This window comes from Pseudomonas sp. BN606 (assembly GCF_029873115.1).
Classification (GTDB): domain Bacteria; phylum Pseudomonadota; class Gammaproteobacteria; order Pseudomonadales; family Pseudomonadaceae; genus Metapseudomonas.
In genome coordinates, this window is the sequence record NZ_SSOF01000082.1 from 1 (window position 1) to 56,698 (window position 56,698).

General features: G+C 63.8%; 53 protein-coding genes (1 of these 53 cut by a window edge). 25 read left to right on the plus strand and 28 right to left on the minus strand.

Annotated elements, in window-relative coordinates; translation table 11 throughout:
- From E8E75_RS25170 to E8E75_RS25180, 3 genes are all read right to left on the minus strand, one after another.
- Positions 1–1,694, minus strand: a 1,694-nt coding sequence (locus tag E8E75_RS25170; protein WP_280359882.1) for a phospholipase, incomplete at its 3' end; no start/stop codon positions are given.
- Positions 1,691–1,981 carry a hypothetical protein gene (locus E8E75_RS25175; protein WP_120650061.1) on the minus strand — a complete coding sequence of 97 codons (291 nt, stop codon included), beginning with the start codon at positions 1,979–1,981 and terminating at the stop codon, positions 1,691–1,693. The genes E8E75_RS25175 and E8E75_RS25170, both read right to left, overlap by 4 nt.
- A 296-nt stretch (positions 1,982–2,277) precedes the next feature.
- Entirely contained in the window at positions 2,278–2,985 is a 708-nt protein-coding gene (locus E8E75_RS25180) for a TetR family transcriptional regulator (protein WP_120650060.1), read from the minus strand.
- A 115-nt stretch (positions 2,986–3,100) separates the two neighbouring features.
- On the opposite strand from E8E75_RS25180, the gene E8E75_RS25185 reads away from it, so the two are divergent.
- The 10 genes from E8E75_RS25185 (at position 3,101) to E8E75_RS25230 (ending at position 15,012) form a co-directional block, all read left to right on the plus strand.
- Complete coding sequence (locus E8E75_RS25185) at positions 3,101–4,645, plus strand: NAD(P)/FAD-dependent oxidoreductase (RefSeq protein ID WP_153917480.1); 1,545 nt, start codon at positions 3,101–3,103, stop codon at positions 4,643–4,645.
- Positions 4,642–5,526: an SDR family NAD(P)-dependent oxidoreductase gene (locus E8E75_RS25190; RefSeq protein ID WP_153917477.1), complete on the plus strand. Its 885-nt coding sequence runs from the start codon at positions 4,642–4,644 to the stop codon at positions 5,524–5,526. Before E8E75_RS25185 ends, E8E75_RS25190 begins: the two co-directional genes overlap by 4 nt.
- Positions 5,527–5,989: 463 nt before the next feature.
- Complete coding sequence (locus E8E75_RS25195; protein ID WP_120650057.1) at positions 5,990–6,898, plus strand: glutamate/aspartate ABC transporter substrate-binding protein; 909 nt, start codon at positions 5,990–5,992, stop codon at positions 6,896–6,898.
- A gap of 209 nt (positions 6,899–7,107) precedes the next feature.
- Entirely contained in the window at positions 7,108–7,854 is a 747-nt protein-coding gene (locus E8E75_RS25200; protein ID WP_153917475.1) for an amino acid ABC transporter permease, read from the plus strand.
- The gene (locus tag E8E75_RS25205) at positions 7,851–8,519 is read left to right on the plus strand and encodes an amino acid ABC transporter permease (protein WP_162945791.1); all 669 of its coding nucleotides are present in this window, start codon (positions 7,851–7,853) and stop codon (positions 8,517–8,519) included. The genes E8E75_RS25200 and E8E75_RS25205 overlap by 4 nt, the downstream gene beginning before the upstream one ends.
- Positions 8,516–9,250, plus strand: coding sequence for an amino acid ABC transporter ATP-binding protein (locus E8E75_RS25210; RefSeq protein WP_120650054.1), 735 nt, complete (start codon positions 8,516–8,518; stop codon positions 9,248–9,250). The genes E8E75_RS25205 and E8E75_RS25210 overlap by 4 nt, the downstream gene beginning before the upstream one ends.
- 128 nt (positions 9,251–9,378) lie before the next feature.
- Positions 9,379–11,289, plus strand: a complete 1,911-nt coding sequence (locus tag E8E75_RS25215; protein WP_153917505.1) for a sensor histidine kinase — start codon at positions 9,379–9,381, stop codon at positions 11,287–11,289.
- Positions 11,286–12,608 carry a sigma-54 dependent transcriptional regulator gene (locus E8E75_RS25220; RefSeq protein WP_120650053.1) on the plus strand — a complete coding sequence of 441 codons (1,323 nt, stop codon included), beginning with the start codon at positions 11,286–11,288 and terminating at the stop codon, positions 12,606–12,608. Before E8E75_RS25215 ends, E8E75_RS25220 begins: the two co-directional genes overlap by 4 nt.
- Before the next feature lie 191 nt (positions 12,609–12,799).
- Positions 12,800–14,092: an MFS transporter gene (locus E8E75_RS25225; RefSeq protein ID WP_153917473.1), complete on the plus strand. Its 1,293-nt coding sequence runs from the start codon at positions 12,800–12,802 to the stop codon at positions 14,090–14,092.
- Positions 14,089–15,012 (plus strand): aldo/keto reductase, encoded by a 924-nt coding sequence (locus tag E8E75_RS25230; protein ID WP_280359883.1) that lies wholly within the window; start codon positions 14,089–14,091, stop codon positions 15,010–15,012. The genes E8E75_RS25225 and E8E75_RS25230 overlap by 4 nt, the downstream gene beginning before the upstream one ends.
- Positions 15,013–15,174: 162 nt before the next feature.
- Here E8E75_RS25230 and E8E75_RS25235 read toward each other — a convergent pair whose 3' ends face one another.
- Complete coding sequence (locus E8E75_RS25235; RefSeq protein ID WP_153917469.1) at positions 15,175–15,924, minus strand: 3-oxoacyl-ACP reductase family protein; 750 nt, start codon at positions 15,922–15,924, stop codon at positions 15,175–15,177.
- Positions 15,925–16,044: 120 nt separating this feature from the next.
- Between E8E75_RS25235 and E8E75_RS25240 the strand changes: the two genes are divergently transcribed.
- On the plus strand, positions 16,045–16,986 hold the full coding sequence (locus E8E75_RS25240) for a LysR family transcriptional regulator (RefSeq protein WP_153917467.1): 942 nt from the start codon (positions 16,045–16,047) through the stop codon (positions 16,984–16,986).
- A 144-nt stretch (positions 16,987–17,130) separates the two neighbouring features.
- Here the strand turns inward: E8E75_RS25240 and E8E75_RS25245 are convergent, their stop codons facing one another.
- A complete protein-coding gene (locus E8E75_RS25245; RefSeq protein WP_120650048.1) occupies positions 17,131–18,405 on the minus strand; it encodes a CynX/NimT family MFS transporter in 1,275 nt (424 codons plus the stop codon).
- A gap of 28 nt (positions 18,406–18,433) precedes the next feature.
- On the minus strand, positions 18,434–19,084 hold the full coding sequence (locus tag E8E75_RS25250) for a FadR/GntR family transcriptional regulator (protein WP_120650047.1): 651 nt from the start codon (positions 19,082–19,084) through the stop codon (positions 18,434–18,436).
- A gap of 180 nt (positions 19,085–19,264) precedes the next feature.
- Between E8E75_RS25250 and E8E75_RS25255 the strand changes: the two genes are divergently transcribed.
- Complete coding sequence (locus E8E75_RS25255; RefSeq protein WP_120650046.1) at positions 19,265–19,507, plus strand: hypothetical protein; 243 nt, start codon at positions 19,265–19,267, stop codon at positions 19,505–19,507.
- Between the two features lie 164 nt (positions 19,508–19,671).
- Here E8E75_RS25255 and E8E75_RS25260 read toward each other — a convergent pair whose 3' ends face one another.
- On the minus strand, positions 19,672–20,304 hold the full coding sequence (locus E8E75_RS25260; RefSeq protein WP_120650045.1) for a class I SAM-dependent methyltransferase: 633 nt from the start codon (positions 20,302–20,304) through the stop codon (positions 19,672–19,674).
- 113 nt (positions 20,305–20,417) lie between these two features.
- On the opposite strand from E8E75_RS25260, the gene potE reads away from it, so the two are divergent.
- From potE to E8E75_RS25280, 4 genes are all read left to right on the plus strand, one after another.
- The gene (gene potE, locus E8E75_RS25265) at positions 20,418–21,767 is read left to right on the plus strand and encodes a putrescine-ornithine antiporter (RefSeq protein ID WP_120650044.1); all 1,350 of its coding nucleotides are present in this window, start codon (positions 20,418–20,420) and stop codon (positions 21,765–21,767) included.
- Positions 21,764–22,660: an amino acid ABC transporter substrate-binding protein gene (locus tag E8E75_RS25270; protein ID WP_153917465.1), complete on the plus strand. Its 897-nt coding sequence runs from the start codon at positions 21,764–21,766 to the stop codon at positions 22,658–22,660. The genes potE and E8E75_RS25270 overlap by 4 nt, the downstream gene beginning before the upstream one ends.
- Positions 22,661–22,755: 95 nt before the next feature.
- A complete protein-coding gene (gene ada / locus E8E75_RS25275; protein WP_153917463.1) occupies positions 22,756–23,820 on the plus strand; it encodes a bifunctional DNA-binding transcriptional regulator/O6-methylguanine-DNA methyltransferase Ada in 1,065 nt (354 codons plus the stop codon).
- On the plus strand, positions 23,817–24,149 hold the full coding sequence (locus E8E75_RS25280; RefSeq protein WP_330114175.1) for an Ada metal-binding domain-containing protein: 333 nt from the start codon (positions 23,817–23,819) through the stop codon (positions 24,147–24,149). The genes ada and E8E75_RS25280 overlap by 4 nt, the downstream gene beginning before the upstream one ends.
- 26 nt (positions 24,150–24,175) lie before the next feature.
- Here the strand turns inward: E8E75_RS25280 and E8E75_RS25285 are convergent, their stop codons facing one another.
- Positions 24,176–25,225, minus strand: a complete 1,050-nt coding sequence (locus tag E8E75_RS25285; RefSeq protein WP_153917461.1) for a Gfo/Idh/MocA family oxidoreductase — start codon at positions 25,223–25,225, stop codon at positions 24,176–24,178.
- A gap of 75 nt (positions 25,226–25,300) precedes the next feature.
- Between E8E75_RS25285 and E8E75_RS25290 the strand changes: the two genes are divergently transcribed.
- Positions 25,301–26,245, plus strand: coding sequence for a LysR family transcriptional regulator (locus E8E75_RS25290; protein ID WP_153917459.1), 945 nt, complete (start codon positions 25,301–25,303; stop codon positions 26,243–26,245).
- Between the two features lie 10 nt (positions 26,246–26,255).
- On the opposite strand, the gene E8E75_RS25295 is transcribed toward E8E75_RS25290, so the two are convergent.
- Positions 26,256–26,951 (minus strand): lipopolysaccharide kinase InaA family protein, encoded by a 696-nt coding sequence (locus E8E75_RS25295; protein WP_120650038.1) that lies wholly within the window; start codon positions 26,949–26,951, stop codon positions 26,256–26,258.
- Between the two features lie 225 nt (positions 26,952–27,176).
- Between E8E75_RS25295 and E8E75_RS25300 the strand changes: the two genes are divergently transcribed.
- Positions 27,177–27,521 (plus strand): cupin domain-containing protein, encoded by a 345-nt coding sequence (locus E8E75_RS25300; RefSeq protein WP_077523605.1) that lies wholly within the window; start codon positions 27,177–27,179, stop codon positions 27,519–27,521.
- A 71-nt stretch (positions 27,522–27,592) separates the two neighbouring features.
- Here the strand turns inward: E8E75_RS25300 and E8E75_RS25305 are convergent, their stop codons facing one another.
- The 10 genes from E8E75_RS25305 to E8E75_RS25350 all read right to left on the minus strand — a co-directional run bounded on the left by E8E75_RS25305 (position 27,593) and on the right by E8E75_RS25350 (position 39,207).
- Positions 27,593–28,390 carry an SDR family oxidoreductase gene (locus E8E75_RS25305; protein ID WP_153917457.1) on the minus strand — a complete coding sequence of 266 codons (798 nt, stop codon included), beginning with the start codon at positions 28,388–28,390 and terminating at the stop codon, positions 27,593–27,595.
- 117 nt (positions 28,391–28,507) lie between these two features.
- Positions 28,508–28,744, minus strand: coding sequence for a twin-arginine translocase TatA/TatE family subunit (tatA, locus tag E8E75_RS25310; protein WP_120650036.1), 237 nt, complete (start codon positions 28,742–28,744; stop codon positions 28,508–28,510).
- 70 nt (positions 28,745–28,814) lie between these two features.
- Entirely contained in the window at positions 28,815–29,273 is a 459-nt protein-coding gene (locus tag E8E75_RS25315) for a nuclear transport factor 2 family protein (RefSeq protein ID WP_120650035.1), read from the minus strand.
- 26 nt (positions 29,274–29,299) lie between these two features.
- Complete coding sequence (locus E8E75_RS25320; RefSeq protein ID WP_153917455.1) at positions 29,300–29,680, minus strand: c-type cytochrome; 381 nt, start codon at positions 29,678–29,680, stop codon at positions 29,300–29,302.
- A 33-nt stretch (positions 29,681–29,713) separates the two neighbouring features.
- Positions 29,714–31,444 (minus strand): FAD-dependent oxidoreductase, encoded by a 1,731-nt coding sequence (locus E8E75_RS25325; protein ID WP_120650033.1) that lies wholly within the window; start codon positions 31,442–31,444, stop codon positions 29,714–29,716.
- Between the two features lie 81 nt (positions 31,445–31,525).
- Positions 31,526–32,440, minus strand: a complete 915-nt coding sequence (locus E8E75_RS25330; RefSeq protein ID WP_120650032.1) for a transporter — start codon at positions 32,438–32,440, stop codon at positions 31,526–31,528.
- Between the two features lie 921 nt (positions 32,441–33,361).
- Complete coding sequence (locus E8E75_RS25335; RefSeq protein ID WP_153917454.1) at positions 33,362–34,744, minus strand: aspartate aminotransferase family protein; 1,383 nt, start codon at positions 34,742–34,744, stop codon at positions 33,362–33,364.
- A 215-nt stretch (positions 34,745–34,959) separates the two neighbouring features.
- Complete coding sequence (locus tag E8E75_RS25340) at positions 34,960–36,363, minus strand: APC family permease (protein ID WP_120650030.1); 1,404 nt, start codon at positions 36,361–36,363, stop codon at positions 34,960–34,962.
- A 146-nt stretch (positions 36,364–36,509) separates the two neighbouring features.
- Complete coding sequence (locus E8E75_RS25345) at positions 36,510–37,562, minus strand: ABC transporter substrate-binding protein (protein WP_153917452.1); 1,053 nt, start codon at positions 37,560–37,562, stop codon at positions 36,510–36,512.
- A gap of 154 nt (positions 37,563–37,716) precedes the next feature.
- Positions 37,717–39,207, minus strand: coding sequence for an aldehyde dehydrogenase (locus E8E75_RS25350; protein ID WP_280359884.1), 1,491 nt, complete (start codon positions 39,205–39,207; stop codon positions 37,717–37,719).
- A gap of 230 nt (positions 39,208–39,437) precedes the next feature.
- On the opposite strand from E8E75_RS25350, the gene E8E75_RS25355 reads away from it, so the two are divergent.
- From E8E75_RS25355 to E8E75_RS25365, 3 genes are all read left to right on the plus strand, one after another.
- A complete protein-coding gene (locus E8E75_RS25355) occupies positions 39,438–40,358 on the plus strand; it encodes a LysR family transcriptional regulator (RefSeq protein WP_120650027.1) in 921 nt (306 codons plus the stop codon).
- Positions 40,359–40,532: 174 nt separating this feature from the next.
- Positions 40,533–41,447, plus strand: a complete 915-nt coding sequence (locus E8E75_RS25360; RefSeq protein ID WP_120650026.1) for a LysR family transcriptional regulator — start codon at positions 40,533–40,535, stop codon at positions 41,445–41,447.
- Positions 41,448–41,543: 96 nt separating this feature from the next.
- Complete coding sequence (locus tag E8E75_RS25365) at positions 41,544–41,969, plus strand: VOC family protein (RefSeq protein ID WP_153917450.1); 426 nt, start codon at positions 41,544–41,546, stop codon at positions 41,967–41,969.
- 212 nt (positions 41,970–42,181) lie between these two features.
- On the opposite strand, the gene E8E75_RS25370 is transcribed toward E8E75_RS25365, so the two are convergent.
- The 3 genes from E8E75_RS25370 to E8E75_RS25385 form a co-directional block, all read right to left on the minus strand.
- A complete protein-coding gene (locus E8E75_RS25370; protein ID WP_153917448.1) occupies positions 42,182–42,760 on the minus strand; it encodes a flavin reductase family protein in 579 nt (192 codons plus the stop codon).
- A gap of 626 nt (positions 42,761–43,386) precedes the next feature.
- Complete coding sequence (locus E8E75_RS25380; RefSeq protein WP_120650023.1) at positions 43,387–44,118, minus strand: RNA methyltransferase; 732 nt, start codon at positions 44,116–44,118, stop codon at positions 43,387–43,389.
- A gap of 11 nt (positions 44,119–44,129) precedes the next feature.
- Complete coding sequence (locus E8E75_RS25385) at positions 44,130–45,758, minus strand: NAD(P)/FAD-dependent oxidoreductase (protein WP_120650022.1); 1,629 nt, start codon at positions 45,756–45,758, stop codon at positions 44,130–44,132.
- Positions 45,759–46,031: 273 nt separating this feature from the next.
- On the opposite strand from E8E75_RS25385, the gene rlmE reads away from it, so the two are divergent.
- The 4 genes from rlmE (at position 46,032) to E8E75_RS25405 (ending at position 49,041) form a co-directional block, all read left to right on the plus strand.
- Positions 46,032–46,652: a 23S rRNA (uridine(2552)-2'-O)-methyltransferase RlmE gene (gene rlmE / locus E8E75_RS25390; protein ID WP_120650021.1), complete on the plus strand. Its 621-nt coding sequence runs from the start codon at positions 46,032–46,034 to the stop codon at positions 46,650–46,652.
- Positions 46,653–46,764: 112 nt separating this feature from the next.
- A complete protein-coding gene (locus tag E8E75_RS25395) occupies positions 46,765–46,977 on the plus strand; it encodes a DUF2388 domain-containing protein (protein WP_256660933.1) in 213 nt (70 codons plus the stop codon).
- Positions 46,938–47,018 carry a DUF2388 domain-containing protein gene (locus E8E75_RS25400; protein ID WP_256661060.1) on the plus strand — a complete coding sequence of 27 codons (81 nt, stop codon included), beginning with the start codon at positions 46,938–46,940 and terminating at the stop codon, positions 47,016–47,018. Before E8E75_RS25395 ends, E8E75_RS25400 begins: the two co-directional genes overlap by 40 nt.
- A gap of 346 nt (positions 47,019–47,364) precedes the next feature.
- Complete coding sequence (locus tag E8E75_RS25405) at positions 47,365–49,041, plus strand: MFS transporter (protein ID WP_120650020.1); 1,677 nt, start codon at positions 47,365–47,367, stop codon at positions 49,039–49,041.
- Between the two features lie 69 nt (positions 49,042–49,110).
- On the opposite strand, the gene cmk is transcribed toward E8E75_RS25405, so the two are convergent.
- The 6 genes from cmk to gyrA all read right to left on the minus strand — a co-directional run.
- On the minus strand, positions 49,111–49,797 hold the full coding sequence (gene cmk / locus E8E75_RS25410; RefSeq protein ID WP_120650019.1) for a (d)CMP kinase: 687 nt from the start codon (positions 49,795–49,797) through the stop codon (positions 49,111–49,113).
- Positions 49,794–52,025 (minus strand): bifunctional prephenate dehydrogenase/3-phosphoshikimate 1-carboxyvinyltransferase, encoded by a 2,232-nt coding sequence (locus E8E75_RS25415; protein WP_120650018.1) that lies wholly within the window; start codon positions 52,023–52,025, stop codon positions 49,794–49,796. The genes cmk and E8E75_RS25415 overlap by 4 nt, the downstream gene beginning before the upstream one ends.
- Before the next feature lie 4 nt (positions 52,026–52,029).
- On the minus strand, positions 52,030–53,142 hold the full coding sequence (gene hisC, locus E8E75_RS25420) for a histidinol-phosphate transaminase (RefSeq protein WP_153917445.1): 1,113 nt from the start codon (positions 53,140–53,142) through the stop codon (positions 52,030–52,032).
- 79 nt (positions 53,143–53,221) lie between these two features.
- On the minus strand, positions 53,222–54,319 hold the full coding sequence (gene pheA, locus E8E75_RS25425; protein WP_174235598.1) for a prephenate dehydratase: 1,098 nt from the start codon (positions 54,317–54,319) through the stop codon (positions 53,222–53,224).
- Positions 54,316–55,401: a 3-phosphoserine/phosphohydroxythreonine transaminase gene (gene serC / locus E8E75_RS25430; RefSeq protein WP_120655160.1), complete on the minus strand. Its 1,086-nt coding sequence runs from the start codon at positions 55,399–55,401 to the stop codon at positions 54,316–54,318. The genes pheA and serC overlap by 4 nt, the downstream gene beginning before the upstream one ends.
- Before the next feature lie 98 nt (positions 55,402–55,499).
- Positions 55,500–56,698, minus strand: partial view of a DNA gyrase subunit A gene (gene gyrA / locus E8E75_RS25435; RefSeq protein ID WP_120650015.1) — the 3' portion only. Its footprint extends 1,579 nt past the window's final position; 1,199 of the gene's 2,778 nt are visible here — the last part of the coding sequence; its start codon lies off the right edge, out of view; it ends in the stop codon at positions 55,500–55,502.

Sequence of the window (56,698 nt, forward strand, 5' to 3'; positions counted from 1 at the left end):
GTATGCAGATCCCACAGCCGCCGGCGCATGGCCTGGGTCACGCTGTGCCACTCGTGGAGGATGTTCAGTTCGCTGTCCACCTGCATGCTGCGGGTATTGATGTTGGCCGAGCCGTGGGTGGTGAGTACGTCGTTGACGATCATCAGCTTGGAGTGGATGTATACCGGCACCCAGGGTTGGCCGGCCGGCGAGTCGGGTGCGACCAGGGAGCAGACGTGCACTTTCAGGCCGGGGCGCTCTTCAGGGACTACGGCACCTTTCTTGATGTCCTTGACCTGCCGGTCGAGCTCGGCTTGCCATTGGGCTAGTTCTCGGTGCCCGTGTCGGTCATTGGCGCCATCGGGCCTGGGCTGGGACGGCATGTCCCGTTTGACCTTCTCGATGCGCAACAGCTTGGTGACCGCCGGAATGGTGTCGGCCCGGCCCAGGCTTTCCAGCATGCGCTGGGTGTTGACGGTGCCGGCGCCGAGGCCCTCCTTCGTGACATTGGTGATCACGAACAGGTGCAGGGCGCCGTGTTTGCCCGGGTCCCGCCCGGCGCGGGTCTGGTCCTGGGCCGCCTGTTTGATCGCCTCGGCCAGTGGCGGCCAGCGGAAGTACTGGTTCTCGATGTAGATGAACTGGGTGGCGTTGTTGATGGCCTTCAGGTAGCCGGCCTGGATGTCGCGCACGGCCTCCGTTTCTTGCGCCTGGGTGCGCAGGAGCTGGGCCATCAGCGTGTTGCCGTGCTCCGGGCGCGGTTGTAACTGCTTGGCCAGTTCATTGGCATTGCGCGCATGCAGCAGGTCCTCACCGGTTTCCTTGGCCCAGGCGGTGGCGAAGTTGTGGTGCAGGTCCCTGAGGATCCGGCCGGTGATCTGGCAGGAAATGTCCTGGCGCGGCAAGGCGCCGCGAGGGCCGCGATTGGTAGCATGGGCTTCCGCTTTGGGACGTTTGGGGGCGGCCCGCTTGAGGGCCGAGTGCCGGTCGGTGTCCCAGTACTCGTCGAGCATGTTGTGGCCCATGACGAAACCGATGGCCCGCTCCGGCAATTCGAAGTCGACCAGCACGGACTTCTGGTGGTGGGTCACCGTGTGGAGCATGGTCAGGGCGGAGCGTTTGGCCAGCTCCGGGTCAAGGCGCTTGAGCTTGAGCTGATAGGCGATTTCCGCGCGTTCGGACCAGCTGAAGTCACGGCTGACGAACAGCGGGATATGGGCATCCGCCAACCCGGCGGCCTTGTTATCGGCGACCGCGTATTGCTTGAACCACTGGCGGTCGTAGGCGTACTGCTCATCGCTGGAGGTCTGCCCTGCCCGGTCGGCGAGGCCGCCCTTACCGGGCAAGTTGGCTTCACCCACCACCCCGGCTGCATTGAGCGGCATCTTCCACCCCAGGATGCGCACCTGCACGCCTTGCCGGGCCTTCTCTTCCAGCAGTACGCCGATGCAGCGGTCGTCGCTGCCGTCGCGGATGAAGTGCATCGAGGGCTGGAAGCCCCAGCAGATGATGTCGACCGAGCGCTCGGCATTGGCGATGGCCTGGTGCACCGCACGAAAGGCCTCCTCGCCATTGATCAGGGGCTTGTAGCTGGCCGGCCAGGGCCGGTACTCGGTATCGCAGACGAACCAGGGCGCGCTGCAGACCGCTTCGTGGGTGCGCTGGAGGGCGATGGGCACGACGATTTCGGGGTGCCTGGCGTTGGCGGGTCTCATGGGGCATCTCCTTTCTGGCCCAGGCGCTTGGTGAGCAGCTCGGCGTACCAGCGGCGATGTACGGTGTGCACTTCGTCATTGAAGCTACTGATCACCCCGTGCCGGGGCCGCAATGACTGGGCCGGTGGCACGCGCGGGCGAACTAAGAACTTCGGTGCGGGTAGTGGGAGGAATCTGAAGCTGGCCGTCTTGCCCCGGAAGGCGAGCACGTGAAGCAGTGCATCAAAGGTGCAAACGCGGGGCTTGTGGCAGCGTGGGTCGAAGATGGGGTGGAGTCCGTCAAGCATGTGGAGATACTTCCCTGCGCAAATACAGAACGCAGGAGACTGCCGCGAGCCGTCGTATTACCGCTATCAGGCCAGTTCAGAATGAACACTGGAAAAAGAGCTTCTTCGTGCAGGGAGAGAGGTAGACGCTGGAGAGGAGCTTCCGACAGACGTCTGAAGGCCGTGGGCAGGGATGTGCGCCAGCAAATAGAAAGCCTAACCCCCTCATCGGGACCCAGGCTTTCCACCCGGACAGGGCAGCAAGCAACCTAAAGGTGCATTCATTCGCGAATGAGCTCGCCACCCCAGAAAAACACCTACAACGCGCCTACCGCCTGCAACACACTGGCACCAGTGAAGAGGAACAGCACTTGTTCCACTGCCTCCTCACGAATCGCCTCGCGACGCTCCGGTTCACTGATGTAGTCCAGCGACATCTGGAACAGGTTGCGGCTGACCAGCCGCGACACTCGTCGCACCACCGGCTCGGCCACCATAGTCGGCAGCAGTTTGTACTCGCGGACGTCTTCGGCCATGTCGGCGGCGAAGTCTTCCATCACTTCGCGCAAAGCCTCCCGCAGAACCGGGGAAGCGCCATGCAGCTCGCGCACGCCGATGACGAACGCCTCGGCATTCTCGTCGACGAAATCGAAGAACAAGTGCACCGTCTCATGACAGACGCGCCGTCCGCGGCCCAGGTCGATACCCATCAATTTCGGCAGCAGTCCGCCATCACCCTTCACGGCGCGGGCCGCCGCCTCGCGTCGCAGATCACGCAGCGGCTGGCGCAGCTGGGTAGCGATGTTGCGGATGATGGCCAGCCCCAGGTCCTCCACATCCTTGAAGTGGCGGTAGAAGGTATTGGGGTTCAGCCCGGCCTCCCGCGCCAGCTCGCGAAGCCCCAGGTTGCCCAGGCTGCGACTCTGGGAACCCAGGCGCAACGCCGCTTCCATGAGCAGGCGCTTACCGGGGGCATCGGGCGTTCGTTCTGGCGACTGGGGCTCGTCACCGCTGGCGGAATTCATCTCGGGCCCTACCTAAGGTTGGTTGTGACGGCGTTGGATTGCCGGCGAGTATACAGATGTCTACCTTGGTATACAGCTGTATACGCCGCAATTAATAAGAACAGGAGCCCAGCCAATGACTGCGTCACCCCGACCCTCTGCCCGCCATTGCAAGATCGCCATCATAGGTTCCGGATTCTCCGGCCTGGGCATGGCGATCCGCCTGAAGCAGAAAGGCGAGAACGATTTCCTCGTATTCGAAAAAGAGCCCGGCATCGGCGGCACCTGGCGAGTGAACAACTACCCGGGCTGCGGCTGCGACGTGCAATCGCACCTGTACTCCTTCTCCTTCGAGCCGAACCCGGACTGGACGCGGATGTTCGCCAAGCAGGAAGAGATCAAGTCCTACCTGGAAGGCTGCTGGGAAAAGTACCGGCTGCAGGACAAGACCCTGCTCGGCACCGAGATCACCCGTCTGGCCTGGAACGACGTGGACGAGCTGTGGCAGATCGAGGACGCCGCCGGCAATCACTACAGCGCGCAGTTCGTGGTGTCCGGCATGGGCGCCCTGTCCACCCCAGCGATCCCGGCACTGAAAGGTCTGGAGAAGTTCAAGGGCACGAGCTTCCACTCCCAGCAGTGGAACCATGACTTCGATCTTGCCGGCAAGCGTGTGGCGGTAGTCGGCACCGGCGCCTCCAGCATCCAGTTCGTGCCGCAGATCCAGAAGCAGGTCGCCCAGCTCGACCTTTACCAACGCACCGCGCCCTGGATCATGCCCAAGCCCGATCGCGCCATCAGCGAAGGTGAGCGCTCCCGCTTCAAGCGCTTCCCCTTACTGCAGAAACTCTGGCGCGGCGGCATCTATACCATCCTCGAAAGCCGCGTGGTGGGCTTCGCCCTGACGCCGAAGGTGATGAAGCTCGCCGAACTGGTCGCCAAGGGCCACATCAAGCGCAAGATCAAGGACCCGGTGCTGCGCGCCAAGGTCACTCCGGACTACACCATGGGTTGCAAGCGGGTGCTGATCTCCAACGACTACTACCCGGCCCTGACCCAGCCCAACGTCGACGTGATCACCGACGGCATCCGCGAAATCCGCGCGAACAGCATCGTCACCGCCGACGGCACGGAACGCGAGATCGACGCCATCATCTTCGGCACCGGCTTCACCCCCAGCGATCCCCTGCCCCGTGGCGTGGTCTTCGGCCGCAACGGTGTCGACCTGCTGGACACCTGGTCGCAGGGTCCCGAGGCCTACAAGGGCACTCTCACCGCCGGCTTCCCGAACCTGTTCTTCCTCATGGGACCGAACACGGGCCTGGGCCACAACTCGATGGTCTACATGATCGAATCGCAGATCCATTACGTGCTCGGCGCCCTCAAGCTGCTCGACGAACGCCGCCTGCGCAGCCTGGAAGTCAAACGCGACGTGCAGGACAGGTTCAACGGCAAGCTCCAGGGCAGCCTGGGCAACACCGTATGGAATGCCGGCGGCTGCAAGAGCTGGTACCTGCACCCGGTCACCGGTCGCAACTGCACCGTCTGGCCCGGCTTCACCTGGCGCTACCGCCTGCTGACCCGCAACTTCGACCCCGCGGCCTACCATTTCAGCCGCAGCGCGCCGGTGCATGCCGCCCAGGGCCCGCTGCTGATGGCTAATCAAGAGGTACCAGCATGAAATCCTTCGAGAACAAAGTCGCCGCTGTCACCGGTGCCGGTTCCGGCATCGGCCGCGCCCTCGCCTGCGCCCTCGCCCGTCAGGGCTGCCACCTGGCGCTCGCCGACGTGAACGCCGAAGGCCTGGCGGACACCGCCGCCATGGCGCGCAAGCTGGGCGTGCAGGTCACCGAGACACGCGTCGATGTCGCCAACCGCGATGCCGTGCACGCCTGGGCCGAACAGGTGGTGCTGGACCATGGTCGCGTCAACCTGATCTTCAACAACGCCGGTGTCGCCCACGCCGGCACCGTGGACGGCAGCGATTACTCGGAATACGAGTGGATCATGAACATCAACTTCTGGGGCGTGGTGTACGGCACCAAGGCCTTCCTGCCGCACATCAAGGCCGGTGGCGAAGGCCATGTGGTCAACGTTTCCAGCGTGTTCGGCCTGTTCGCCCAGCCGGGCATGAGCGCCTATAACGCCACCAAGTTCGCCGTGCGCGGCTTCACCGAATCGCTACGCCAGGAACTGGACATGGAAGGCTGCGGGGTATCGGCCAGCTGTGTGCACCCCGGCGGCATCCGCACCAACATTGCCAAGACCGCGCGCATGAATGACAGCCTGGCCAAGGTCACCGGCCAGGAATCCAGCCGCGCTCGCCAGCAGTTCAACGACCAGTTGCTACGCACCAGCCCGGACAAGGCGGCGGAAGTGATCCTGCGTGGCGTACTGCGCGACAGCCGACGCATCCTCATCGGTGCCGATGCCTGGGTCCTGGACGGTATGCAGCGATTGCTGCCGACCCTCTACCAACGCCTGGTCACCACCTCCATGCGCCTGGCCGCGAAGTTCGCGCCGAAGCCAAGGGCGAGTGAGGTATCCAAGGCAGTGGAGTGACCTGAGGGGCGGCTGCGCAGCCCTTGGCGATTTCAATCGCGATGCAAGCCGAAGGGCTGCCCTGGACCGCCCCTCACCCCATCCCCGTCCTGCCCTGCCCTGCCCCCCAGCCTGGGCGCTTCGCGCTCAGGCGTTGCTCGGTAACGGAGGCAGGGCTTCCGAAAGCATGCCGATTCCCCCTAGAGGCAGAGGGGGCTGCTTTGCCCCGGCACTGCCCCCTCCAGAGGTGACCGCAAAGTCACTCGTTCGGATATCCGAACGACATTCGGAGCGTATATTCGGAAGCCCGGACAAAGCGAAAATCCCGTTAGCCACCTGTTAACTTAAAATCCTTTTATTTCAAATACTTAACTATAAATTCGAAGGACCATACAGCTGGCACGCATTCTGCCAATACAGATCCCCGACGGACGCGAATTCCCACCGCGCCGATAAGAACAAACTAAATCGAGGACTGTCGTTCATGCGTATGCTCCCAAAGGTTCTGGCCACCGCTATCGCAGCAACCCTGATCAGTGCTCCGGCCTTCGCCGCCGAGCTGACCGGTACCCTGAAGAAGATCAAGGAGACCGGCACCATCACCCTCGGTCACCGTGACGCTTCCATCCCCTTCTCCTACCTCGGCACCGAGCCGGGCAAGCCCATTGGCTACTCCCATGACCTCCAACTGAAAGTGGTCGAGGCCATCAAGCAGGAACTGGGCATGCCGGAGCTGAAGGTCCGCTACAACCTGGTGACCTCCCAGACCCGTATCCCGCTGGTGCAGAACGGCACCGTCGATATCGAGTGCGGCTCCACCACCAACAACCTGGAGCGCCAGAAGCAAGTCGGTTTCTCCGTGGGCATCTTCGAAGTGGGCACCCGCCTGCTGTCCAAGAAGAGCGCCAGCATCAACGAGTTCGAAGACCTTAAAGGCAAGAACGTCGTGACCACCGCCGGCACCACGTCCGAGCGTCTGCTCAAGTCCATGAACGCCGAAAAGCAGATGGGCATGAACATCATCTCTGCCAAGGACCACGGCGAGTCCTTCCTGATGCTCGAATCCGGCCGCGCAGTGGCCTTCATGATGGACGACGCCCTGCTCTACGGCGAAATGGCCAAGGCCAAGAAGCCCGATGACTGGGTCGTGACCGGCAAGCCGCAGTCCTTCGAAATCTACGGCTGCATGGTTCGCAAGGACGACGAAGCCTTCAAGAAAGTGGTCGACAAGGCCATCGCCGATACCTTCGCCTCCGGCGAGATCAACGGCATCTACGACAAGTGGTTCACCCAGCCCATCCCGCCGAAGGGCCTGAACCTGAACTTCCCCATGAGCGAAGAGCTGAAGAAGCTGGTCGCCAACCCCTCCGACAAGTCGGCTGAAGAAATCTGACGCCTTGCTCCCCTCTCCCTCCGGGAGAGGGGCCGGGGGTGAGGGATGGTGGGCTCCGTGCAATGTCATGCAGCCCTCACCCCAACCCTCTCCCCGGGGGAGAGGGGGCTGTCTGGAGTCGGCGGAAAACTCGCCGCGCGCCTGAACGCCATCCCCGCCTTCCACTGCCTTCAACCGCAGACAGATCGACCTGATAGGGGACAACCCTGATGAATTACAACTGGGACTGGGGCGTGTTCTTCAAGTCCACCGGGATCGGCAGCGAAATCTACCTGGACTGGTTCGTCACCGGCCTGGGCTGGACCATCGCCATCGCCCTGGCGGGCTGGATCATCGCCTTGCTGCTGGGCGCGTTGCTCGGCGTGATGCGCACCGTGCCGAACCGCTGGGTTTCCGGCATCGCCACCGTCTACGTGGAAACCTTCCGCAACGTGCCGCTGCTGGTGCAGCTGTTCCTCTGGTACTTCCTGGTGCCGGACCTGCTGCCCGAGCCGCTGGAAATCTGGTTCAAGCAGGACCTCAACCCGGCCACCTCGGCCTACCTCAGCGTCGTGGTCTGCCTCGGCCTGTTCACTGCCGCCCGCGTCTGCGAGCAGGTGCGCACCGGTATCCAGGCACTGCCCAAAGGCCAGCTCGGCGCCGCCCGCGCCATGGGCTTCCGCCTGCCGCAGATCTACCGCTACGTGCTGCTGCCGCAGGCCTTCCGCATCATCATTCCGCCGCTCACCAGCGAGTTCCTCAACATCTTCAAGAACTCCTCGGTGGCGTCGCTGATCGGCCTGATGGAGCTGCTCGCGCAGACCAAACAGACCGCCGAGTTCTCCGCGAACCTGTTCGAAGCCTTCACCCTGGCCACCCTGATCTACTTCACCCTGAACATGAGCCTGATGCTGATCATGCGCACGGTGGAGCGAAAAGTGGCGGTGCCCGGCCTGATCTCCGTAGGGGGTAAATGATGGATTTCTCCGCGATCATCCCTGCGCTGCCGGGCCTCGCCGACGGCCTGCTGATGACCCTCAAGCTGATGGTGCTTGGCGTCGTCGGTGGCGTTGCGCTGGGTACCGTCCTGGCCCTCATGCGCCTGTCGCACAACCCGCTGCTGTCGAAGATTGCCGGGCTTTACGTCAACTACTTCCGCTCCATCCCACTGCTGCTGGTGATCACCTGGTTCTACTTCGCAGTGCCTTTCCTGCTGCGCGCGATCACCGGTGAAGACACGCCCATCGGTGCGTTCACCTCGTGCCTGGTGGCCTTCATGATGTTCGAGGCGGCGTATTTCTGCGAAATCGTCCGCGCCGGCATCCAGGCCATCCCGAAGGGCCAGATGGGTGCGGCCTCGGCGCTCGGCATGACCTATGGCCAGAGCATGCGACTGATCATCCTGCCCCAGGCCTTCCGCAAGATGACCCCGCTGCTCCTGCAGCAAAGCATCATCCTGTTCCAGGACACCTCGCTGGTTTACACCGTGGGCCTGATGGACTTCCTCAATGCCGCCCGTTCCCGTGGCGACATCATCGGCCAACCGCACGAGTTCCTCATCTTCGCCGGCCTGGTCTACTTCAGCGTCAGCTTCATCGCTTCCCAGTTGGTCAAACTCCTGCAGAAAAGGTTAGCCGTATGATTTCCATCAAGAACGTCAACAAGTGGTACGGGGACTTCCAGGTGCTGACCGACTGCAGCACCAACGTGAAGAAAGGTGAAGTGGTGGTGGTGTGCGGCCCCTCGGGCTCGGGCAAATCCACCCTGATCAAGTGTGTGAACGCGCTGGAGCCCTTCCAGAAAGGCGACATCGTGGTCGACGGAACCTCCATCGCCGACAAGGCCACCAACCTGCCCAAGCTGCGCTCCCGCGTCGGCATGGTGTTCCAGCACTTCGAGCTGTTCCCGCACCTGTCCATCACCGAGAACCTGACCATCGCCCAGACCAAGGTGCTCGGCCGCAACAAGGACGAGGCCCTGGAGAAAGGCCTCAAGCTGCTCGACCGCGTCGGCCTCAAGGCCCATGCCCACAAGCACCCTGGCCAACTCTCCGGCGGCCAGCAGCAACGCGTCGCCATCGCCCGCGCCCTGGCCATGGACCCGGTGGTGATGCTGTTCGACGAACCCACATCGGCGCTGGACCCGGAAATGGTCAACGAAGTGCTGGACGTGATGGTCGAGCTCGCCCAGGAAGGCATGACCATGATGTGCGTGACCCACGAGATGGGCTTCGCACGCAAGGTGGCCGACCGGGTGATCTTCATGGATCGCGGACAGATCGTCGAAGACTGTGCCAAGGACGAGTTCTTCGGTGACGTCAACGCCCGTTCCGACCGCGCCCAGCAGTTCCTCGCGAAGATCCTCCAGCACTGATGCACCTGTAGGAGCGAGCTTGCTCGCGAATGGCCCCGAGCACTTCGCCAGCGAGCTGGCTCCTACGGTCCCACTCCACCACTCGGCGCCCGTCCGAGGCGGCGACTGGAACGGCCCGGATGTCTATGATGCAATGCCCTACCGCCAGCCTCCGCGCCGTGCCGCCCGCATTGACCGTGAAACCGCGCCTGTTCCGCCATCTGCTGCTGTTCCTGCTATTGCTCCTGTGCATGCTGGGCTTCGGCTATATCGGCTATCACCTCAGCGAAGTGTCGGGCATCCGCCACCTGCGGGATAACGGCGAGCGCCAGCTGGAACTCCACGCCCGTGCCGTGGAAAGCGAAATCAACCGCTACACCTACCTGCCCAGCCTGCTGGAGCTGGAGTCCAGCGTCAGTCACCTGCTGCTGAACCCCACCCCGTACCGACGCAATCTGGTCAACGACTACCTCGAAGGCCTGAACCGCCGCAGCGGCGCCCGCGCCATCTACCTGCTGGACACCAACGGCCGCGTGCTGGCCACCAGCAACTGGCGCGACTCCGACAGCTACCTGGGAGAGGACCTCTCGTTCCGCGCCTACTTCCAGGAAGCGGTGCAAGGCCGACCCGGCCGTTTCTATGGCATCGGCAGCACCACGGGGGAGGCCGGTTACTACCTCGCCCACGGCTTGCGCTACCAGGGCCGGATCATCGGCGTGGCGGTGGTCAAGGTGAAGCTCGAAGCCCTGCAGGAACGTTGGGAAAAGGCCCGCCTGCAAGCCTTCGTCAGCGACGAGAACGGCATCATCATCCTGTCCAGCGATCCTGCCCTGCGCATGAAGGCCGTGCGTCCGCTCTCGGCCGAGGACAAGGAACGCCTGGCCCGTAGCCTGCAGTACTACTGGTGGGCGCTGAACGAATGGGAGCCGCGCTCTCGCGAGGTCCTGGGCGAAGGGCTGGAGGCCATCAGCTTTGCCGCCAGTGGCCCCCAGGGCGAACAGGAAGGCGAAGTCGCCTATCTGGCACAGACCCGCACCCTCAACGACACACCCTGGCATTTCACCCTGCTCTCCCCGCTAGCCGACCTGCGCCGCGAAGCGGTGATCCAGGGCATGCTCGCCGCCGTCGGCTTTGCTCTGCTGGCATTCCTGCTGATTGCCTGGAACGAACGACGCAAGGTCATCGCCACCCGCCTCGCGGCCCGCGAGGCGCTGCTGGCGGCCAACAACGAACTGGAACGCAAGATCGCCGAACGTACCCAGGACCTGCGTGCCAGCAACAGCCGCCTGCTGGCGGAAATCCGCGAACGCAAGCAGACCGAAGACAACCTGCGCAAGGCCCAGGATGGACTGGTGCAGGCCGGCAAGCTGGCAGTGATCGGGCAGATGTCCACCAGCATCGCCCACGAACTCAACCAGCCCCTCGCTGCGCTGCGTACCCTCTCCGGCAATACCGTGCGCTTCCTGGCCCGAGGCGCCCTGGAAACCGCCAGCACCAATCTCGCGGCAATCAACGAACTGGTCGACCGCATGGGCCGCATCACCGCCAGCCTGCGCGCCTTCGCCCGGCGCTCCGACGACCACGGCGTGGCACACCTGGGCAAGGCGGTGGATGCCGCCCTCTTCCTCCTGCATACCCGCCTGGAGCGCACACCGCTCACACTGCACCGCGACTTCGCCGACGTGCTGCTGGCCATCGACCAGACCCGACTGGAGCAGATTCTGGTCAACCTCATCGCCAACGCGCTGGACGCCATGTCCGGCCAGACCGACTGCCAGCTGTGGCTAAGCGGCGTGGCCGATGGCAGTGCCTATCGTCTGCAGGTGCGCGACAACGGTCCCGGCATCGACCCGGTCAACCGCGTGCACCTGTTCGAGCCCTTCTTCACCACCAAGCCCGGCGAACACGGCCTGGGCCTTGGCCTGACCCTCTCCGCCAGCCTGGCCACGGCCGCTGGCGGGAGTCTGGCGGCCCATCACCCGGAAAGCGGCGGCACCGCCTTCGAGCTCTGCCTGCCGCTGCTGGAAAGCCCCGACGAAACCGTGAGCCCAGCCCCATGACAGAACCCCTCAGCGTCCTCATCGTCGAAGACGACCCCCACGTCCTGATGGGTTGCCAGCAGGCGCTGGCCCTGGAAGACATCCCCAGCATCGGGGTCGGCAGCGCCGAAGAAGCCCTGGCCCGGGTGGGCGAGGATTTCGCCGGCATCGTCATCAGCGATATCCGCCTGCCCGGCATGGATGGCCTGACGTTGCTGGAACGCCTGAAGTCCCGCGACCGCAGCCTGCCGGTGGTGCTGATCACCGGCCACGGCGACATCACCATGGCGGTGCAGGCCATGCGCGACGGCGCCTACGACTTCATGGAGAAACCCTTTTCCCCCGAGCGCCTGGTGGACGTCGCGCGCCGCGCCTTGGAGCAACGCGCGCTGGCCCGCGAAGTGTCGAGCCTGCGCCGGCAACTGGCCGGGCGGCAGTCTCTGGAGCAGCGCATCATCGGTCGCTCGCCGGCCATCCAGGCCCTGCGGGAACTGATCGCCAATGTCGCCGACACCTCAGCCAACGTGCTGATCGAAGGTGAGACCGGTACCGGCAAGGAACTGGTTGCCCGTTGCCTGCACGACTTCAGCCGGCGCCAGTCGAAGCAGTTCGTCGCGCTCAACTGCGGCGGCCTGCCAGAGAACCTGTTCGACAGCGAAATCTTCGGCCACGAGGCCCACGCATTCACCGGCGCCGGCAAGCGTCGTATCGGCAAGATCGAGCATGCCCACCAGGGCACCTTGTTCCTCGACGAAATCGAGAGCATGCCGCTCAACCTGCAGATCAAGTTCCTCCGTGTGCTGCAGGAGCAGACCCTGGAGCGTCTCGGTTCCAACCAATCGGTTCCAGTGGACTGCCGCGTGATCGCCGCCACCAAGTTCGATCTGGACGAGGAAGGCCGCGCCGGGCGTTTCCGCAGCGACCTCTACTATCGGCTCAACGTAGTGACCCTGGAGCTGCCGCCGCTACGCGATCGCCGCGAAGACATCCTGCTGCTGTTCGAGCACTTCCTGCAGCTCTCCACCTTGCGCTTCGACCGCGCCGCCCCAGAGCTGGACAACGCCACCGTCTCCGCGCTGATGGCCCACGACTGGCCCGGCAACGTGCGCGAACTGCGCAACGTCGCCGAACGCTTCGCCCTCGGATTGCCGGTGTTCAAGAAAAGTGGCCAGACACCGGACGGCAACGAACCGCGCTTCGCCGAAGCGGTGGAAGCCTTCGAGAAGTCCCTGCTCAGCGCCGCCCTGGAACGCCACGGCGGCAACCTCAGCCAGGCCTGCATCGCCCTCGGTATGGCCAAGACCACGCTGTTCGACAAGGTGAAGAAGTACGGGCTGTAGGAAGGCGCGAACAACCCTGTAGGGGCGAATTCATTCGCCAAGCAGGCCGACGGTCTGCCTATCAAGCGCCCTGCCAGCCTGAATCTTCCCTCACCCCCAGCCCCTCTCCCAGAGGGAGAGGGGTGACGCACGCCGGCACCCCGCTCCAGCATGGTCTAAAACCACCAGACCACCCCACACGAACCACCGCCATGTCCCCGCTCCACCGCGCCATCCATGCCAGGGCCGGTGAACTGGCTCCGGCCCTGGCCGCCTTCGCCCTGCTGCTGTGTCTGTTTTGCGGCTACTTCATGCTGCGTTCGGTGCGCGAGACCATGGGAATCGCCGGCGGCGTGGAAAACCTGCAATGGCTGTTCAGCGCGACTTTCATTGCCATGCTGCTGGCGGTACCGGCCTATGGTTGGCTCAGTGCGCGAGTCCCGCGACGGATCTTCGTCGACTGTGTCTACCTGTTCTTCGCCAGCAACCTGCTGGGCTTCGCCTGGCTGCTGTGGCGCACGCCGGACCCGCTATGGGCGGCGCGAGCTTTCTACGTCTGGCTATCGGTCTACAACCTGTTTGTGGTGTCGCTGGCCTGGAGTCTGCTGGCTGACGTTTTCGACCGTCGGCAATCGAAACGACTGTTCCCCTCCATTGCCGCCGGCGCCAGCCTGGGCGGCCTGATAGGTCCGCTGCTGGGAGGGCTGCTGGTAAGTGACGCTGGTACTGCCGGATTGCTGGTACTGGCCGCGATCTTCCTGCTGCCCACATTGGCCCTGCGCCGCTATCTGATGACGTGGCGCGCCAGTGGCGGTGCCGGACGGCCCGGTGCGGAAAGCGAACCCCCGGAACGCCCGGTGCCCGGCAATCCCTTCGCCGGAATCAGCCTGGTGCTGGGTTCGCCCTATCTGCTTGGGATCTGCGCGTTCGTCCTGCTGCTCTCCTGCACCAGCACCTTCCTCTACTTCGAACAGGCCCGCCTGGTGGCCGCGCTGTTCCCCGACAGCCAGCAGCAGGTACGCGTCTTCGCCCTGATCGACTTCACCGTGCAAGCCCTATCCCTGGCCTGTCAGTTGTTCATCGCCGGGCGCGTTGCCCAGCGCTTCGGCGTCGGTGCGCTGCTGGCGGTGGTGCCGCTGCTGGTGGCCCTGGGTTTCCTCGCCCTCGCGCTGCTGCCGCAGTTCGCCGTACTGGCTGCGGTGATGGTGCTGCGCCGGGTGGGCGAATACGCCTTCGTGCGACCGGGACGGGAAATGCTCTTCGTGCCGCTAGGCGCCCAACAGAAGTACCGGGCGAAGAACTTCATCGACACCGTGGTCTATCGCGGAGGCGACGCCCTGAGCGCCTGGCTCGCCACGCTGCTCAATGGCATCGGCCTTACGGCGGCCATGGTGGCGCTGGTCGGCGCCGGTGTAGCCCTGGCATGGGCCGCGCTGGGCTGGCGTCTCGGCTTGCGACATGAGCACACTGAATCCCCGGCAACCTCACAGGAGGCCAAGCCATGAGAACCGGCATCACCCGCGCCGAATTCCTACGCCTCAGCGCCGGCACCGCGCTACTGGCCATGAGCCCATTCAGCCTGGGCGCGAACATGGACCAGCAGCCCCTGCGCCGCCGTGCCATCCCCTCCAGCGGCGAGCAGTTGCCGGTGATCGGCATCGGCACCTACCGGGGATTCGACATCTCCCGAAATGCCAGCGAAGCCTGGGCCGACTGCCGCAAGGTACTGGAAGCGCTCTTCGCGGCCGGCGGCTCGGTGATCGACAGCTCGCCCATGTACGGCCAGGCGGAAGAAGTGATCGGCGGCTTGCTGAACGAGCTGAAGGCCCATGAGCATGCGTTCGTCGCCACCAAGGTCTGGACCCAGGGGCGTCAGGGCGGCGTGAAGCAGATGCAACACTCCGTGCGCCTGCTACAGCGCCAGCGCATCGACCTGATGCAGGTACACAACCTGGTGGACTGGGAGGAACACCTGACAACGCTGCGTCAATGGAAGGAGGAAGGCCGAATCCGCTACCTGGGCGTTACTCACTACACCTCCAGCGCGTACGGCGAACTGGAAAAGATGCTGCGCGCCGAGAAGCTGGACTTCCTGCAGGTCAACTACGCCCTCAACGACCGCGACGCCGAAGCGCGCATCCTGCCGCTGGCGCAGGAGCGCGGCGTGGCGGTGCTGGTCAATCGCCCTTTCGGCGGCGGCAACCTGCTGCGCAACCTATTGCAGCAACCACTACCGGAATGGGCCGCCGACTACGACTGCACGAGCTGGTCGCAACTCTTGCTGAAGTTCTGCCTCAGCCACCCGGCAGTGACCTGCGTAATCCCCGGAACGGGAAACCCCCGCCACATGCTGGACAACCTCCAGGCCGGACGGGGGAAGGAGCCGGACCAGGCGCTACGCAAGAAGCTGATCCAGCTCTTGTAGGGTACAAATCACTCCTCATTTCCATCATCGGTGCCAGGCCGGACTCCGCTGGTGGAGCGATGAAGCGTGATCCAGCATTTCGTAGGAGCGAGCTCTGCTCGCGAAACCTTGCACGGACCGTTCGCGAGCAGAGCTCGCTCCTACAACCTGGTCAGCCCGTCCTCAGGCCGAGAACCCACCGTCGATCATCAGGTTCGCACCGGTGATATAGCCGGCTTCAGGGCCTGCGAGGTAAGCCACGAAGCTGGCGATTTCCTCAGCCTGACCGTAGCGCGGCAGGGCCATCAACTGCTTGAGGGACGTGGCGAACTCGCCGTTATCGGGGTTCATCTCGGTATCCACTGGCCCCGGCTGCACGTTGTTGACGGTGATGCCGCGCTGCCCCAGGTCACGGGCCAGGCCCTTGGTGAAACCGGCCACGGCCGCCTTGCTCAGTGCGTAGACCGAACCTCCGGCAAAGGGCATGCGCTCGGCGTTGGTGCTGCCAATGGTGATGATGCGGCCGCCGTCACCCATGACACGCGCTGCTTCCTGGCTGGCGATCACTACGCTGCGGACGTTGACGTCCAGGGTGCGATCGAGGTCGTCGATGCTGAATTCTTCGATGGGCGCCACGGCCAGCACGCCGGCATTGTTCACCAGGATGTCGAGTCGGCCGAAAGTCTCCACGGTGTGGCGGATGGCGGCGCGAATGGCCTTTTCGTCTCGGCTATCGGCCTTGATCGCGATGGCGCGGCCGCCGGCGGCTTCGATTGCCTGGACCACTTCAAGGGCGCTGCTGGCGGACGCGGCGTAGGTCAGCGCGACTGCGGCGCCATCATTGGCCAGGCGTCTGGCGATGGCGGCGCCGATACCGCGGGAACCGCCCTGGATGAATGCGACTTTGCCTTCGAGAGTTTTCAGAGTGCTCATTGGGTATCTCCTGATGCTGGGGTTTTGTGTGGAAGACGGCCCCAGTATTCACCCCTTATTCGCAACCGATAAGCCAGTAATCGCTATATTCAGTCGATACCAGTGGTATATGGAGAACCCATGGAAACCCTCAGCAGCATCGAGTGCTTCGTGCGCGCCGCCGAGGCTGGCAGCTTTGCCGAAGCCGCAAGGCGCCTGGGCCTAACACCCGCCGCGGTAGGCAAGAATGTGGCACGACTGGAGTCCAACCTCGGCGTGCGCCTATTCCTGCGCAGCACACGCCGCCTGACACTGACCGAGGCCGGCGAGCGCTTCCTCGCGGAGGTGAGTGGAGGGCTGGCGAGCATCCAGGGTGCGGTGGCGAACCTCGCCAGCAGCCAGGGCCAACCGGCGGGCACCCTGAAGGTGAGCATGGGCGTGTCGTTCGGCCGGGATTACATCCTGCCGCACCTCGGTGAGTTCCTTTCCCGCTACCCGGCGATCATCCCTGACTGGCACTTCGACAACCGTCCCGTAGACCTGATTGGCGAAGGCTTCGACGCTGCCATCGGCGGTGGCTTCGAACTGCCGCCCGGAGTGATCGCACGCCAATTGGGACCGGCACATCGGGTGCTGCTGGCATCCAGGGAATATCTGGCGCGCAGCCCTGCCATCGTCTCCCCGGAAGACCTCGCCCGGCACGATGGCATCCTCATCCGCTCCCCCCAGACCGGGCGCGTTCGTGCCTGGCCGTTGCGCACCCGCGATGATCGCCAGGCGACCTTCGAGCTGAAGCTGCGCATGGCCATGACCGACCCGGAAGCAGCCTGCCATGCGGCCATGCAAGGGCTCGGTGTGACCCTGGTGAGCACAGTCCACGCCCTGCCCCACCTGAAGAGCGGCGCGTTGGAGCGCGTGCTGCCGGACTGGTACGTGGACACTGGCAGCCTGTCGCTCTACTTCAGCGCGCAGAAACTGCTGCCGGCCAAGACCCGCGTGTTCATCGATTTCATCGTCGAGCGCTTCCGCCAGCAGAAGATGGCGGAACAGTTCAACGCCAACTGGCGGCCTGGCACGCAATGACCCTGTAGGTTCGCGCTGCCCCTGCGAAGCCCAACGTGGCGTGCTGGATCGTTGGGCTTCGTGGCCTCAGACCAGCCTACGGCTCTGAGCCAGAGCCAGGTTTGGCGCCAGAAAGCAACTGTGGGAAGACACTTGGGCCGACCTTCAGAGATGCTCGCTGCGGGCGGCCACATGCAGGTTGCGCCCGGCCCCCAGGCCAAACGCGGTGGCGGCCAGGCTGATCACCACGAAGATGATCCCCACCGCACTCCAACCCTCGGTCAGGTCATGCACCACGCCCACCATCAACGGCCCCATGGCCGCCAGGGTGTACCCCACGCCCTGGGCCATGCCGGAAAGGTTGGCAGCCACATGGGCGTCTTTCGAACGCAACACGATCAGCGCCAGGGCGATGCTGAAGGTGCCGCCCTGCCCCAGTCCGAGCACCACGGCCCAGCCCCAGATGCCGGACAGCGGCGCATAGAGCATGCCCAGCAGGCCGACGAGGGTCAGGCCCATCACCAGTACCACGGCCAGTCGCTGATCGCGGCCACGAGTGGCCAGCCAGGGCGCACCAAGGGCGCTGATCAGCTGCACCATCACCGATCCGGAAAGCACCAGGCCCGCCTGGACAGCACTCAGGCCCCGGTCGATCAGAATCGACGGCAACCAGCCGAACACGATGTAGGCCAGGGAAGATTGCAGGCCCATGTAGAGGGTCACCTGCCAGGCCAGCGGGTCGCGCCACAGGCCGGTCACCTTGTAGGCCTGGCGATGGGCATGCTGGCTCTGGCGAGCCTGGGGCAGCCAGATCAGCGCCGCGATGATCGCCGGCAGCGCCCAGAAGGCCAGGGCCGGCTGCCAGGCATCATCCATCAACTCAGCCAGCGGCACCGTAGCGCCGGCAGCCAACGCCGCGCCCAGGCACAGCGCCATGGTGTAGACGCCGGTCATCAGGCCGGCGATATGGGGGAAATCACGCTTGACGATTCCCGGCAGCAATACGCCGATGATGCCGATGCTCGCACCGGCCACCAGGCTGCCCACGAACAGCCCCGCTACCGGGAACAGGCTGCGCAGCACGATGCCGCCGGCCAGCGTCAGGAGGATCAGTAGCACCGTGCGCTCACTGCCCAGACGCCGCGCCAGCATCGGCGCCAGGGGCGCGAACAGGCCGAGGCAGAGCACCGGCAAGGTGGTCAGCAGGCCCGCGCCGGTAGCCGACAGTCCCGTCGCCTCGCGCACCATGTTGAGCATCGGCGCCAGGCTGGACAGCGCAGGGCGCAGGTTCAGCGCCACCATCACCAACCCGACCAGAAGCAGCACGGTGCTACCGCGTAGCGCCTGGGGCTGGGGTTCGTCGTCGGCCTCGGCGTCGATCAGCAGTTCCTCCGGCGAGCAGGCCGGCTTGGGGTCATCCACAGGATTCGGGGCATTCATGCAAGGCAGCTCCAGAAATGGGGCAAGGTCAGATCAGCAATGCGCGGTTGGCCGCTGCGGCGGCGTCCGCGTCTTGGCGTTCGATGGCGTCGAGCAGATCGCGATGCAGCTCGAAACTCGGCTGCTCACGCTCGGGATCGGAAATGGTGCGTTCCAGGCCAACGCGGATGACCTGGGAGAAATAGCGATACAGCTGGCTCAGCACCGGATTGTGGGCGCTATCCACCACCCGCTGGTGGAAGGCCAGGTCATGGACGATGTAGTCGTCGATATCCTCATAGCCGGAACGTGCGGCGGACGCGGCCAGGGCCACGCGCAGTGCGGCAAGGTCGTCTTCTGTGCGACGCAGGGCCGCCAGCCGCGACGCCTCGACCTCGATCATTCCCCTCGCCTCCAGCGCCTGCTCCACCGAACTGCGGGCCAGCGCCTGCATCGTGCTGAGCGGGTCGGCGCAGGCGCGCACATAGGTGCCGTCGCCCTGACGCACTTCCAGCACGCCGGAAAAGGTCAGCACGCGCACGGCCTCGCGCACGGTATTGCGGCTGATGCCGATGATCTCGGCGAGTTCGGGCTCCGGCGGCAGACGCTGGCCCAGGGGCCAGGTGCCGTCGTCGATGCGTTGGCGAATCTGCTCCAGGGCGATATCCACCAGGGAGCGCTTGAGGGCGAGTGCGGACATGGCAAACATCCAATCATCCGATGAATTTGAGATGGCAAAGGTTAGCCTGCTCACTATCGTCTCGCAACCGCGGCATCCTTGCGCTTGAGGCAATAGTCATTATCTACAGGGATGATTTTTCGCCCCCTCCCGCCGTTGGTAGCCTGCACGCACTCACAAGCACCGCTCGGGAACGCCCCCATGAAGCACGCCCACATCCTTGCGCTGGCCGTAACGGCACTGATCATCACCGGCTGTGCCAGCCAGGCCGAACCCGAGCCACGCCCCTACACCGACGCCGAGGTGAAACAGTTCGCCTTGGAAATGCTCAGCCGCGCCGGCCTGCCCTACGACGACTACGAAAAGGTGCGCCAGGCCCTCACCCACCCCAAGGTGCCCGAAGCGGGGAAAGACCTGCCGAAGGAAATGCCGCGCAAGGGATGAAGTCTCTATCCAAGCCTGACAGGGCCCACTGTAGGGGCGAATTCATTCGCCAAGCAGGCCCCAGGCCTGCCGTAGGTTGGGCAGAGGAACGAAGCCCAACGCGCGGACGTGACCTTGAACGTTGGGCTTCGCGGAGCTCAGTCGCAACCTACGAGTGTTAGCCCCTACCGAACGCTTTTGCGCCACACGCTCGCCAGCCACGGCTGCTGCTCCCGCGGCAGGCCCGCTGGACGGTAGTAGTGCTCCAGTTCCTCGAAGCCCGCCGCTTCCAGCAGGATTTTCCAGCTGTCGTAGTCGTGCCAGGAGCCGTAGCGACTGCCGCTCCAGCCTTCGTCGTTCTTCCCGCGCGGGTTAGAGCTGAAAAGCACGCCGCCAGGTTTCAGCGCGCCATGTAGCTGGCGCAGGACGCGGGGCAGTTCCTGGCGTGGTACGTGGAATAGGCTGGCGTTGGCGAAGATGCCGTCAAAACGTTCGGCCGGCAGGTCCAGGGCGAGAAAATCCTGGTGCCAGACCTCACAGCCGGAATCGGCGCGGGCCATGGCGACGAAGCTCTCCGCACCATCCAGGCCGATTGCCTGATGGCCGAGACGGGTGAAAGCCTGCAAGTCGCGGCCGGGACCGCAGCCGAAATCGAGAATGGTGAACGGCGCGCCGCCCCTGATATGCCGCAGCAGCGCCTCTATGTTCTGGCGAACGTCATGATCACGGGTACCTTCGCGAAAATCTTCGGCATTGCGGTTGTAGTCGTCGAGGGTCGTGGCGGTGATGCTGGCCAGGTCGTCGGGTTGCAAGGGCATGAGTGGCTCGCGGCGGTACGTTGCAGGGAAGTGAATTCTACTCCCGGCCGAGCGGCAGCATCGTCCTGCGCCACCTATCTTTCTGGAGACATCTCCCTCAAAAGGTTTCCAGCATGGCAGCTTCCGGCAAGAAAATGAGCCTGACCGCGCTTACCACCCTGGTGGCGGTGAACATGATGGGGTCAGGCATCATCATGCTGCCTTCCAGCATGGCGCAGTTGGGTGCGATCTCCCTACTGTCCTGGATCATCACCGCAGTGGGTTCCATGGCCATCGCCTACTGCTTCGCCCAGTGCGGCATCTTCTGTGCCCGCTCGGGCGGGATGTCGGCCTATACCGAAGAAGCCCACGGCAAGTCAGCCTTCTTCCTCTGCTCCTATCTCTATTTCCTCTCACTGGCCATTGGCAATGTGGCCATCGCGATATCCGCCGTCGGCTATCTCACGCCCTTCTTCCCCTGGCTGGGCAGCGGCGCGATCCCGTTGTTTATCGGTGCGGTGGGGCTGATCTGGCTGACCACCCTGGCCAATTTCGGCGGGCCGAAGATTACCGGGCATATCGGCTCGATCACCGTGTGGGGCGTGATCATCCCGGTGGCGGGGCTATCGGTGATCGGCTGGTTCTGGTTCGACGCCGATATCTTCCGCGCTGCCTGGAACCCGAACGGAATCGCCACCAACGACGCCATTACCCAAAGCATTCCCCTCACCCTTTGGGCCTTCCTCGGCATGGAATCCGCTGCGCAGAACTCAGATGCCGTGGAGAACCCCAAGCGCAACGTGCCGCTGGCCTGCCTGCTGGGCACCCTGGGGGCTGCGGTGATCTACGTGCTGTCCACGTCGGTGATCATGGGCATCGTGCCCAACCCCGAACTGGCCAACTCCAGCGCACCCTTCGCCTTCGTCTACGCGAAGATGTTCAACCCACTGGTGGGTGACGTGATCATGGGCCTGGCGGTAATGGCCTGCGTCGGATCGCTGCTGGGCTGGCAGTTCACCCTGGCGCAGACCGCCAAGGTCACCGCCGACCAACACATGTTCCCGACGCTGTTCGCCAAGGTCACCCTGCTGGGCGCGCCCATTGCCGGGCTGGTGGCCAATGCCATCCTGCAAAGCGCCATGGCGGTGTCGACCATTTCGCCCAATGCCTCGGAGCAATTCGGCAAACTGGTGAACCTGGCTGCCGTGACCAACATCATTCCCTACATAACCTCACTCTCGGCGCTGCTGGTGATCATGCAGAAGGCCGGAGTAACGGGTTTCCCGCATCATCGCAACGTCGGCGTACTGATCATCGCGATGGCCTACAGCCTCTATGCGCTCTACGCCTCAGGCATGGAGGCGGTATTCGGCGGCATGATCGTTACCGCAGTTGGATACCTGATGTTCGGCTACATCGCTGACCGTTTCCTTGAAGAGCGCGCCGCGCGCACGCGTGCCCTTGGCCTGGAGGACAAAGCATGAACGCCAAGCATCTCTCCTGGCTGTCCCTGCTGCTAACGCTGCTGCTGCCATCGCTGGCCCCGGCCCAGACGCTCGACCGTATCCGCGCCAGCAGCACGCTGACCCTCGGCTACTTGCCGGACCAACCACCGTTCTCCTCCGCCGAGGGCGAAGGGGCCTCTGGCTACACCATCGACCTGTGCCAGAAAGTGGCCGACCAATTACGCACCCAGCCCGGCCTCGCGGCGATGAAGGTACGCTTCGTGCCCCTCGCGCCGGACAAGGCTCTGGACGTGGTGCAAAGCGGCGGCGTGGACCTGCTCTGCAGCCCCATGGTGGAAACCCTGAAGCGCCGCCAGACGGTCGCCTTCTCTCTGCCTGTGTACACCGCCGGGATCGGTGTCGTGCTGCGCAAGGATGCACCGCTGTCGCTGGTGAAAGTGCTCAATGGCGAAGTGGAGCAGACCGGCCCCACCTGGCGCGCCACCCTCAATCGCGGCCTGTCTGCCCACACCTTCGCGGTTCAGGGCGGCTCGCTGGTGGAGACCTGGGCGCGGGAGAAGCTGCGCCTGCTTAAAGTGCTGGTCAACCTGGAGACCGTGGCCAGCCCCGCCGAGGGCGTGGAGCAGGTAGCCAACGGCAAGGTGGACGCCTTCTTCGCCAGCCAAATGATCCTGCGCAGCCTGGTGGCGCGGGATACCGCCAACACCAACCTGATGGTGCTCGACCGGCGTTTCGAGTTCGAGCCGGTGTCCCTGGCGCTGGCCCGGGACGACGAGGATTTCCGCCTGCAAGTGGATACGGCGCTGAGCCAGATCTACCGATCCGGTGCCATCACGCCGCTCTACAGCAAGTACTTCGGCCCGCCGAGCGAGTTGGACCAAACGCTGTTCAAGGTGTATTCGCGCCCTTGAGAGCTGGCTCTCGAATTCGATAGCAAGAGCCGGGATGCGGGCGGCACGCAGCCCGCATACTCTCTGCTATGAACGGATCACAAGCGGATAGCGCCATGAAGCCCTCTGCCAGGACCGCCATCGAACAGGACCCTCGCTGGGCCGCCGTGCAGGCCCGCGATCCGGCCGCCGACCGGCAGTTCGTCTACGCGGTGAAGACCACCGGCATCTACTGCCGTCCCAGCAGCCCCACGCGACTTCCGCGCCCGGAGAACGTGGAGTTCTTCGACAGCGCCCAGGCTGCTGAAGCCGCCGGATACCGACCCAGCCGCCGTGCCGCGGCCGATATGACGCAACTGGCCGCACAGCATGCGTTACTGGTGTCGGCCGCCTGCCGGCAGATCGAAACCGCCGAGGAAGCACCAGGGCTCGAAGCCCTGGCCGAATCGGTGGGCATGAGCGCCTCGCACTTCCACCGGGTGTTCAAGGCAGTCACCGGCCTGACGCCCAAGGCTTACGCCCGTGCCCGGCGTGCGCGCAAGGTGCGCGACCAGCTCGGTCCCGACACATCGGTGACCGAGGTGATCTACGACGCCGGTTTCAACTCCAACAGCCGCTTCTACGCCGACTCCACCCTGGTGCTGGGCATGAAGCCGGCCGACTACCGTGCCGGAGGCGCCAACAACGCCATTCGCTTCGCCCTGGGGGAGTGTTCACTGGGCCACTTCCTGGTGGCACAAAGCGACATCGGCGTCTGCGCCATCCTCCTGGGCGACGACCCCGATACCCTGCTGCGCGACCTGCAGGACAAATTCCCCCGCGCGCAGCTGATCGGCGGCGACAGCGACTTCGAGCAACTGGTGGCCAAGGTCATCGGCTTCATCGAGGCTCCGCAACTGGGTCTTGACCTACCGCTGGATGTACGCGGCACGGCCTTCCAGGAGCGGGTCTGGCAGGCGCTGCGGGAGATTCCGCCAGGCAGCACCGCCAGCTACGCGGATATCGCTGTGCGCATCGGCTCGCCCCGCGCCGTGCGCGCCGTGGCCCAGGCCTGCGCGGCCAATAGCCTGGCGGTGGCCATCCCCTGCCACCGCGTGGTGCGCAGCGACGGCAATCTCTCCGGCTACCGCTGGGGCGTGGAGCGCAAGCGCCGTTTGCTGGAGCGCGAGGCAGAAAGGTGAACGGCTGGACCCTGCTGGATGCGGACGGCCGACCATACGCCAGCCCTGCCCCTGGCGCGCTGGGAGGGCACCGCAGGACGCGCATCTACGGTCGCCTTGACTGCCCCACCGCACTGCGCACCATCGCGCGCGGCGGCTACGTGAAGGAGCGGGTGTTCTTTCTTGATGAAGCGACGGCGCAGGCGGCGGGGTATCGGCCTTGTGCCCGGTGCATGAAGGAGGCCTACCGGGAGTGGAAGACCTTGTCGGGGGCGAATTCATTCACCAAGCAGCCCGAAGGGATAACCCGGCCCCCCCAAAGGGGCAACTGCGCCGCCCTTGGTGATTGAAATCGCCCCCACAAGCAAGCGGTCCCCTAGGGCGCTACCATCACCGTCCCGCCCTCTCGCGCCGCCTGGGCGATGGCCTCGACCACCCGCAGGTTCTGCAAGCCGTCGCGCACACTCACCAGGGGCTCGGCTTCGCCGCGAATAACCTGGCAGAAATGCTCCAGTTGCCGTGCCAGCGGATCTTCGCGGTGCAATTCGGCCACCTCGCAGGTAAAGGGCTTCCACCAGGACCGGTCTTCCGGCTGCGCATAGCACTTCAGACGCATGGTAGGCACCGCCAGTGAGCCGACGGTGCCGGCGATCAAGTAGCAGTCTTCGTCGTCGTAGCTGGGATAGTCCCGGTTTTCCCGAGACGTCTGCTCCCAGCTACGCGCCGACGCCGCGGTGTCGGAAAGCAGGAAGCTGCCCAGGGCACCGCTGGCGAAGCGCAGGCTGATGGCAACTGTGTCTTCCACCGGAGAACCACGGGTGGCGCTGGAGGCCAGGGCCTGCACGGCGACGATCTCGCCACACAACGAGCGCAGGTTGCCGACCTCGTGGATCAGGTTGATCAGCACCGGCCCGCCGCCGGCCTTGCGTCGCCAGGGTGCGGCATCGAAGTAATCGTCCGGCTTGTAGAAGAGCGCGCTACCCATCACCGCCACCAGTTGGCCAAGGCGGCCCTGGCGGATGAGTTCGCGCGCCTGGTCGAGGATCGGACTGTGGGCTCGGTGATGACCGACCAGCAGCGGCACCTTCGAATCAGCAGAAGCGGCCAGTAGTCGCTCGCCCTCCTCCAGCGTATGGGCCACGGGCTTCTCGATCAGCGCGGGCACGCCCGCCTGCAGACAGACCAGCGCTTGCTCGACATGCAACTGATTGGGGGTCGCGAGGATGATGCCGTCAGGACGCTCCGTTTCGAACAAAGCCTCCAGCGAGGGGTACAGCGGCACGCCGGCACGCTGGGCGACATCCCTGGCAGCGGGCGCCGGGTCGACGAGCGCGACCAGTTCGCATGTGGGGCTGGCCAGGATGAGTTCGAGGTGGCGCTGGCCGATCAGGCCGGCGCCGGCAATGGCGATACGCAAGGTGTTCATGTCGTTCGATCTGTTCCGGTGGGGAAGGGTCGATCGAAAGACTAATATTCACGATTCGAACTATAATCAGCCGCCATGAAAAATCAGAATGCGCTTTTAGCGAATAATGATCCCTTCCTCCGCGACCTGTTGCTGTTCTGCACCGTGGCACGGCGCTCCAGTTTCGTGGCTGGCGCAACTGAGCTGGGCATCTCTCCTGCCCATGTCAGCAAACGCATCGCGATGCTGGAAGAGTCCCTAGGAGTCAAGCTGTTCAACCGCACCACACGGCGGGTGAACATCACCGCTGACGGTGAGGCCGCATTCGCCTGGGCGCAGAAAATCCTCGAGGACGTGGAAGGCATGGTGGAGGCCTTGTCCGGCCTGAAGGGCGAACCCCGTGGGGTGTTGCGCATCGCCACCAGCCTGCGTCTGGGGCGGGACTATGTATCGCCGGTGCTGTCCTTGCTGCGCCAGCGCCATCCAGGCCTGGAAGTCTGGCTGGAGTTGCTGGACAGGCGGGTTGACCTGATCGGCGAGAACTTCGACATCGACCTGCGCGTGGGCGAGGTGCATGAGCCACACCTGATCGCCCACAAGATCGCCGATAGCTACCGCATGCTCTGCGCCGCCCCCACCTACCTGGCGCGACGTGGCCAGCCGCGCACCCTGGCGGACCTCGCGCAGCATGAGTGCCTGCTGTTCCGCGAACGCGAATTGGGCTTTGGCGTGTGGCGCCTGTCCGGCCCCAATGGAGAGGAAACCGTGAAGGTCACCGGCCCCATGGCCTCCAACCACAGCGATGTGGTGCGCCAATGGGCCCACGAGGGGCATGGAGTGATCATGGCCTCGGTATGGGATGCCGCACCGAGCATACGTGCAGGCAAGCTGGTACAGGTGCTACCGACCTATCGGCAGAAAGCGGATGTCTGGGCGGTGACCGCAGCCCGGGCCTCGGGCTCGGCAAAGGTGAAACTGTGCATCGACTTCCTCCAGGAACAACTCGCCCACGGGCCCCACGCCCTGGATATCCGCCTCTGAACCACGCCCGCTAGGGCACGTAGTCGCTTTCCATCACATCCCGATAAGCCGTAGCGAAGGCTTTCCAGTCTTCGTCCGGCATCGGCTTGTGGTGTTCCTTGAACAGTTCGTAGTCGTGCTTCGCGGCACTGTAGGCAGTCAGGCGATGGTTGCTTCGGGCCAGTCCGAGCAAGGCCACTTCCACCTTCTTCTCCTGCTCGCCGGTGACCTTCACGAAGATGTTCTTCGGGTACAGGCGGCCATGCTCCCAGCCAGCTCGGTGCATGCGCGCGACGGTATTGGCCAGTTGCTGGATCATCTGCTGGCGAAGCCCGGTGGAAACCGGCTGGGCATACCACTCATCCAGGCCGATGAAATCGTTCAGGCTCTCAGTGACCAGCAGCGCCTGGGACTCGGTTTCCGTCTTGCGTGCACCGCTGAACACCACCCGGGGTACGCGGATACCGAGTTGATTCAGTGCCTGCAGGGCCTTCGCCTCGTGCAGGATGGTGGGTTCACCGAAGGGATGGGTCAGATCGCGGTGGAAGTGATTGATCTGGCGTTTGCTGTAAAGCACCTGGCCGTCCGGTGCGTGCAGCCGTTGGATACCGCTTTCGCCACTGAGCAACTGATCCTGGGAATCGAACCACTCGCCGTAGGTATCCCACCACTTGTCGAAACTGCCTTCCGCGTCGCCGTTGTCATGCCTGAACCACTGGGTGTTCATGAGAGCACCTCCTCATGGAGCGCACTGGCCCCACGGGCTACTGCCAAGGCAACCCGACACGGGCCGCCGCCTGAGGCCGGAACATCGACCCCTGGATTCAAGTTAGCGTCCTTTTGCGTGTTCTGCCGGCGCGTTCACAGGCACTTCGAGGTCGAATCCAGACAACTCCCGATAAGGCGTTAGACCTATGGTGACGGGCCTTTCATCAGATCGTTTGGAACTGAAATGTCCGACTTCATCACCGTTCTGCGCGAAACCTGCCCTACCCCCGTCCTCGACGCGACCAAATGGAAGCGTATCGGCGGCGACCCGCACACCGTGAACCTCAACGCCTACCTCTCCCAGGACGGCAGCAAGATCATGGGCACCTGGATCTGCACCCCCGGCAAGTTCGAGGTGAACTACGAGAAATGGGAGTACTGCCACTTCCTGGACGGCTACTGCATCATCACCCCCGAAGGCGAGGAACCAAAGCACCTGAAAGCCGGCGACGTATTCGTGATCGAGCCGGGCATGAAGGGCACCTGGGAAGTGGTGGAAACGGTGCGCAAGTACTTCGTATTTGCCTGATATGCAGGAGCGAATTCATTCGCGAAACAAAAGGCCGGGCATGTGCCCGGCCTTTTGCCGTCTTGAGCCGATCAGGCCTTGTAGCGATCAGCTGCCTTCGACCGCGACAGATTCGGTGCCATGTGGAAGCGGGCTGCAGTGAAGCGGTCCCAGTCCTCCTTGTCCGGCAGCGAGGGAATGGTTACCAGCTCGCCCTGTTCCAGGCCTGCCAGCGCGGCGTCGACCATTTCGCCCACGTCCATGAGGATTTCCTGCGGGATGTTCTCGATACCGGTGCCCGAACGCTCCCATATCTCGGTACGAGTCGCACCCGGCAGCACCACCTGCACGCGAACGCCCTTGTCTTTGACTTCCGCATTCAGAGACTGGCTGAGGTTGAGCACGAATGCCTTGGTGCCGCTGTAGGTGCCATTGAACATTTCCGGTGCCAGCGCCAGTACCGAGGCGATGTTGATGATGGTGCCGCGCCCCTGGGCGACGAAGTTGGCGGCAGCGGCGGCGGCCAGGTGGGTCACGGCTACCACGTTGAGCTGGATCATGGCGTCGAAGCGGTCGAGGTCGGTGTCCAGCAGGCTGCCACTGACGGCCACGCCGGCGTTGTTCACCAGCACGCTGATGGCGACATCGCTGCGAAGGCGATGCGCTACGCGGGTCAGGTCGGACCTGTCGGTCAGGTCGGCCTTCAGCACTTCCACCTTCACTCCAGCGGTTTCGCGCAGCTTGGCGGCCAGCTCTTCCAGGCGACCCTGGTCACGGGCGACCAGCAGCAGGTCATGGCCCCGTTCGGCCAGGCGCTTGGCATAGGTGGCGCCGATGCCAGTGGACGCGCCTGTGATCAGGGCAACGCCTTGGTGCTTCTGTTCGCTCATGGTTCTGTCTCCGGGAAAGGTGCTCGTGATCGAGCGGTGAACTTAAATTACACTCATAATATTACATGCGCAATATGAGCTTTCCCACCGTTCGTCACCCGGTCCTTCCGGGAGGTTTCAAAGGTTTCGTGTAGTCGCTGAAACCTCTGGAGCACTTGCAACCACTGGCGCTGATGGCTGTGCCGATTCCTGGTCGATGGACGAAGCATCCCTTTCTGTGGGCGCCATGGCGCGGCGAAAGCCCTTGATGGTCTCTCCCAGGTCCGGGCCGAGGGTCTTGAGGCGTTTGGTGCCGAACAGCAGTACGGCGACGATGATGATGACCAGCCAATGCTTCCAGTCGGTGATGCCCATGGGGTGGCTCCTCAAAAGGGGGTCAGTGGTTCCAGGGGGCGGGCTTCAAGGAAGAAGCCCGCCCTTTTCGTCACTGGTTCAGCCAGGGATAACGCGCGGCATCGCGGCCGCCGTAGTCCGGGTCGAGATAGATGAAGCAGCGCTGGATCTTCCAGTCGCGGATCTCGAACACGTCGCACCAGTACCCGGCACCCCAGCTGGGCACGCCGGCTCTCCAGGGGCCATCGACGTGCTCGCCGTAGCTGGTGCCTTCGCAGACCACCAGGTCGCTGCCGGAGAAGATCCAGTTGAAGTGCGAGTAGTCATGGGTAATGGACTTCAGACGGCTACCGAGGTCACCGAACATCTTGCCGATCTGGTCGCGGCCGGTGGCCAGCCCCCACTTGGGGAACAACACCTGGGCATCCTCGGCGAACAGGTCGAGGATGCTGCCGCCAGTGGACGTGATGCCGCCGTTGTCGAAAGCCTTCAGGTATTCCAGCGCAACCGATTTGCGCTGCTCGTCAGTCATGGTCTGTGTGCTGAGCATGAATCTCTTCCGGTTGGGTAATGGGATCAGTGCAGGGACTGGACGTACTGGATGATCCGGGCGCGCTTGGCAGGATCGTCCTGGAAATAGGTCATGGCGTTGCCCGGCGCGACGGTCTGGGTATCGGTCAGCCAGGCGTCGAGCAGTTGGTCGTCCCAGGTCTTGTCCGCCATGGCCTGGCGGAAGCCGTCCGAATAGGTGAAGCCGGGGGCGCTGGCGGCCTTGCGGCCGAGCAGTCCGAACAGGTTCGGTCCCTGCCCATGGGGTTCACCCTGCTTGAAGGTGTGGCAAACCGCACAATGATTGGTGGCCAGTTTTTCGGCGATCGCCTGGTCGTCGGCCTGCGCCGCACCACTTGCGGCGAGCAGAAGGGCCAAGGTCAGTCCGGTTTCAAGAAGGTTTCGCATCGTCTTTGCCTCGCGAGTGATGGATCAGGCCGGTCATGCCTTGCGGGGTTCGAGGTGAGCCTGGTTCGCGGCCCGGTAGGCGAAGGCCAGGATCGGTCCGAGGGTCGCGCCGCCTGCCCAGTAGGCCCGTCCGGATGCCGATGCCACGCAGTTACCAACGCCGTAGAGCCCGGGGATGGGCTGGTTGGCGCTGTCCAGCACCTGGCCGTGGGAGTTGGTCTTGGGGCCGCCCTTGGTATCCAGGTTGCCGCCGGTAATGAGGGCTGCGTAGTAAGGGCCCTCCCCCGCCAGCGGGTGCATCGTGGGGTTGCTGCGGGTCTCGCCCGGTTTCACGCTGCCGTTGAAGAGCTGCTCTACCGCCAGCTCGCCACGCTGGAAGTCGGTGTCCTTGCCGCTGCTGGCCAGGTCGTTGAAGCGCGCAATGCTGGCCTTCAGGTTGTCGAGGAAGTCTGCCGAGAGCTTCATCCCACCGGTTTCGGAGTGGTATTTCTCCAGGCGTTCACTGATGGCGCGAGCCAGCCCTTCCAGGGTGTCCCCCTTGATCACGTGGCGGTCGTTGCCCCCTGCCGGCACGATCGGTGAGCCGTATTCGTCGCTGGCGCAGTAGGTCTGGGCGCGTTGGTCCCAGATGGAGAGCATGACCAGGTTGGGGTACTCGGCCTTGTTCCCATCCCATTGGAAGAAGCTCGGCACCAGTTCGTTGTAAACGGTCTTCTCGTTCACCACGCGCTTGCCGTACTTGTTCACCATCAGCATGGAATCACCGGTCATGGTGAAGATGCCGGACATGGAGCCATCCTTGGCCACGGCCTTCTCCAGCAGAATCGGGCAGTGCCAGGCGTAATTCATGTTGCGCAGCTGCACACCCAGATCACTGGCGATACGGATGAAGTCACCTTCGTTGGTCAGGGTGGCGCAACCGCCGTAGACCGGGGCGTAGAGGAAGTTGCGGCGCATTTCCGGATCGTGGGTGAAGCCGCCACTGGCAAAGATCACTGCCTTGCGGGCACGCACCCGCAGTCGAGTGCCTTCCTCGGTCTCCACTTCCACGCCAATGGCGGCGCCCTGGTCGTTGGTGATGACCTTCACCACGCGCTGCCCGGTGCGAATCGCCACACCATCGCGGCGGGCGGCGGCGGTCAGCGTGCGAATCGCCACGCGACCACCGTCGGACATGCTCGGGCGCGCATCACGCGGCACCAGCACGCGGCCCTTGGGCGCCTTGTCCTCCGGAATTTCGCACCAGTAGTCCGGCACGTCGGCGCAGTGGCGATACGGCAACGCATCCTTCTCTGCCAGCAATTCGGCAGCGGGCGAAGCGCTGTCGTAGATTGCCTCGCACATTTCGTATTCCCAGTCACTCAAGCCCAGCTTGGGCAACGCGGGGTCGTAGGACTGCGGCCGGGTCAGACGCGCCACGTAACGGAGGAAATCAGGCTTGGGATCGCTCATGCCGGCGTCGCGCATGGCCTTGTTGTTCGGCACCCAGTACCAGAACGCGGCCTTGGCGGCGGTTCCACCCGGACTCGCGGCCTTTTCCAGGATGACCACGTCATTGCCCAGCCAGCGGGCGAACAGTGCGGTGGGCAGGCCGCCGCCTCCCCCGCCACAGACCACGATGTCGTGTTCGCTGTCGAACGGCTGTTCGGCGGCACCGGCCTTGCCGGCCACCAGGCCACCCAGTGCCATGGCGGCAGTACCGGCACCAGCGGCCTTGATGAAGTTGCGTCGCGACGTGGCGAGCTTCTGTTGTTCGTCGTTCATGGTCGACTCTCCAGGTGGATTGAAGGCCCCGGCGATCCATCGGGGACGCCGGGGTGAACGGAGGGGATGGGTACGGGCGGGTTACCAGTAGTGCCAGAGCTGCAGGAACAGGCCGTCGGTGACGGCTGTGTTCTTGCCCTCTACGCCCCTGGAGTAATGCAGGGACACCTGGTCCCACATCTTCTGCGCGTAGAGGCTCTGGATGCCGGGCTTGAGCTGGAACAGCACGCCGGCGCCGAGGGCGGTCTCATCGGATTCCGAGTAGGGAATAGCCTGTCCGGAGCGGTCGTCGGATTCCCAGGTCTTCTGGTGGTCATAGCTGAAGAAGGGCGTGACCTGGTACGTGGGCCGGTCGATCACGTTGTAGCCAAGGCGCAGGTTGGCGTGGAAGGTGTCGCCCGGTTCGGTGCCATGGGGGCCATCGCCACGGAGGATTCCGCCGACCAGAAGGTCGATGTTCACCTTGCCAAACCACTCGTTGTAGAACAGCGAGGGCCAGAAGGAATACGTGTCGCTGCTGACCGAGTCAGCGCCGACAGGCAACTGCACATAGGCCTGGGCGCCCAGGGTGCGCAGGGGCGTCGGGTTGTACCAGACCAGCCCGCCGACCAGGGGATCGCCCAGGCCGCTGACACGTACGCCATTACCGCGTACCGCCACTTCCGGCACGGTGACGCTGGCGATGAAGCCGTTGTTCGGCAACCCATCGACCTTCCAGTAGTGCAGCAGCGAGGAGAGGCCGACATAGGTATCGGTGCCGCTGCCCTTGACCTTGTCGCCGTGCTCGTCGAAGCGCTTGCTGTCGTCGTTCCACTGCACGTACTGGCCGAAGGAATCGTAGGGTTCGGTAAAGTCGGAGCTGAACTGGAAACTCTGCGGCCGGTTGCCCGCAAAGGGGATGCCCGATGCCTGGGCATACCAAGTGGAGAGGAGACCGCTACCGAGCACCAGCGTGCTCAGCGCCACGGGAGTAACCCGGCTGTTGTTGACGCGCATTCTGGACGTTCCTGCTGGAGTTCTTGTTTTTGGGACAAACGTCTCCCGCTCGCGCAACCTCGTGGGTCGCTCGATGGGGCATCTGCTGTGGATCGGGCTGTGGAAACGGCGTCAGCCGGTGGGCGATGAAACTCCGCCTGGGCCGGCCATCAGCTAGGCGCCGCGCAGGTGTGCGGCCAGATGGACACGCAATGGAACCCCGTGTCGCGCTCGCAGGGAGGCGGCAGGGAGATGGGCTTCATACGGAATCGATTGGACGCGAGGTGAGTGGGCACGCATGGCATTGACCTTGTTGTTATACGTTTGCCTGTGTCCGTCGGCAGCGACATGCAATGGGAGGCAGCCCAGCATGTCCTGCCGAAGCCACCCCGCAATGCGGCGCGGCTCGTACGGCAAGGTCAAGCTACAAAAGGCTCGGCGCACCAACAATGCCGCTTTCAGCGATATAAGTGTTCGCGGTTCGCGAACAATGGGCACCGGTACGACAACCCGGGCGCGCAGGGCTTCTGGGATGGGGATGGCGGGGGAATTGGAGCGGTCCGGCCAGGTTGGTGGCAGGTGATGAGGCGGTCGATGATCGAACCGGTTTTGCATCGAGTCAGGCTTGTACGGGGATTTGAATCTCCAGGCAGGCCGCAGGAAGGCAACGAGAGAACTGGCGAAAGATTCGGCACGACATCGCTGGTGGGCACAGCGCAACCTACCCGCAACGCCCACCCTCCCTGGCGACTTCCGCACCTCGCAGGGTCTTCACTGGTTGAGCGGGTGACGCATGACCACGGCCTAAATGATTTCGCCACTACGGAGTGGCCCTGCTCCAAAAAAAACGGCGCGCGGGCAGCAATCCCGAGCGCCGTAACACTGCCTAGCAGCTGTGGTAGAGGACCGCCGGCCCTGGTCGCCGGCGCTCCTTAGTGGGCGTCAGAGACGTCCCAGCTCCTGCGCGGTGCGATCCACCGCGATTTTCGTCTTGCTCACCAGCTCGTCGATCTCGCTGCGAGTGGCCACGAGGGCCGGCGCCATAATCATGCGGCCGAGGGTGGAGCGGATGATCAGCCCTTCCTCGAAGCCAATGGTGCGGCAGCGCCAGGCGATGTCGTTCTCATTGGCGAAGCGCTTGCGAGTGGCCTTGTCTTCGGCGAACTGCAGGGCAGCAACCAGACCGGCGCCCTGGATATCCCCCACCAGCGGGTGGTTGCCGAACACTTCGCGCAGGCACTGTTGCAGGTACGGGCCGGTGTCAGCCTTCACCTGGGCGACCACGCCTTCATCACGCAGCGCCTTGAGGTTGGCGATGGCCACCGCCGCCGCCACCGGATGCCCTGAGTAGGTCAGGCCGTGGGCGAACACACCGCCCTGCTCCACCAGGACCGAGGCCATGCGTTTGCTGAGGATCAGGCCGCCCATGGGGATGTAGCCGGAGGTCAGGCCCTTGGCGATGGACAGGGTGTCCGGCTCGAAGCCGAAGTGCTGGTGGGCGAACCACTCGCCGGTGCGGCCAAAGCCACCGATCACTTCATCGGCGCACAGCAGCACGTCGTACTTGCGGCAGATGCGCTGGATTTCCGGCCAGTAGGTTTCCGGCGGGAAGATCATGCCACCCGCACCCTGGAAGGGTTCGGCGACGAAAGCGGCCACCTTGTCGGCGCCCAGCTCGAGGATTTTCTCCTCCAGCTGACGCGCGGCACGCAGGCCGAACTCTTCCGGCGTCAGGTCGCCGCCGTTGGCGAAGTAGTAAGGCTCGTCGATGTGCGCGATGTCCGGCAGCATGCCGCCCATTTCGTGCATGAACTTCATCCCGCCCAGGGCCGTGGCGCCCAAGGTGGAGCCGTGGTAGCCGTTCCAGCGGCCGATCATGATCTTCTTCTCGGGCTTGCCGAGGATCTGCCAGTAGCGGCGCACGGTGCGGATCAGCACCTCGTTCGCTTCCGAACCGGAGTTGGTGTAGATGGCGTGACTGTAGTGGCCCGGCAGCAGGCTGAAGAGCAGCTCGGACAGTTCCACCACCGCCGGGTGGGTGGTGTGGAAGAACATGTTGTAGTAGGGCAGTTGCTCCAGCTGGCGGGTAGCCGCTGCGGCGAGGTCCTTGCGGCCGTAGCCGAGGTTGGTGCACCACAAGCCGGACATGCCGTCGAGGTAACGCTTGCCGTCGTTGTCCCAGAGGTGGAGGCGCTCACCGCCAACGATCACCCGCGGCCCTTCGGCGTTCAGCGCCTTCTGGTCGAGGAAGGCATGGATGTGGTGGGCCGCATCTGCTGCCTGGTAGTCACGGGTTTCGCGTTGGGCCTGGAATTGAGCGTTCATTGTTAAGGGTCTCCTCGTCCCGGTATTCAGTGATACCGATGCTGGCCGAAGCCGATGGGCAGCGAAAATACTAAATTTGTCTTCGCGCTATATGAAAAAGCTGCCCTGCCCGCCGAGCGCCCAGGCGCCCGATGCCCGGCCGGGTGCCGGGCAGGCGGACAGGTATCCGGGCGACGAACTGCATGTCGCCCGACCCTGCGTTCAGTCGCGACGTATCACTGGGTCTGCTCCAGCGGTTCAGGGCGGAACAGGTCCTTGCGCATCACGACCTTGATCCAGACCACGGCAATCAGCGACACCAGCGCCAGCACCACACCGGCAATGCCGAAAATCTTGCCGGTCATGTCCGGGCTTGGCGAGGCATACCAGATGGCGTAAAGCATGCCCACGATGCCGAACAGCTGCGGCAGCGGGTAAAACGGCGTGCTGAAGGGGCGGGCGATAGCCGGGTAACGGCGACGCAGGGCGATCACATCCAGGTGCACGATGATGTAGGCCAGCAGCCAGGCCAGGGCCGCGGCGAGCAGCAGCAGGTTGATGGAGGCGGCATCCTGGCCCATGACCAGAATCGGCAGGCCGGTAATGGCGGCCACGAACAGTACTGCCACCCAAGGCGTGCGGGCGCGCGGGCTGAGCAGCTTGAACTGCGGGAAAGCCTGGCCGTTCTGCGCCATGCCATAGAGCATGCGCGGGATGGCCGCCAGCGAGGTGTTCAGGGTGCTGCAGGTGGCGGTGACCGCGGCGATCACCAGGAACACTTCACCCGCCTTGCCGAACACCGTGGTGGCGAACAGGTAATGCGGCAGCGCGTCGGTGGTCAGGGCCTCGGTGGGCACCATGAACAGTGCACCCAGGCAGTAGAGCGCAATGGTGATGAAGATGACGGTCAGGCCGATGATCATCGAACGCGGGATGTTGCGCTCTGGACGCTTGGTTTCCTCCACCAGCGGGCAGACGAACTCTGCGCCGACGAAGCCCCACACGGCCAGTGCGGTAAGGGTCAGCACACCCGCTCCCATGGGGTTCCAGTCGCCGTGCAGCACGGTGCTGGCGGTTTCGGTGGGCGCGCCTTCAACGACGGCGGCCAGGCCCAGCACCAGCAACACGATCACCATCACCACCGCCAGGGCGGTTTGCAGCTTGGCGAAGATGTCGATGCCCATCAGGTTGAGCACGGTGAACAGGCCGAGCACGCCGAAGGCCACGCTGAAGGGCGGGAACACACCCGGATAGACCTTGCCGACGATCAGGTCGAGCAGCAGCAGTTCGGCCGACAAGGCGAACATCGCCACCACCACATAGCCGGAGAAAGTCGCCAGGATGGCCGGGAAATGCCCGAGGGCAACCTCGGTGTAGCTGGAAAGGCCGCCGGCACGGGGAATCATCAGCGACAGCTCTGAGAAGGAAAACGCGTAACTCAGGGCCAGAAGGTAGGCCAGCCCCAGCGGGACGATGAAGCCCAACCCGGAGAAACCGGCGCCCTGCAGCATCAGCACCATCACACCCTGGGACACCACCAGGCCGATGGCCACCGCCAATAGCGCGCCAAGGCCTAGCACGCGGCGGAATCCACCCTCTTCGACCTGCCCATGGGCAGGAACGGACACACTTGCACTCATGACATTCTCCCGATCTTGTACTTGTTATTGGCCCGCCCGGCCGTAACCACCGACGAGCGCTGGTAGTGCAGGGCGCGGTAAGGTCCGGCCCCGCCAGTCACGCCCCGCCCGCTCGCCGCACTTCCGGCGTCTGCGGGGCGCAATGTTCAACGTGCCGCCCAGGCGTTGAAGCGCTCCTCCAGTTCCTCGCCGTGGTTGACCCAGAACTCCGCGCTGACCAATTGCGCATCGGCCAGGTTGGCCGGCGCGGTGGGCAACTGCGCCTGGGTGGCGGCGGGCAAGGCGGCCAGGGCGTCCTTGTGGACCGGGCCGTAGGGGATCTGGCTGGAGAAGACCTGCTGCGTCTGCGCCTGGCTGGCGAAGACGATGAAGCGTTCGGCAAGCGCCTTGTTCGGGCTGCCGCGTACGATGGCCCAGTGGTCCGGGTCGTAGAGGTTGCCGTTCCAGACAATGGCGAGCTTCGAGCCTTCTTTCTGGGCGGCGGCGATGCGGCCGTTGTAGGCAGCGGACATCACCACATCGCCAGCCACCAGCCATTGCGGCGGCTGGGCACCGGCTTCCCACCACTGGATGTGCGGCTTGATTTCATCCAGTTTGCGGAAGGCACGCGCGACCCCGTCCGGGGTTTCCAGCACCTTGTAGAGGTCTTCGCGCTTCACCCCGTCGGCCAGCAGCGCCGCTTCCAGGGTGTACTTGGCGCCCTTGCGCAGGCCACGCTTGCCGGGGAAGCGCTGGGTGTCCCAGAAGTCCGCCCAGGAGCTGGGTGCACTGGCCAGCTTGTCGGAGTTGTAGGCCAGCACCATGGACCAGACGTAGCTGGCCACCCCGCACTCGCTGACAGTGCCGGGCATGTAGCTGGCGGATTCGCCGAGCACGGCCGGGTCCATGCGTTCGAACAAGCCCTCTTCGCAACCGCGCAGCAGTTCGGGGCTTTCCACTTCCACCACGTCCCAGGTGACCTGGCCGATGTCCACCATGGCCTTCACCTTGGACAGCTCGCCGTTGTACTCACCGGCCACCACCTTGCCGGCGCCGCTCTGTTCGAAGGGTTTGAAATAGGCCGCATCCTGAGCGGCCTTGGTGGCGCCACCGAAGGAAATCACGGTAAGGCTGGAGGATTGGGCCAGGGCCGGCACGCTGGCAGTGGCCAGCAGGGCGAAACCGAGGGTGGCACGGATGCACGGGAAGGACTTGAGCATGGAAACTCCCTCACTACTTGTAAGTTGTGGTCAGTTGCTGAGGCAGTCGTGGCCAGGAGGCCAGAGCCCATGCGTGCACCACGCACGGGATTGGATTTCTTGTTGTGGACGGCCGCGCACCGTAGGAGCACGCGGCCGGGTCGTCAGGGCGACCTCAGCGCAGCTGGAACCAGGTGGTCTTCAGTTGGCTGTACTTGTCGAAGGAATGCAGCGAAAGGTCGCGGCCGAAACCGGACTGCTTGCCGCCGCCGAAGGGTACGGTGACGTCCAGAGCGTCCACCGTGTTCACCGACACCGTTCCCGCCTTGAGTGCGCGGGCGACTCTGTGAGCGCGATGCAAGTCATCGCTCCACACCGAAGCAGCCAGGCCGTAGATGCTGTCATTGGCCAGGCGCAGTGCCTCGTCCTCGGTATCGAAGGTACTGACGGCCAGCACCGGGCCGAACACTTCTTCCCGGGCCAGCTGCATGTCGCTGTGCACGTCGGCGAAGACGGTCGGTTCGACGAAGTTGCTGGAGCCGTTGAAAGTCAGGCGACGGCCACCGGCGAGCAGCTGTGCCCCCTCCCCTTGCGCCCCTTCGATGAAGGCCATGATGCGCGCGGTCTGCCCGGCATCGACGATAGCGCCGGCACGGCTGGCCGGGTCCAGCGGATCGCCGGGCATCCAGTCGCGGGCCTTGGCCAAAAGGCGCTCGATGAACTCGTCGCGAATGGAACGTTGCACGTAGAGCCGCGAGTTGGCCGAGCAGACCTCGCCCTGGTTGAAGAAGATGCCGAAGGCGGCCTTCTCGGCGGCCAGGTCCAGGTCGCGGCAATCCTCGAAGATCAGGTTCGGGCTCTTGCCGCCGCATTCCAGCCAGACCTGCTTGAGGTTGGACTGGGCCGAGTACTGCATGAAGTACTTGCCCACCTGGGTGGAGCCGGTGAACACCAGGCAATCCACATCCGGGTGCAGGCCAAGGGCCTTGCCGGCGCTCTCGCCCAGACCCGGCACCACGTTCAGCACGCCTTCCGGCAGTCCGGCCTCCAGCGCCAGCTCAGCCAGGCGCAGGGCGGAGAACGGCGACTGCTCGGCGGGTTTCAGTACCACGCTGTTACCGGCGGCCAGGGCCGGGGCCAGCTTCCAGGCAGCCATGTCGAGGGGGAAGTTCCAGGGCACCACGGCGGCGACCACGCCCAGCGCTTCGCGGGTGATGGTGGCCAGGGCATTCGGCGCGGTAGGCGCGACCTGGTCGTAGAGCTTGTCCAGGGCCTCGCCGTACCAGGTAAACACGTGCGCGGCGCCCGGTACGTCGATGTTGTAGGCGTCCATCACCGGCTTGCCCATGTTCAGGGAATCCAGCAGGGCCAGTTCTTCACGGTGGTTCAGCATCAGCTCGGAGAGACGCAGCAGCACCTTCTTGCGTTCTGCCGGGGCCATGCGCGCCCAGGCGCCTTCGTTGAAGGCGCGGCGTGCAGTGCTGACCGCCAGGTCCACCTCGGCCTCGCCACAGGCGGCGACACGGGCCAGCAGTTGGTTGGTGGCCGGGTTGATCGAGTCGAAGGTGGCACCGGAAGCAGCGGCCACCTGCCGGCCACCGATCAGCGCCCTGTCGTTGAATGCTTGCCGGGCAGCCTTTTGCTGCCAATAGCCGAGATCGAACACGCTGCACTCCCAGATCGACCGTCTTCGCGGTCATGTTGTTTTTCGGGTCGAGGCAGATGTTGCGCCAGCTTCCGGCAGAGGAAAATTATTAAAAATATGCTCGAGTCATATGAAAAAACTCGGCAGCCCATGCGGCCTCGCAGGTGCTGCCTGGGGTAATGTTCACCCCACAACGACAAGCACAAAGAGCCACCCGCACGCGCGCAGGCGGCCAACAAGCAGAGGTGCCCGTGGCTACCTATACCTTGCGACAACTCAAGTATTTCGTGACAACCGTGGAAGCTGGCAGCGTGGCCGAAGCTTCGCGCAAGCTGTACATCGCCCAGCCGTCCATCTCCACCGCCATCAAGGGCCTGGAAGAAAGCTTCGGCGTACAGCTGTTCATCCGCCATCACGCCCAGGGCGTGTCCCTGACGCCAAGCGGCACGCGTTTCTACGAAAAGGCCCAGGAGCTGCTGCGTGTGGCTCGCGAGTTCGAACAGAACGCCCTGGCCGACAACGACATCGTCGCCGGACAGATCGACATCGGCTGTTTCGAGACCGTCGCCCCGCTCTACCTGCCCCAGCTCATCGCCGGGTTTCGTGAGCAGTATCCCGGCGTCGACATCCGCATCCGCGACGGGGAGCAGCAGGAACTGGTGCAAGGCCTGACTGCCGGCACCTTCGACCTTGCCTTCCTCTACGAACACGATCTGGACAGCACCATCGCCACCGAACCGCTGATGCCGCCGCAGAAGCCGTATGCCCTGCTGCCAGAGAACCACCGCTTCGCCAAGCAAGCCCAAGTCTCTCTGCGCGACCTCTGCCTGGAGCCGATGATCCTGCTGGACGTGCAGCCGAGCCGAACCTACTTCGTCAGCCTGTTCCACGAGCTGGGCCTGACACCCAACATCGTCTTCAGCTCGCCGTCGATCGAGATGGTGCGCGGCATGGTCGGCCAGGGCTTCGGCTTCTCCCTGCTGGTCACCCGCCCCCATTCGGAATGCACCTACGACGGCAAGAAGGTGGTCACTGTCGATATCACCGAACCCGTCGCCACCTCCGGCCTGGTAGCCGCCCGCCTCAAGCGCGGCCAATTGACCAAGCCGGCGCAGCTGTTCGTCGACTTCTGCCGTGAGCGCCTGGCGCAAAAAACTCATGACACTCCGTAGGTTGGTCAGAGCGCAGCGAAGCCCAACGATCACCACCTGCTTCGTGGGAGCGAATTCGTTCGCGATCAAGGTCGCTTCCACTCGAAAATGGCGGAAAGAAAAACGCTTTTCACCCTGCACACGCCTGCATCTTCGGTAGCATGACCGCACCAGTTCCAGGGTAGGTAGCCTGCGGTGATCAGAGAACTCAGGACATTCGTGGCGGTGGCCGGGCTTGGCAGTTTTTCTGCCGCGGCGCGGCAGGTCAGCCTGACCCAGGCGGCGGTCAGTGCGCAGATGAAGAGCCTGGAAGATGCGCTCGGCATGCAACTGTTCGATCGCACAGCCAAGTCGGTCAGCCTCAACGCCAATGGGCAGCGAGTGCTGCCGCTGGCAGAGGAAATGCTGGAGCTGTATGCGCGAATGTGCCTGCCGGAAACCCTGGAGGGTTATCGAGGTGCGCTGAACATCGGCGCTATCGGCACGGTGCAGACCGGCGTCCTGCCGGAGACGCTCAGACGCCTCAAGGAAGCCGCACCGCTGATGGAGGCCAGGCTGATTCCCGGCGTTTCACTCGACCTGGTAGGCCAGGTCGAGGCCGGCGACCTGGACCTGGCACTGATCATCAAGCCGCCCTTCCCGCTCGCCAAGGAAATGCACATGGAAAGCGTGCTGGAGGAGCCCTTCGTACTGATCCACCCGCCGGGCACCCAGGTCGACTGCATCGCCCAGACGCTCGTACGCCACCCCTTCATTCGCTACGACAGCAAGTCGTTCGGCGGGCGCCTGGTGGGCAGGTTCCTCAAGGACCGCAAGCTGCAGGTGAACCAGGTGATGGAACTGGATGACCTGGACGCCATCGTACGCATGGTGGAAACCGGGCTGGGCGTGGCCATCATTCCCTTCGCCGGCATCTGGTCCCGCGGCGGTACCACAGCGCGGGTGCATCCCCTCGGCGAACTGGCCTTCACACGGGAAATCGTGCTGGTGTGCCGCTACGCCAACAAGGCGCTGCCGCAGGTCGAGCTGTTCCGCAAGGTCATCCATCCATCAGCCCACAGTTACGTGGAAGAAATGGCCAACAATCTCAAGAGCAAGCTGCGAGCATAAGAATCCTTTTGGCTGAGCGAAGGAGCAATTCGCTTTCGCCCCAGCAGATTCGAATCGAACATTGAAGCCTCCAATGACGAGCCGCCGGAGTTTTCGATGAGCCTTTCTCCTTTCCACCTGGCCATTCCCGTATACGACCTTGCCGCAGCCCGTGCCTTCTATGGCGAGGTGTTCGGCCTTGAAGAAGGCCGCTCCAGCAGCCAATGGGTGGACTTCAACTTCTTCGGTCACCAACTGGTGATCCACGAGCATCCGAAGACCGATTCGCAGCACCACGCCCACACCAACGCGGTGGACGGCCACGACGTGCCCGTGCCGCATTTCGGCGTGGTGCTGGAATGGTCACAGTGGGAAGCCTTGGCCGAGCGCCTGGAATCCCTCGGTACCCGCTTCGTGATCGAGCCCTACATCCGCTTCAAGGGTCAGGTGGGCGAGCAGGCCACCATGTTTCTCTTCGACCCGTGCGGCAATGCCCTGGAGTTCAAGGCCTTCAAGGATATCGGCCAGCTCTTTGCCAGGTAGGGCGTGGCCATGCGTCATCGGCGCTGCCGGTGATAACTCGAAATTTACTTTCTGCAGGAGCGAGGGGGACGCCGAGTTCTTGCTTGCGAAAGATCGTGCTCGAACTGTTCGCGAGCAAGCTCGCTCCTACATGTTCATCCGGGCCACGATTTGCCAGCTTGCGCCGAGCTCCCCCGTTTACTTGTGATTGACGCCTCCCCACAAGGGGCCGTTCAGACGTCCTTCACCACCGCCGCCTCGCCTATGGCATAGAAGTGACCGCCGGCGATGTAGTGCAGACTGCGCCAGTGGGGCGCGGCCGTCTCGAACTGCCAATGACCATCCCTGAATACACGGGTGTCGGCCCAGGCGCCCACCACCTCGCCGATGAACAGGTCGTAGGTCTGCTGGTTGTGGGGTTCGGGAATCAGCTTGCAGATCAGCCAGGCGGAGCTGCCGGCTACCAGCGGCACATCGAAACCGTCCATGCGGAACAGCTCCACGTCGCACTGCGCGAGCTTGTCCGGTGCCTCGTCGAGGCTGCGGGTTCCTACCTTGTAGGTCAGTTCGAGCTGGCTGAGGTTGGGTACCTGCAGGGCAAAGAGGCCGCTGCTCTCCACCAGTGAGCGAGTGCGGGTGGCCTTGTCCAGCACCACGGTCACCTTCGGCGGCGAGAAGTCCAGGGCGCAGGACCAGGCGGCGGCCATGACATTCTCGACGCCGCCATGACTGGCGGAAACCAGCACGGTCGGGCCGTGATTCAGCACGCGATAGGCGCGGTCCAGCGCCACCGGCGCGATGTGCTCATTCATGGATAAACCTCGTTCGGGAAGCGCTGACTGCATGCCGCAGCCAGCTCGGGCGATGCGCGGATTATGCAGGTTGCACGCCGCACTCACCACGCACTGCGAACCCGCGCGGCTGGACCCAGCCTCGGATGAAGCTCCGGGCCTAGAGCGCGACAGGCGGCTCTCCCTGCGCCCCGACGAGCCGCACCTGCCAGCTAGAGCTTCCACTGCTTGAGCGGCGTCACGCCAGGTTCGCGATCGATCTCGTCCTCGAAGGCGCGCTTCTTCTGGGCCCGGCATGTCCGCCGCCTACCAGATCGGCGCGGCCTTCGGCGGTGGCACGGCGTCCAGCCTCGCGACGGCCATCCTGATTGCAACGGGCAGCCCGTTCGGGGTGGCGGCTTATGGGGCTGACGATGGTGGCGGTGTGCTCGTTCCTGCTCCGGGAGACAGCGCATCTGAGCATGGAGGCGATCGATGTGGAGCCGGCGGTCGAGGTGAATGCGCGAGCGGCGCAGTCGATTTAGTTGACCGGCCAATCACACAATCACGACAAACAAGAACGGGCCCAAGGGGCCCGTTCTTTTGCGGAAACTGTATCCCTCGTCACTGCTTCACGAAGCGCTTCGAGAGAACGGTTCCTTGATCCGCTATCTGTTCAACTCGTACGCACACATATTGACCGTTGCGGCCAGGTTCAGCGATTCGATGGCGCCACAGCCGGGAATCGTAAAAGGCTGGGCGTTGAGCGCGATCAGTTGCTCGCGGGGCACGCCACGAGCTTCGTTGCCGAACAGATAACAATCGAACGTCTTGAAACTGGCGGATTGCAAGCTGTCGCCATTCATATCCAGGCAGGCAATGCGCTCGAAGCGCGTACGCAAGGAGTCCAGTTCCACATCCAGTTCCATGGGCGCATGAAAAATGGCGCCCATGCTGGAGCGGACGACTTTGGGATTGTACGGATCGACGCTACCGGGACTGAGCAGGCAGCGAAAATTACCGAACCACGCCAGCGTACGCAGGATGGTGCCGAGATTGCCCGGGTCCTGAATTTCATGCAGGTAAATGGCGCGTTCGTTCTGACTGGGAGCAGAAACCGGCGCGGCTTTCGCCGGCATTGGCACCAGCGCAATTATTCCCTGCGGTGTCTGGGTATCGGCGATCTGCGCCATCTGGCGGTCGTTGATCACATGGGTTTCAAACGGGCTTTGCCAGTGCTCGTAGGCGCCAGTTACATACAGCTGACTGCGCTGTAGCAGCGGGTTCTGCAAGGCCGCTTTTTGTAACTCCAGCAACAGGTGTTCGCCCTCCACCAGAAAATAACCGAACTCGGCCCGGTATTTTTTCTGGTGGAGTTTCTTGATGTCGTCGAGTTTCATCTATCCGTTGCTCAGTCGCTCTGCGCTTCGGTCTGAGACAGAAGCGATTTGGCCACCGCTTCGGCGACTTTGATGCCATCCACGCCCGCCGACAAAATGCCACCGGCATAACCGGCGCCTTCACCGGCCGGATACAGGCCTCGCAGGTTGAGGCTCTGCAATGTCTCGTTGTCGCGGGTGATACGGACCGGGGATGAGGTGCGGGTCTCGATACCGGTGAGCACCGCGTCATCGCGATCAAAGCCGCGAATCTGCTTGCCAAATGCCGGTAGCGCCTCACGGATGGCCTCGATCGCATAGTCCGGCAGCGAGGGCGCAAGATCGCCCAGCCGTACGCCGGGTTTGTAGGAAGGCTCCACCTCGCCAAACTCGGCCGACGGCACTCCGCGAATGAAGTCCCCCACCAATTGCGCGGGCGCACAGTAATCGCTGCCACCCAATTCATAGGCGCGGGATTCCAGGCGCTCCTGGAACTCCACTCCGGCCAGCGGACCGCCTGGGAAATCCTGCTCCGGATTGATGCCGACGACTATGCCGGCATTCGCATTGCGTTCGTTGCGAGAGTACTGGCTCATACCATTGGTCACGACTCGTTCCGGCTCGGAAGTGGCCGCTACCACAGTACCGCCGGGGCACATGCAGAAGCTGTAGACGGCACGGCCATTCCTGGCGTGATGCACCAGCTTGTAGTCGGCGGCGCCGAGCTCCGGATGGCCGGCATATTTCCCCAGGCGGGCCTGGTCGATCATGCCTTGCGGGTGTTCGATGCGGAAACCCACGGCGAAGGGCTTGGCCTCCATGAACACGCCCTGCCGGTGCAACATACGGAAGGTATCGCGGGAACTATGACCTAGCGCCAGTACAACATGGCGGCTGTGGAGTGTTTCACCACTGGCCAAAACAACGCCCTCGAGCTGGCCGTCGTTGATCAGCAGGTCGGTCACTTTGCTTTCAAATCGCACCTCGCCGCCGAGGGCGATGATCTCCTCGCGCATGGCAGATACCACGCCGGTAAGACGGAAGGTGCCGATATGCGGCTTGCTCACGTACATGATCTCGTCCGGAGCACCGGCGCGGACGAACTCGGACATCACCTTGCGGGCGTAGAACTTGGGGTCCTTGATCTGGCTGTAGAGTTTGCCGTCCGAGAAAAGGCCGGCGCCGCCCTCGCCGAATTGCACGTTGGATTCCGGGGTCAGGACCTTTTTGCGCCACAGTGCCCAGGTATCCTTCGTGCGGCGTCGCACGTCCTTTCCGCGCTCCAGCACAATGGGTTTGAACCCCATCTGCGCGAGCAACAGCGCCGCGAACAACCCACAGGGGCCAAAGCCCACGACCAGCGGCCGCTCGCTCAGGCTGGCCGGTGCTTGCCCTACTGGATAGTAGTGGGTGTCCGGGGCTGGGCGTACGTTGTGGTCATCCGCCAGGCGCGCCAGAATCGCCGCCTCGTCGCGAACCTCCAGGTCGATGATGTAGATGAACAGAATGACGCTGTTTTTCTTGCGGGCATCGTAGCTGCGCTTGAATACGGTGAAGTTCAGCAGGTCGGCGTCGCTGATACTCAGGCGATTGACGATGGCCTTGCGCAACTCATCGGCGGAGTGATCGAGGGGCAGAGACAGTTCGGTGATGCGAATCATGGCGGTAATCCTGGCCGGTGAATCCGGCAAAGGAAGCAAAAGAGGGGTGAAGTAGGAGGCGAATTGTACCCGCCGCCACCCTCCCCTGTCAGGCTTGGCCTGATGAAGCTCCGGAAGGCGCCCGCACTGATCGCCCCTGCCCCACCCCCGCCCTGCGGATAAAACCTGCGCAGTTTTATCGGCTTATAATTGCCGCCGCTCTGCGACCAACAGCTCCCCCTGCCCCATGCATTGGTCCGCTCCTCACATTGATTTTCCGTGGTTGGCCCTTAAATGAAACGATCCAAAAGCAGCCGTCGCTGGCTGGATGAACACGTCAACGATCCCTACGTCAAACAGGCCCAGAAGGATGGTTTGCGCTCCCGCTCCAGCTACAAGCTGATTGAGCTGAACGAGAAGGACAAGCTGATACGCCCCGGCATGCTGGTCATGGATCTTGGCTCCGCCCCCGGCGGCTGGTCACAGGTGGCCGGGGGTCTGGTGGGCGAAAAGGGACGGGTACTGGCCACGGACATTCTGCCGATGGACGGGCTGGAGAACGTCGATTTCATACAGGGCGACTTTACCGACGACGCCGTGTTCCAGCAGATTCTCGACAAGCTCGGCGGCAGGCAGCCTGATCTGATCGTCTCCGACATAGCCCCCAATATCAGCGGCGTCGCTGCCGCCGACCAGGCCTCCTCGATGTACCTGGTCGAACTCACCCTCGACATGGTCCGGCAGGTGCTCAAGCTCAATGGAAACTATGTGGTCAAGGTCTTCCAGGGTGAAGGCTCTGACGTTTTCCTGAAGGACGTTCGCACTTCATTCGAGAAGGTGGTGATACGCAAGCCAGAGGCGTCGCGGCCGCGATCGCGGGAGGTATATCTGGTGGCGAAAGGATTTAAAGGATAAGGCGCCGCCTCCATCAGGCTCCCGGCAAACCGCACAGGTATAGGATCATTACCTGAAGCGAGCATGCACGCGGACGATAACCACGCTCCTGGCCGCAGGCCAGGCGTGGGCCATGGACGGGCAAGGCAATTCGTTCGACCACTTCACCATTGCCTCCAGCGTTGGCTCCGTAGCCATCAGTGAATCCACCAGCCATCCCATGCGTACCTGCCAGGCAGCCCGTGACGACGCCCTGGCTTACGTCGCTTCCGCAGGCGAATCCATGGCACGCGGCTGGAGCAGGCGCTGCGTCATTATCGGCACACGCATCCGCAATCCACACTGAGCGACATGCAATTGGCCCTGGCCATCGCCGGCCTGGGCTGAGCCGCTGCCGCAGCGTCGCATCAAGTCCGAAAATTGTGGGAACACCGAGCGAACCTCAAGGGTCATCTGCAATGAGCCCTGTGCCAGCTGGATTCGGTATTTCGGCTGGCAATGCGCAGGTCCTTCTGGCGATGCACCGGTTTCGTGCCCGAGTTCGATAGGGTTGCGAGTGGATATCTGCGAGATGGTGATTATTCTTCTCATGAACCTCGCATGTCCTGTGAGGTTGTCAGTCTGTTTCCATGCTTTGCGCAATCCGTAATCCGATGGCATCAGTCCTAAGGCCTGAGTGCGGTAACGGTTTTGGATACTCCGGCCTACAAAAAGAACAAGACGGAGAAGACTCATGGCGACAATAGGCGAAACATCCACGGGCAGCACGCCCAACCGCGGGATAACCAAGGAGGAGCGCAAGGTCATCTTCGCCTCGTCCCTGGGTACCGTGTTCGAGTGGTACGACTTCTACCTCTACGGTTCGCTCGCCGCGATCATCGCGAAGCACTTCTTCGCTGGCGTGAACGAAACCACAGCCTTCATCTTCGCCCTGCTCGCCTTCGCCGCGGGCTTCGCTGTGCGCCCCTTCGGCGCCATAGTGTTTGGCCGATTGGGCGACATGATCGGGCGCAAATACACCTTCCTCATCACCATTGTGATCATGGGCATCTCCACTGCCGTGGTGGGCCTCTTGCCCGGTTACGCCACCATCGGCGTGGCGGCGCCGATCATCCTGATCACGCTGCGTCTGCTGCAGGGCCTGGCGCTGGGTGGCGAGTACGGTGGCGCGGCGACCTACGTGGCGGAGCATGCGCCGCCGGGCAAGCGCGGCTTCTTCACGTCCTGGATCCAGACCACCGCGACGCTGGGCCTGTTCCTGTCGCTGCTGGTGATCCTCGCATGCCGCACTATCCTCGGCACCGAAGCCTTCGAGGCCTGGGGCTGGAGGATTCCGTTCCTGCTGTCGATCCTGCTGCTGATCATCTCGGTGTACATCCGCCTGCAGCTCAGCGAGTCGCCGATATTCATGAAGATGAAGGCTGAAGGTAAGGCCTGCAAAGCACCGCTGACCGAGTCCTTCGCTCGCTGGGACAACCTGAAGGTGGTGATCATGTCACTGTTCGGCGGCACCGCCGGGCAGGCCGTTGTCTGGTACACAGGGCAGTTCTACGCGCTGTTCTTCCTACTGCAGATGCTGAAGATCGATCCGCAGACGGCGAACCTGCTGATCGCCGGATCGCTGCTCATCGGCACGCCGTTCTTCATCCTGTTCGGCAGCCTGTCGGATCGCATCGGCCGCAAGAAGATCATCATGGCGGGTTGCGTCATAGCGGCTCTGACCTACTTCCCGATCTTCCATGCGCTGACCCAGTACGGTAACCCCGACGTGTTCGCGGCGCAGGCGAAGAACCCGGTCACCGTGGTCGCCGATCCCGACCAGTGCTCCTTCCAGTTCGATCCGGTAGGCAAGGCCAAATTCACCAGCTCCTGCGACATCGCCAAGAGCCTGCTGGCGAAGAAAGCCATCCCCTACCAGAACGAGAAGGCCGAGCCGGGCGCCGTTGCGCAAATCCGCATCGGCGACAAGGTGCTTCCGAGCTTCGAAGGCACCGGAATGCCAGCAGCCGATTTCAAGGCCCAAAACGACGCCTTCACCGCCACCATGGGCGCGGCCCTGAAAGACGCCGGCTACCCGGAGAAGGCCGACCCTGCCAAGACCAACTACGCGATGGTACTGCTGCTCCTGACCATCCTGGTGATCTACGTGACCATGGTTTACGGCCCAATCGCCGCCTGGCTGGTAGAGCTGTTCCCGGCGCGCATCCGCTACACCTCGATGTCGCTGCCCTACCACATTGGCAACGGCTGGTTCGGCGGATTCCTCCCCACGGTGTCGTTCGCCATGGTGGCGGCCACAGGGGATATCTACTTCGGACTCTGGTACCCCATCGTCATCGCGCTGATGACGGCCATTCTCGGCACGCTGTTCCTGCCCGAGACCAAGGACCGGGACATTCGTCACACGTGAGGGCGCGCCCTGGCGCGCAAACGAAAAAGCCGCAGTCTGTGACTGCGGCTTTTCTGTATCGGTCGGGACTCAGTCGTCCAGGCCGAGGGCGGAGAAGGCTTCGAGAATCTTGTTCTGGACTTCGTCGATGCTGAGGCTGGTGGAGTCGAGGATGATCGCATCCACGGCCGGTTTCAGCGGCGCCACGGAACGCTGGCTGTCGCGCTCGTCGCGGTCCTGGATTTCCTTCAGCAAGGCGACCTGGTCGGCCTCCATGCCTTTGCCCTTGAGCTGCAGGTAGCGGCGACGGGCACGCTCCTCGGCGCTGGCGGTGAGGAATATCTTCAGCTGTGCCTGCGGAAACACCACGGTGCCCATGTCGCGACCATCGGCCACGAGGCCCGGCGCCTCGAGGAAGGCGCGCTGACGTTGCAGCAGGGCTTCGCGCACGGCGGGCAACGCGGCGACCTGGGAGGCGCCAGCGCCGACCTGCTCGGAGCGGATCACGTCGGTGACGTCTTCACCCTCCAGCACGATGCTCTGGCCACCACCGGCCTTGGCATTGAACTGCACATCCAGGTGCGCAGCCAGGACCTTGAGGGATTCCTCGTTGGTCAGGTCGACGCCATGGTTGCGCGCGGCGAAGGCCAGCAGACGGTACAGCGCGCCGGAGTCCAGCAGGCGCCAGCCCAGGCGCTTGGCCAGCAGGCCGGCGACAGTGCCCTTGCCGGAGCCGCTGGGTCCGTCGATGGCGATCACGGGCACGTTGGCGTTCATGCCTTGCCCTCTTCCGCTACGCGGATGCCGGACTGGGCCGCGAGGCCGAGGAAGTTCGGGAAGGAGGTGGCGACGTTGGCGCAGTCATGGATGCGAATCGGCGCGCTGGCGCGCAGCGAAGCCACGCTGAAGGACATGGCGATACGGTGGTCGCCATGGCTCCAGACTTCGCCGCCGCCAATGGGGCCGCCTTCGATGACGATGCCATCGGGAGTCGGCTCGGCCTTCACGCCCAGCGCCAGCAGGCCATCGGCCATGACCTGGATACGGTCGGACTCCTTCACGCGTAGTTCTTCCGCACCACGCAGCACGGTACGGCCTTCGGCACAGGCGGCGGCGACGAAGAGTACCGGGAATTCGTCAATGGCCAGTGGCACCAGGTCTTCGGGAATGTCGATGCCCTTCAGCTTGGCCGCACGCACGCGGATGTCAGCAACAGGCTCGCCGCCCACTTCACGCTGGTTCTCCAGGGTGATGTCGCCGCCCATCAGCTTGAGGATGTCGATAACGCCGGTACGGGTCGGGTTGATGCCAACGTGCTCCAGCACCAGTTCGGAGCCTTCGGCGATGCTCGCAGCCACCAGGAAGAAGGCGGCGGAAGAGATGTCGGCAGGCACTTCGATACGGGACGCGCTGAGCTTGTGGCCGCTCTCGACGGTGGCGGTGTTGCCGTCCACCTTCACCGGGTAACCAAAGCCTTGCAGCATGCGCTCGGTATGGTCGCGGGTGGGGGCGGGTTCGGTGACGGCGGTTTCACCGGCGGCGTAGAGGCCGGCGAGCAGTAGGCAGGATTTGACCTGGGCGCTGGCCATGGGCATTTCATAGTTCATGCCGGACAGTCGCTGGCCACCGCGAATGGTCAACGGCGGACGGCCTTCAGCGCCAGTCTCGATGACCGCGCCCATTTCGCGCAGCGGCTTGGCCACGCGGTTCATCGGACGCTTGGACAGCGAGGCGTCGCCGGTCAGGGTGGTGTCGAACGGCTGGGCCGCCAGCAGGCCGCTGAGCAGGCGCATGGAAGTACCGGAGTTGCCGAGGTACAGCGGGCCGGGCGGAGGCTTCAGGCCGTGCAGGCCGACACCGTGGATGGTCACGCGGCCGTGGTGCGGCCCTTCTATGACCACACCCATATCGCGGAAGGCCTGCAGGGTCGCCAGGGCGTCTTCGCCCTCAAGGAAGCCTTCGACCTCGGTGGTCCCGATGGCAAGGGAGCCGAGCATGATGGAACGGTGGGAAATGGACTTGTCGCCCGGAACGCGAACACGGCCGGCGAGTTTGCCACCCGGCTGCGCCAGGTAAATCAGATCGTTATTGTGCATGGCGTCCACATAGGCCCTGCGGGCCAGGATTTTACTGAAATGCTCGCGGGCGAAGCGGGCGCGGGTGAACACGCCCAGCAATTCATGCCCGTCCCCTGCGTCAACCGCGCCGCGCAAGGCGTCGAGGTCATCGCGAAATGCGTCCAGGATGCGCAGCACGGCGTCGCGGTTGGCGAGGAATATGTCGTGCCACATCACCGGGTCGCTGCCGGCGATTCGCGTGAAATCACGGAAGCCACCGGCGGCATAACGGAAGATTTCCAGATTCTCGCTGCGCTTGGCCAGCGAGTCGACCAGACCGAATGCCAGCAAGTGCGGCAGGTGGCTGGTCGCGGCGAGCACCTCATCGTGATGCTCGACCTCCATGTGTTCGACGTCCGCCCCCAGGGCCCGCCAGAGCTGGTCGATGCACTTCAGGGCCAACGGATCGGTGTTTTCCACCGGCGTGAGGATGACCTTGTGGCGGCGGAACAGGCTGGCATTGGCAGCCTCTACCCCGCTCTTCTCCGAGCCGGCAATGGGGTGACCGGGCACGAAGCGAGCCGGCATGCCACCGAAGACCCGGCGCGCCGCGCGCACCACATTGCCCTTGGCGCTGCCGACGTCGGTCAGGATGGCGCTGCCCAGGTCCAGTTGGGCCAGTTCGGCGAGGAGCTTTTCCATGGCGAGGATGGGTACGGCCAGCTGGATCACATCGGCACCGCGGCAGGCCACAGCGAGGTCACTCTCGCAGCGGTCGACCACGCCGGTCTCGACGGCGATGCGGCAGGACTCGTGGTCCTTGTCCACCCCTACCACTTCGGTGAACAGGTTCTTCTCGCGCAACCCCTTGGAGAAGGAGCCACCGATCAGGCCAAGGCCGATCACCACCAGGCGCCCGAAGATAGGGGTGCCTTGTTGCGCGGTCATGACATCAGCCACGGCCGAGCACCTTGGCCAGTGCTTCCAGGCAACGGGCGTTCTCGGCCGGCAGGCCGATGGAGACGCGCAGGAAAGTGGGCATGCCGTAACCGGCCACTGGGCGCAGGATCACACCTTCACTCAACATGCCCTGGTTGATTGGAGCGGCGTCGCGACCGAAATCTACGGCGATGAAGTTGCCCTTGGAGGGAATCCAGGTCAGACCCAGCGCACGGAAGCCCTCTTCCAGCTGGAGCATGCCGGCATCGTTGATGCGGCGACTCTCGGCCAGGTATTCGGCGTCATCCAGCGCGGCGCAGGCAGCGGCCAGGGCCAGGCTGTTGACGTTGAAGGGCTGACGTACGCGATTGAGCACGTCGGCCACCTGGGCGCTGGAGAGTCCGTAGCCCACGCGCAGCGCCGCCAGGCCGTAGGCCTTGGAGAAGGTACGCGATACCAGCAGGTTCGGATAACGGGCCAGGTAGTTCAGGCCATCGGGCAGCTCTTCGCCTTCGGCGTACTCGATGTAGGCCTCGTCCAGCACGACCAGTACGTTCTCCGGGACCTTGGCGAGGAAATCTTCCAGTGCCGCCGGACCGAACCAGGTGCCGGTGGGGTTGTTCGGGTTGGCGATGAACACGACGCGGGTATTGGCGTCGATGGCTGCCAGCATGGCTGGGAGGTCATGGCCGTAGTCCTCGGCCGGAACTACCTTGCCGGCAGCTCCTACGGCCTGGGTGGCGATGGGGTATACGGCGAAGGCGTGCTCGCTGAACACGGCATTCAGGCCCGGTGCCAGGTAGGCACGGGCGACCAGGTCGAGAATGTCGTTGGAACCGTTGCCCAGGGTGACCTGCGCCGGGGTCACGCCGCAGCGCTCGGCCAGGCGGCGCTTGAGCTCGAAACCATTGCCGTCCGGGTAGCGGGTCAGCTCGGCCAGTTCGCTGCGGATGGCTTCGAGGGCCTTGGGGCTCGGGCCGAGCGGGTTTTCGTTACTGGCCAGCTTGACGATGCCGGCCGGGTCCAGGTCCAGCTCGCGGGCCAGTTCATCCACTGGTTTGCCGGGTACGTAGGGCGAAAGTTTCTGCACGCCCGCTTGGGCAAGGGCGAGGAAGTCACAGCTCATGGATTCAGCCTCAACTACGGGCTCGGGGCCGCCGTAGCGCGCCCCAACCCAGGCTGGAGCGCAACGGCCCGTCGCGAATTCAAAGCACCGCTTTGGGGTAGGAACCCAGCACCTTCAGGGCAACGGCTTCCTGGTTGATCTTCTCCAGCACATCCTTGATCAGCGGGTCGCGATGGTGGCCTACGAAGTCGATGAAGAACACGTAGGTCCACTTGCCGCTGCGGGACGGGCGGGTCTCGATGCGGGTCAGGTCGATGCCGTTATTGTGGAACGGAACCAGGAGCTCGTGCAGGGCGCCCGGCTTGTTGCGCATGGAGACGATGATCGAAGTCTTGTCGTCGCCGGTAGGCGGCACTTCCTGGCTGCCGATGATGAGGAAACGCGTGGAGTTGTCCGGGCGGTCCTCGATCTTCTCGCAGAGCTTGGTCAGGCCATAGAGGCTGGCGGCCATGTCACCGGCGATGGCGGCGGAGTTCCATTCGCTCTTCACCCGCTTGGCGGCGTCGGCGTTGCTGGACACCGCCACGCGCTCGACATTCGGGTAGTGAGCGTCCAGCCACTTGCGGCACTGGGCCAGGGACTGGGCATGGGAGTAGATGCGGGTGATGTTGTCGGTCTTGGTGTTCTCGCCCACCAGCAGGTGGTGGTGGATACGCAGCTCCACCTCACCGCAGATCACCATGTCGTGCTCGAGGAAGCTGTCCAGGGTGTGGTTCACAGCACCTTCTGTGGAGTTTTCCACCGGTACCACGCCAAAGTTGACCGCACCCGCGGCCACTTCGCGGAATACTTCGTCGATGGCGGCCATCGGCGAGCTGATCACCGCGTGGCCGAAGTGCTTGAGCGCCGCAGCCTGGGTGAAGGTGCCTTCCGGACCGAGGTAGGCAACCTTGAGCGGCTGCTCCAGGGCCAGGCAGGAAGACATGATTTCGCGGAACAGCCGCGCCATCTCTTCGTTGTCCAGCGGGCCCTGGTTGCGATCCATGATGTGCTTGAGGACCCAGGCCTCGCGCTCCGGGCGATAGAAGACCGGCTTCTCGCCTTCCGGCAGGGCGGCCATCTTCACGCGCGCTACGTCCTGGGCGCAGCGAGCACGCTCGCTGATCAGATCGAGGATCTTCTCGTCGAGGCTGTCGATGCGCAGGCGCAGCGCCTTGAGTTCTTGCTCGGACATCAGCCGCGCTCCTTCTCGAACTCCGCCATGTAGGCCACCAGGGCTTCGACTGCATCGAGGCCAACGGCGTTGTAAATGGAAGCACGCATGCCGCCTACCGAGCGGTGGCCCTTGAGGTTGAGCAGGCCACGGGCATCGGCGCCGGCGAGGAAGTCCTTGTCCAGGCGCTCATCCGCCAGGCGGAACGGAACGTTCATCCAGGAGCGGGCGTTGATGGCAATCGGGTTGGTGTAGAAAGCGCTCTTGTCGATGTAGCCGTAGAGCAGTTCCTTCTTCGCCTTGTTGCGTTGCTCCATGGCCTCGACACCGCCCTGCTCTTTCAGCCACTCGAAGACGAGGCCCGAGAGGTACCAGGAGAAGGTGGCCGGGGTGTTGTACATGGAGCCGTTATCGGCAGCGACCTTGTAATTGAGCATGGTCGGGCAGTTGGCGCGGGCACGGCCGAGCAGATCTTCGCGAACGATGACCACTACCAGGCCACTCGGGCCGATGTTCTTCTGCGCGCCGGCGTAGATCATGCCGAAGCGGGAGATGTCGATCGGGCGGGAGAGGATGTCCGAGGACATGTCCACCACGAGGGGGACGTCACCTACTTCCGGAATCCAGTCGAACTGCAGGCCGCCGATGGTTTCGTTGGAGGCGTAGTGCAGGTAGGCGGCATCCTTCGACAGCTGCCACTCGTTCTGGCCGGGGATCGCGAAGTAGTCGTAGCCCTTGGCGCTTGCTGCGACGTTGACGCGACCGAAGCGGCTGGCTTCCTCGATGCTCTTCTTCGACCAGATACCGGTGTCGACGTAGTCGGCCACGCCGTCTTCCGGTAGCAGGTTCAGCGGGATCTCCGCGAACTGCTGGCTGGCGCCGCCCTGGAGGAACAGCACCTTGTAGTTGGAGGGAATGGACAGGAGGTCGCGCAGGTCCTGCTCGGCCTTTTCGGCAATGGCAACGTATTCGTCGCTGCGGTGGCTCATTTCCATGACGGACAGGCCTTTACCCTGCCAATCGAGGAGTTCCGCCTGGGCGCGTTGCAGAACAGCTTCCGGAAGCGCGGCCGGGCCGGCGCAGAAGTTAAAGGCTCGCTTGCTCACATCCATTCTCACTGGGTAGCGCGGGGGCACCAATGCCCCCGCCAATTGTTACCTACCGAATGGACAGGCCGGCGACGGCCTGCCCGTTTCTACAACTATTACTCGTCGCCAGCCGGTTGGGCTTCATCCTGCTGAACGTCATCACCCTGGACGTCGTCCACGGTCTCCACGTTCGCATCGATACCCTCTTCCAGCTCGTCGTCCTCGTCGCCACCAGAGGGCTCCTGGACCCGCTCCAGACCGACCAGGGTTTCGTCCTTGGCCAGCTTGATCAGGGTCACGCCCTGGGTATTACGGCTGGAGCTGGAGACTTCGTCGACACGGGTACGTACCAGGGTGCCCTGGTCGGAAATCAGCATGATCTCCTCGCCGTCCTGCACCTGCACGGCGCCGACCAGCTTGCCGTTACGCTCGTTGGTGACCATGGCGATCACGCCTTGGCCGCCGCGACCGCGACGCGGGTAGTCTTCCAGCGGAGTGCGCTTACCGTAACCGCGCTCGGAGGCGGAAAGGATCTGCGCGCCCTGTTCCGGGATCAGCATGGAAATCAGGCTCTGGCCTTCCGGCAGGCGCATGCCGCGAACGCCGCGGGCGGTTCGGCCCATGGTGCGGACATGTTTTTCCTTGAAGCGGATGACCTTGCCACCGTCGGAGAAGAGCATGACTTCCTTGGCGCCGTCGGTGATGGACGCAGCGATCAGGGTGTCACCTTCTTCCAGCTTCAGGGCGATCAAACCGTTCGAACGCGGTTTGCTGAACTGCACCAGCGGGGTCTTCTTCACAGTACCGAATGCGGTAGCCATGAAGATGTAGGCGCCAGTGGGCTCGTCCTGTTCGTCGTCGAGGTCGGCGCCTTCATCGTCGCCGGTTTCGGCTTCGATTACTTCGCCTTCGATCACCACGCCTTCGTTTTCTTCCAGGTCCTCGTCGGCACCTGCGCTCTGCTGCAGTGCTTCCAGGTCGATCTGGAGCATGGCGGTGATGCGTTCGCCCTCGTCCAGCGGCAGCAGGTTGACCAACGGACGGCCACGCGCGGTACGCGAGGCTTCCGGAATTTCGAAGGTGCGCAGCCAGTAGACCTTGCCCTTGCTGGAGAACAGCAGGAGCGTGGCGTGACTGTTGGCGACCAGCAAGTGCTCGATGTAGTCCTCGTCCTTCACGCCAGTGGCCGACTTGCCCTTGCCGCCACGGCGCTGGGCCTGGTAGGCAGCCAGCGGCTGGGACTTGGCGTAGCCGCCGTGGGAGATGGTGACCACGCGCTCTTCCTCGGTGATCAGGTCGGCGATGGTCAGGTCCA

Excerpts from the sequence above, each read along its gene's own strand:
- E8E75_RS25325 (WP_120650033.1), bottom strand. The coding sequence starts at position 31,444 with ATGAACGACGAACAACAGAAGCTCGCCACGTCGCGACGCAACTTCATC.
- hisC (WP_153917445.1), bottom strand. The coding sequence starts at position 53,142 with ATGAGCTGTGACTTCCTCGCCCTTGCCCAAGCGGGCGTGCAGAAACTT.
- E8E75_RS25235 (WP_153917469.1), bottom strand. The coding sequence starts at position 15,924 with ATGAGCACTCTGAAAACTCTCGAAGGCAAAGTCGCATTCATCCAGGGC.
- E8E75_RS25285 (WP_153917461.1), bottom strand. The coding sequence starts at position 25,225 with ATGAACACCTTGCGTATCGCCATTGCCGGCGCCGGCCTGATCGGCCAG.
- E8E75_RS25385 (WP_120650022.1), bottom strand. The coding sequence starts at position 45,758 with ATGATTCGCATCACCGAACTGTCTCTGCCCCTCGATCACTCCGCCGAT.
- E8E75_RS25215 (WP_153917505.1), top strand. The coding sequence starts at position 9,379 with ATGCAATGCCCTACCGCCAGCCTCCGCGCCGTGCCGCCCGCATTGACC.
- E8E75_RS25195 (WP_120650057.1), top strand. The coding sequence starts at position 5,990 with ATGCGTATGCTCCCAAAGGTTCTGGCCACCGCTATCGCAGCAACCCTG.
- E8E75_RS25415 (WP_120650018.1), bottom strand. The coding sequence starts at position 52,025 with ATGACCGCGCAACAAGGCACCCCTATCTTCGGGCGCCTGGTGGTGATC.
- E8E75_RS25335 (WP_153917454.1), bottom strand. The coding sequence starts at position 34,744 with ATGAACGCTCAATTCCAGGCCCAACGCGAAACCCGTGACTACCAGGCA.
- E8E75_RS25175 (WP_120650061.1), bottom strand. The coding sequence starts at position 1,981 with ATGCTTGACGGACTCCACCCCATCTTCGACCCACGCTGCCACAAGCCC.
- E8E75_RS25240 (WP_153917467.1), top strand. The coding sequence starts at position 16,045 with ATGGAAACCCTCAGCAGCATCGAGTGCTTCGTGCGCGCCGCCGAGGCT.
- E8E75_RS25290 (WP_153917459.1), top strand. The coding sequence starts at position 25,301 with ATGAAAAATCAGAATGCGCTTTTAGCGAATAATGATCCCTTCCTCCGC.
- E8E75_RS25190 (WP_153917477.1), top strand. The coding sequence starts at position 4,642 with ATGAAATCCTTCGAGAACAAAGTCGCCGCTGTCACCGGTGCCGGTTCC.
- rlmE (WP_120650021.1), top strand. The coding sequence starts at position 46,032 with ATGAAACGATCCAAAAGCAGCCGTCGCTGGCTGGATGAACACGTCAAC.
- E8E75_RS25300 (WP_077523605.1), top strand. The coding sequence starts at position 27,177 with ATGTCCGACTTCATCACCGTTCTGCGCGAAACCTGCCCTACCCCCGTC.
- E8E75_RS25315 (WP_120650035.1), bottom strand. The coding sequence starts at position 29,273 with ATGCTCAGCACACAGACCATGACTGACGAGCAGCGCAAATCGGTTGCG.
- tatA (WP_120650036.1), bottom strand. The coding sequence starts at position 28,744 with ATGGGCATCACCGACTGGAAGCATTGGCTGGTCATCATCATCGTCGCC.
- E8E75_RS25345 (WP_153917452.1), bottom strand. The coding sequence starts at position 37,562 with ATGCTCAAGTCCTTCCCGTGCATCCGTGCCACCCTCGGTTTCGCCCTG.
- E8E75_RS25340 (WP_120650030.1), bottom strand. The coding sequence starts at position 36,363 with ATGAGTGCAAGTGTGTCCGTTCCTGCCCATGGGCAGGTCGAAGAGGGT.
- E8E75_RS25225 (WP_153917473.1), top strand. The coding sequence starts at position 12,800 with ATGTCCCCGCTCCACCGCGCCATCCATGCCAGGGCCGGTGAACTGGCT.
- E8E75_RS25380 (WP_120650023.1), bottom strand. The coding sequence starts at position 44,118 with ATGAAACTCGACGACATCAAGAAACTCCACCAGAAAAAATACCGGGCC.
- E8E75_RS25210 (WP_120650054.1), top strand. The coding sequence starts at position 8,516 with ATGATTTCCATCAAGAACGTCAACAAGTGGTACGGGGACTTCCAGGTG.
- E8E75_RS25220 (WP_120650053.1), top strand. The coding sequence starts at position 11,286 with ATGACAGAACCCCTCAGCGTCCTCATCGTCGAAGACGACCCCCACGTC.
- E8E75_RS25180 (WP_120650060.1), bottom strand. The coding sequence starts at position 2,985 with ATGAATTCCGCCAGCGGTGACGAGCCCCAGTCGCCAGAACGAACGCCC.
- E8E75_RS25305 (WP_153917457.1), bottom strand. The coding sequence starts at position 28,390 with ATGAGCGAACAGAAGCACCAAGGCGTTGCCCTGATCACAGGCGCGTCC.
- ada (WP_153917463.1), top strand. The coding sequence starts at position 22,756 with ATGAAGCCCTCTGCCAGGACCGCCATCGAACAGGACCCTCGCTGGGCC.
- E8E75_RS25370 (WP_153917448.1), bottom strand. The coding sequence starts at position 42,760 with ATGAATGAGCACATCGCGCCGGTGGCGCTGGACCGCGCCTATCGCGTG.
- E8E75_RS25320 (WP_153917455.1), bottom strand. The coding sequence starts at position 29,680 with ATGCGAAACCTTCTTGAAACCGGACTGACCTTGGCCCTTCTGCTCGCC.
- E8E75_RS25200 (WP_153917475.1), top strand. The coding sequence starts at position 7,108 with ATGAATTACAACTGGGACTGGGGCGTGTTCTTCAAGTCCACCGGGATC.
- E8E75_RS25230 (WP_280359883.1), top strand. The coding sequence starts at position 14,089 with ATGAGAACCGGCATCACCCGCGCCGAATTCCTACGCCTCAGCGCCGGC.
- E8E75_RS25205 (WP_162945791.1), top strand. The coding sequence starts at position 7,851 with ATGATGGATTTCTCCGCGATCATCCCTGCGCTGCCGGGCCTCGCCGAC.
- E8E75_RS25365 (WP_153917450.1), top strand. The coding sequence starts at position 41,544 with ATGAGCCTTTCTCCTTTCCACCTGGCCATTCCCGTATACGACCTTGCC.
- E8E75_RS25185 (WP_153917480.1), top strand. The coding sequence starts at position 3,101 with ATGACTGCGTCACCCCGACCCTCTGCCCGCCATTGCAAGATCGCCATC.
- E8E75_RS25395 (WP_256660933.1), top strand. The coding sequence starts at position 46,765 with ATGGACGGGCAAGGCAATTCGTTCGACCACTTCACCATTGCCTCCAGC.
- E8E75_RS25270 (WP_153917465.1), top strand. The coding sequence starts at position 21,764 with ATGAACGCCAAGCATCTCTCCTGGCTGTCCCTGCTGCTAACGCTGCTG.
- potE (WP_120650044.1), top strand. The coding sequence starts at position 20,418 with ATGGCAGCTTCCGGCAAGAAAATGAGCCTGACCGCGCTTACCACCCTG.
- cmk (WP_120650019.1), bottom strand. The coding sequence starts at position 49,797 with ATGAACGCCAACGTGCCCGTGATCGCCATCGACGGACCCAGCGGCTCC.
- E8E75_RS25405 (WP_120650020.1), top strand. The coding sequence starts at position 47,365 with ATGGCGACAATAGGCGAAACATCCACGGGCAGCACGCCCAACCGCGGG.
- E8E75_RS25245 (WP_120650048.1), bottom strand. The coding sequence starts at position 18,405 with ATGAATGCCCCGAATCCTGTGGATGACCCCAAGCCGGCCTGCTCGCCG.
- E8E75_RS25255 (WP_120650046.1), top strand. The coding sequence starts at position 19,265 with ATGAAGCACGCCCACATCCTTGCGCTGGCCGTAACGGCACTGATCATC.
- E8E75_RS25260 (WP_120650045.1), bottom strand. The coding sequence starts at position 20,304 with ATGCCCTTGCAACCCGACGACCTGGCCAGCATCACCGCCACGACCCTC.
- E8E75_RS25295 (WP_120650038.1), bottom strand. The coding sequence starts at position 26,951 with ATGAACACCCAGTGGTTCAGGCATGACAACGGCGACGCGGAAGGCAGT.
- E8E75_RS25250 (WP_120650047.1), bottom strand. The coding sequence starts at position 19,084 with ATGTCCGCACTCGCCCTCAAGCGCTCCCTGGTGGATATCGCCCTGGAG.
- E8E75_RS25330 (WP_120650032.1), bottom strand. The coding sequence starts at position 32,440 with ATGCGCGTCAACAACAGCCGGGTTACTCCCGTGGCGCTGAGCACGCTG.